Below are 57,671 nucleotides of genomic sequence, written 5' to 3' on the forward strand. Positions count from 1 at the left end.
GCCGGTCCAGCCCGGCTGGCCGTTGGAAAACTCGGTCTGCTTGTCGTTATCCAGGTACGAGTAGCCCGGCAGGATGCCTTTCCAGTTGCCCAGGCCCGGGTACAGCACCAGGTAGCCGAGGGCAAAGATGATGGTGCCGACGAACAGCCAGAACCACCATTTTGGCAGCGGGTTGTCATATTCCTCGATGCCATCGAAGGCATGCCCGACGGTTTCGTCGGTGACCTCTTCGCGCTGGCCCTTGCGGGTCGACAGCAACAGCCAGGTCAACGAGAAGATGGTGCCCAGGGTCAGGACGGTAACGTACAGACTCCAGAAGGTTGTCATTGTTTTTTGCTCCCAGAAGCTTTTGCTTGCTCGACGTGCCGGGTGGCCTCGGGGTCATCCGCGAAGGGCAGTTGGGTCGCTTCGTCGAAGTCCTTTTTACGCCGTGGGTTGAACACCCACAGCGCCAGGCCCACGAAGGCCACCATCACCACGACGGTGCCCAGGCCGCGAATCATCCCGATATCCATCAGCGTCACCGTTTGCTCTTGATGATGGTGCCAAGACCTTGCAGGTACGCGACGATGGCGTCCATTTCGGTCTTGCCCTTGACCGCGTCACTCGCGCCGGCAATGTCGGCATCGGTGTACGGGGTACCGAGTGTGCGCAGCACCTCCAGCTTCTTCGCGGTGTCCTTGCCATCGAGCTTGTTCTCGACCAGCCACGGGTAGGACGGCATCTTCGATTCCGGCACCACGTTGCGCGGGTTGTAGAGGTGCGCGCGGTGCCAGTCGTCCGAGTAGCGGCCGCCAACACGGGCCAGGTCCGGCCCCGTACGCTTGGAGCCCCACAGGAACGGGTGGTCCCACACGCTCTCACCGGCCACCGAGTAGTGACCGTAGCGCTCGGTTTCGGCGCGGAACGGGCGGATCATCTGCGAATGGCAGCCTACGCAGCCCTCGCGGATGTAGATATCACGGCCTTCCACCTCCAACGCGGTGCGCGGCTTCATGCCTTCGACCGGCTTGTTGGTGACGTCCTGGAAAAACAGCGGGACGATCTGGGTCAGGCCACCGACGCTGACGGCGATGACCATGAAGAAGGCCAGCAGGCCTATGTTCTTCTCGACGGCTTCATGCTTCATCAGTGCGCTCCCACAACGACGATCTTGGCGGCTTCCTCAGCCTGTGCCGGGTTGGCGGCACGTACGGTACGGAACACGTTGTAGGCCATCAGCAGCATGCCGCTGGCGAAGAACGCACCGCCCAGGGCGCGGACGATATAGCCAGGGTGGCTGGCCTGCAGGGCTTCGACGAAGGAGTAGGTGAGGGTGCCGTCATCGTTGATGGCGCGCCACATCAGGCCTTGGGTGATGCCGTTGACCCACATCGAGGCGATGTACAGCACGGTGCCGATGGTGGCCAGCCAGAAGTGCGCGTTGATCAGGCCGATGCTGTGCATCTGCTCGCGTCCGTAGAGTTTCGGGATCATGTGGTACACGGCGCCGATCGAGATCATTGCCACCCAGCCGAGCGCGCCGGCGTGGACGTGGCCGATGGTCCAGTCGGTGTAGTGCGACAGGGAGTTCACGGTCTTGATGGCCATCATCGGGCCTTCGAAGGTGGACATGCCGTAGAACGCCAGCGAAACGACCAAGAAGCGCAGGATCGGGTCGGTGCGCAGTTTGTGCCAGGCACCGGACAGGGTCATCATGCCGTTGATCATGCCGCCCCAGCTTGGCGCCAGCAGGATGATCGACATCACCATGCCCAGCGATTGCGCCCAGTCGGGCAGGGCGGTGTAGTGCAGGTGGTGCGGGCCAGCCCAGATATACAGGGTGATCAGCGCCCAGAAGTGCACGATGGACAGGCGATACGAGTAGATCGGCCGCTCGGCCTGCTTGGGCACGAAGTAGTACATCATCCCCAGAAAGCCGGTGGTGAGGAAGAAGCCCACGGCGTTGTGGCCATACCACCACTGGATCATCGCGTCGGTGGCGCCAGCGTAGGCCGAGTACGACTTGAACAGGCTCACCGGCAGCGAGATGTGGTTGACGATGTGCAGCATCGCGGTGACCACGATGAAGGCGCCGTAGAACCAGTTGCCGACATAAATGTGCTTGGTCTTGCGCTTGACGATGGTGCCGAAGAACACCAGCCCGTAGGTGACCCAGACGATGGCCAGCAGGATCGCCAGCGGCCATTCGAGCTCGGCGTATTCCTTGGTGGTGGTGTAGCCCATCGGCAGGGTGATCAGCGCGCCGAGGATCACCGCCTGCCAACCCCAGAAGGTGAAGGCGGCCATGCTGTCGGAGATCAGCCGGGTCTGGCAGGTGCGCTGCACCACGTAGTAGCTGGTGCCGAACAGCGCACAGCCCCCGAAGGCGAAGATCACCAGGTTGGTGTGCAGCGGGCGCAGGCGGCCGAAGCTGGTCCAGGGCAGGTCCAGGTTCAGTTGCGGCCATACCAGCTGCGAGGCGATGAAGACGCCGAGGCCCATGCCAAGGATCCCCCAGACCACCGTCATGATGGCGAACTGGCGGACGACCTTATAGTTATAAGCAGTCGGACTGATTGCTGTGCTCATTCTAAGGTTCCACGGTTTTAATGTTCTTGTTGGTCGAAAAATCGGCGCCAGTATTGATAACCAGCAAGGCTACTGCAACGCAACTTTGGTACGCCGACCCGTGTCCGGGCCCGTTCACTGATGTCCCGCAGTGATCGGGTCCGGACGATTGTACACAAATAAATATTTGTAATGTGTACCGTTTTTCACCTTTTTCTGATCGATCGGTCAAGCTTTTTTTGGGGCGGCGACAGGCTATGCGCCGCGTCTGCTTCAGTCCTTTCGGAGCGAAGCCCACTGAGGCAACAAGCTTAGTTGTGTTCGGAGGGGGTGCAAGGAGGGGGTAGAGCGGGGAGAGGGGCTGCTTTGCAGCCATTCGCAGCACAAGGCTGCTCCTACAGTTGTTACGCGATCCCTGTAGGAGCAGCCTTGTGCTGCGAATGGGCCGCCAAGCGGCCCCGGGGTACTACTTGGAGGTCACCGTTTCAGCAGCGCTATCTTGCGACAGGCTATACACGTAAGCCGCCAGCAGGTGCACCTTGTCGTTGCCCTGGATATCGGCCTGCGCCGGCATCTGCCCCTGGCGACCATAACGAATGGTCTGCTGCAGCTGGGCAAAGCTCGAGCCATAGATGAACGCCTGCGGATGGGTCAGGTCGGGTGCGCCCATGGCGGGAGTGCCCTTGCCTTCAGGCCCGTGGCAGGCCACGCAGTTGGCAGCGAAGATCTCCTTGCCCTTGACCACGTCGGCCTTGCTCCCTTCAGGCAGGCTGCGACCGTCAAGGTTGGTCAGCACGAATGCGGCCACATCGGCCACGCCCTGATCACCGATCACCTCGGCCCAAGCTGGCATCACGCCATGACGGCCATTCATGATCGAAGCCTTGATGGTTTCTGCTTCGCCGCCCCAGCGCCAATCCTTGTCGGTGAGGTTGGGGAAACCGAAGGCACCCTTGGCGTCCGAGCCGTGGCACACCGAGCAGTTGGAGGCAAACAGGCGGCCGCCCATTTTCAGCGCCTGCGGGTCCTTGGCCACTTCTTCCACGGGCATGGCGGCGTACTTGGCGAAGATCGGGCCGAACCTGGCGTCAGCCTTGTCCATTTCCTTTTGCCATTCGTTGACGCCGGTCCAGCCATTTTCATAACCCGGCAGGATGCCTTTCCAGTTGCCCAGGCCCGGGTAGAGGATGAGATAGCCGACCGAGAACACCAGGGTGCCGACGAACAGCCAGAACCACCACTTGGGCAGCGGGTTGTCGTACTCCTCGATGCCGTCGAAGCTGTGGCCCATGGTCTGGTCGGTGGTGTTCTTGCTCTCGCCCTTGCGGGTGGCGAGCAGCAGCCAGGTCAGGCCGATCAGGCTACCGATGGTCAGTACGCTGATGTACGTACTCCAGAAGGTGGTCATTGCCCGTTACTCCTTGCAGCAGTCGTGGCAGCAGGTTCCTGCCCGCTAGTGGGCAGGTGGTCGTCGACGAAGGGCAGCAGGCGCGCTTCGGCGAAATCACGGTCGCGGCGGCGGTTGAATACCCACAGGGAGAGGCCGATGAAGGCGATCATCACCACCAGGGTGCCCAGGCCGCGGATCATGCCGATGTCCATTTCCATCGCACTCACCTCTTGTTCTTGATCGCGGTGCCGAGCACCTGCAGGTAGGCGACCAGTGCATCCATCTCGGTCTTGCCCTTGACCGCGTCGCGGGCGCCGGCAATGTCGTCGTCGGAATACGGCACGCCCAAGGTGCGCAAGGTGCGCATCTTGACGTCGGTGTGGCTGTTGTCGACCTGCTGGGCGACCAGCCACGGGTACGACGGCATCTTCGACTCCGGCACCACGTTGCGCGGGTTGTACAGGTGCGCGCGGTGCCAGTCGTCCGAGTAGCGGCCGCCAACACGGGCCAGGTCCGGCCCGGTGCGCTTGGAGCCCCACAGGAACGGGTGGTCCCACACGCTCTCGCCGGCCACCGAGTAGTGGCCGTAGCGCTCGGTTTCGGCGCGGAACGGGCGGATCATCTGCGAGTGGCAGCCCACGCAGCCTTCGCGGATGTAGATATCGCGGCCTTCCAGTTGCAGTGCGGTGTAGGGTTTCATGCCTTCCACCGGCTTGTTGGTGACGTCCTGGAAGAACAGCGGGACGATCTGGGTCAGGCCGCCGATACTGACGGCGAACACCATCAGCAGGGCCATCAGGCCGACGTTTTTCTCGATGACTTCATGTTTCATCAGGCGTTTCTCCTCAAGCCAACTGGGCGTTCGCAGGGGCGACGTCAAGCGCTGGCGAACGCACGGTGCGCCAGGTGTTCCAGGCCATCAGGAACATGCCGCTGAGGAAGATCGCGCCGCCGACGAAGCGCACGACAAAGCCTGGGTGGCTGGCTACCAGGGTTTCCACGAACGAATAGGTGAGCGTGCCGTCGCTGTTGACTGCGCGCCACATCAGGCCCTGGGCGATGCCGTTGACCCACATCGAGGCGATGTACAGCACGGTGCCGATGGTGGCCAGCCAGAAGTGCGCGTTGATCAGGCCAAGGCTGTACATGCGTTCCTTGCCGAACACTTTCGGGATGGTGTGGTACAGCGCACCGATCGAGATCATTGCCACCCAGCCGAGGGCGCCGGCATGCACGTGGCCGATGGTCCAGTCGGTGTAGTGGGACAAGGCGTTGACCGTCTTGATGGCCATCATCGGCCCTTCGAAGGTGGACATGCCGTAGAACGCCAGCGATACCACCAAAAAGCGCAGGATCGGGTCGCTGCGCAGTTTGTGCCAGGCGCCCGACAGGGTCATCATGCCGTTGATCATGCCGCCCCAGCTCGGTGCCAGCAGGATCAGCGACATCACCATGCCCAGCGACTGCGCCCAGTCGGGCAGGGCGGTGTAGTGCAGGTGGTGCGGGCCGGCCCAGATGTACAGGGTGATCAGCGCCCAGAAGTGCACGATCGACAGGCGATAGGAATACACCGGCCGCTCGGCCTGCTTGGGCACGTAGTAGTACATCATCCCCAGGAAGCCCGCAGTCAGGAAGAAGCCTACCGCGTTGTGGCCGTACCACCACTGCACCATGGCATCGGTGGCGCCGGCGTACACCGAGTACGACTTGGTCAGGCTGACCGGCAGCTCCAGGTTGTTGACGATGTGCAGTAACGCCACGGTGAGGATGAAGGCACCGAAGAACCAGTTACCCACGTAGATGTGCTTGGTGTTGCGCTTCATCAGCGTGCCGAAGAACACGATGGCGTAGCCCACCCAGACGATGGTGATCAGGATGTCGATCGGCCATTCCAGTTCGGCGTATTCCTTGGAGCTGGTGTAGCCCAGTGGCAGGCTGATGGCCGCCAGCAGGATCACCAGTTGCCAGCCCCAGAAGGTGAACGCGGCCAGGCGCGGTGCAAACAGGGTGGTCTGGCAGGTGCGTTGCACCGAATAATAGGAGGTGGCGAACAGCGCGCAGCCGCCGAAAGCGAAGATCACCGCATTGGTATGCAGGGGGCGCAGGCGGCCGAAGCTGGTCCAGGGGAGGTCGAAGTTGAGGGAAGGCCAGGCGAGCTGGGCGGCGATGAAGACGCCGAGCCCCATCCCGACGATTCCCCACACCACCGTCATGATGGCGAATTGGCGGACCACCTTGTAGTTATAGGCGGTACTGCTGGTTGTGTTCATGTATGGGTTCCCATCCACGGTTATTTGGCAGGCTTTACAGCGAGGCAAGCATGATTAATGGGCAAAGTGCCGGTATTGACGGGGATCAATGGGCGAAGGTCGGAAATGTCCCAGGCTTGCGCTGCGATCCTCCACAGGCTCAGGGCAAGGACGGCTACAAGGGCTGCCTGATCCTGGCCCACGGCGCAGGTGCGCCGATGGACAGCGGGTTCATGGACGAAATGGCGCAAAGGCTTGCGGCGCTTGGGGTGGCGGTAGTGCGCTTCGAGTTCCCGTACATGGCCGAGCGCAGGGTTACCGGCGGCAAACGGCCGCCGAACCCGCAGAAGGTGCTGCTGGAATGCTGGCGCGAGGTGTACCGGCAGGTGCGACCTTTGGTCGCGGGCAGGCTGGCCGTGGGTGGCAAGTCCATGGGCGGGCGCATGGCGAGCCTGTTGGCCGACGAACTGGGCGCGGATGCGCTGGTGTGCCTGGGCTATCCGTTCTATGCGGTGGGTAAACCCGAGAAACCACGTGTGGAGCACCTGGCCGGGCTGAAAACCCCGACATTGATCGTGCAGGGCGAACGGGATGCGCTGGGTAACCGCGAGGCGGTGGCGGGGTATGCGTTGTCGCCGGCAATCGAAGTGAGCTGGCTAGTGGCGGGGGACCATGACCTGAAGCCGTTGAAGGCCTCGGGGTTCAGCCATGAGCAGCATATGCAGTCGGCGGCGGAACGCGTTGCTGATTTCCTGAAGGATTAGTGCTGGATTCTTCGCGGGCATGCCCGCGAAGAGGCCGGCACAGGCCGACGCTTAGTCGCGGTACTCGCACAGGTAAGCGGTATCCACCTTCACCTGCAGCTGGAACTTGCTGTTGGCGGCAACATTGAACTTGTCGCCCGCATTGAAGGTTTCCCAGTTGTCGCTGCCTGGCAGCTTCACGGTCAGCGCGCCCGATACCACGTGCATGATCTCGCGCTTGGCAGTGCCGAACTCGTATTCGCCCGGGGCCATGACGCCGACAGTGGCCGGGCCTTCTTCGCCCGCGAATGCGATCGACTTGACGGTGCCGTTGAAGTACTCGTTGACCTGGAACATGGGCGACTCCTGAAAAGGGGGATGAAAAAGGGCTGGCCAGTATGCCCAAGCCCACAGGCCTCGTCATCTGCTTTCAGGGGCTGTTGGCGGGCAGGGTCAACGGCAATAGCCGCGCCGTGTTGCGCGCATCTTCAAGGGCCCGGTGCTGCTGCCCGCAAAAGTGCATGCCGGCCAGGTGCAGGGCACCGTTCAGGCCGGTGGGGCGCTGCAGGTGGCGGGCCTTGGCAAAGCGTTGCTTGAGGTTGATGTGCGGCAAGGTCCGTAGCAGGCTGTCGAGTCCGTGAAGCTGCCATTCCTGGTGCAGTTGCTGGCGGTCGTAGTCGCCCCAGCTGACCCAGGCCTGAATCTGCTCACGGTGGGGCCCGAGCCAGCGCTCGAAGCTTGCCCACACCTCGCGAAACGGCGCAGCGCTGTCCACATCGGCCTGGCTTATGTGCGTCAGTTCGCGGCAAAAAGGGGTCAGCTGTGGCCGCCGCCGTGGCCGCACGAAACACTGAAAGTGGTCGACCTCGCGGCCTTCGCGGGTAACCAGGCTGGCGCCGATTTCAATGACTTCCATTTCTGTTACCGGCCACCCACCCTCGTCGGTGGTGGCTTCCAGGTCGATCACCAACCAATGGCCCATACCAGGCTCCCTTGCAGATCCTGCTAGAGCGTAGCCAAACTCCGCGCATACGGCACCCCCTGGCATATTGCCGCCTGCTTTGTCACAAAGAGCGCGCACCGGCAGTTGTGCCGCTTCCGGAAAACGCCTAGCTTAAGCGGACCCAGGCATGAACCGTGATGAGCGTCCGTCTTGACTCCTGCACCCGGCCCCAAGGCCTTGTCCACCCTGATGTTGCTGGCCGTGTATTGGCTGGCGGTGCCGGCATGGGCTGCCGACGCCGTGGAGGTGAAGATTGGCGCGGCGCATTTCCCGCCCTACACGGTCCGCCCTGAACAGGGGGCCGACACCGGCCTGTTGCCGCAACTGGTCGACGCGCTCAACCGCTTGCAGCAGGGTTATCACTTCGTCCTGGTGCCCACTTCCATCCAGCGGCGTTTTGGTGACTTCCAGCAAGGCCGCACCGACATGGCGATTTTCGAGAACCCACAATGGGGCTGGGAGCAGATTGCCCACCAGACCGTCGACATGGGCCTGGAGGATGCCGAAGTGTTCGTTGCCCGCCAGGCCAATGGCAGCGACCCGCATTACTTCGACGACCTGAGTGACAAACGTTTGGCATTGTTCAACGGCTACCACTACGCGTTCGCCCGCTTCAACTCCGACCCCGACTACCTGCGCGAAGCCTACAACGCGACCCTGACCTACTCCCACGACAGCAACCTGCTGATGGTGCAGGCCGGCCGCGCCGATATCGCCCTGGTCACGCGCTCCTACCTCAGTGATTTCCTGGCGCGCAACCCGGCCAGCAAGGCGCAGCTGGTGCCTTCGCAGCGTATCGACCAGGTCTATCACCACTACGCCTTGCTGCGCCCGGGTGCCCCTATCGGCGAGCAGTCGTTTGCCGGCCTGCTGCGTGACCTGCGTGACAGCGGTGAACTGGCACGGATCTTCGAGCCCTACCGCATTACCGTCTCGGTCCCCCAAGACTAAATTCACGCACTGCGGCAACGTTCTCAACAGTGAGCCTTTTCTTCATTTTCGTGAGTCCAGCCCATGCCGTTCGATGCCGCTTCGCAGCCTCAGTCACCGCCACGCTGGCGCAGCCTCAGTGCCGAGGAGGGTGACAGCTGGCTAAGCCTCACCCTCGAAGGCCGCCCACTGATCCAGGTGCGCCTGGAGGCGGTCGCTAGCTTGCACGTCCACCTTGAGCGCGTCTGCCATGAGCGCCCCTATCAAGCCTTGTGGGCTGCCTGCTACTGGCTGCTATCCCGCGATACGGGCTGCCAGCGCCTGGTCTGGCACTTGCCCGAGGTACAGCCCCAGGCACTGGCCAGTGGCTTGCTGCTGGTGGCTGAGCAAGCTGGTCAGTACCTGTGCGAGCGGGCGCTGTTCTGGCAACTGCCACAGCCATGGCTGGGTGATGCGCTGGCCTCGGTGTACCCGCAGCAGATGCAGATCAGCAACGGCAAGCGTCACCCGCGCCGCGCGCCCAAGCCCCGTGGTGAGGTGTACCGGCGCTTCGATGCGCGCCTGGGTAGCTGGGTGTCGCTGCGCACGCTGGAGATCGAGCACGACCTGGAGCGTTTCAACCGCTGGCAGAACAACCCGCGGGTGGATGCGTTCTGGCAGGAGGGCGGCACGCTGGCGCAGCACCGCGAGTACCTGGGCAAGCTGGAGGCCGACCCGCATACCCTGACACTGATCGGCTGCTTTGATGATGAGCCGTTTGCCTACTTCGAGGCGTACTGGGCCAAGGAAGATCGCATTGCTCCGTTCTACGCGGCCGATGACTACGACCGCGGCATTCACATGCTGGTAGGGGAGGAGAACCATCGCGGGCCGCACAAGGTGACCAGCTGGCTATCGGCGCTGGTGCACTACCTGTTCCTGGATGACCCGCGTACCCAGCGGGTGGTGGCTGAGCCACGTGCCGACAACGGCAAGATGATCGGCTACATGCACGACCAGTGCTTCCATTGCGACAAAGAGTTCGACTTCCCGCACAAGCGTGCGGCGCTGATGATTCTGGGGCGGGAACGGTTCTTCGATCGCTGCAAGCTGGCTTGAGGGTTCTGGTGGCTCCTGCAGGAGATGGTGGCCTTTTGGAGGAGCAGCCTTGTGCTGCGAAGGGGTCGGCAAGACAAGCGATATGTTGTGTCGGGGAGGGACTCTTCGCAGCACAAGGCTGCTCCTACCTCGGGCCGGGGGGGGGGCTGTAGGTAGGAGCCTTGGTTTTAAACCTGCCGGTTGGCCGTCTTGCGGCAGTGCACCAGCGCATCGCGGATCATGAAGTTGACCAGTGTCGGCGACACCCCCAGCTCCTTGGCAATGTCCTTCTGCGGTACGCCATGCAGGCGGTACATCTCGAACGCATAGCGGGTACGCTGCGGCAGTTCGTTCAGCGCCTCGGCAATGTCATCCAGCGCGGCGAGGTTGATGTGGGTCGCTTCGGGCGAGGCGTTCTGGAGGACCACGTTCAGGCCTTCCTCCTCGCTGCCGGAGTACTTCAGCTCCATCGCCTGCTTACGGTAGTGGTCAATCGCCAGGTTGCGCACAATCTGGAACAGGTAGCTGAGCTGCGCCTTGAACGACGAGGTGATCTGCGGGGCGGCGTTGAGCCGAAAAAAGGCATCCTGCACCACATCTTCGGCGCGCGAGCGGCAGCCGGTGATGCGGGCGGCGATCTTGACCAGGATGCTGCGATTGTCGACGAAGGCCTGCAGTAATGGTGAATCGCACTTACTTGTGGATAGTTGTTCCGCCATGGAAATCACCTTGTCACAGAGGGGAAAGGAGGCCCCCAAGGCTGGGAAGCTTCCTACGACGTGCGACAAGCTATTCAGAATGATAATGATTGTCAAATACGAAACGTAATTAGTATCTGTATCTTTCAGTTCTAAGCCCGCAGTGTGAAACGGTTCACCCTTGGCCCCTTCTGGCACCGCGTAATCCCCGCTAATTTCTGCCCCCGCCCATCCGTTCTCCTGTGTACATCCTCGGTCGCCACTCGCTGTCCGCCCACGTTCGCGGAGCAGCCGGCACGCCCCAACAGACACTGGCAGGAACACCCCATGACGGACGCCTTCGAACTCCCGCTCTCGCTGGTCCAGGCACTGGCGCAACGCGCCGCGCAGACCCCGGACAAGATCGCCTTGCGCTTTCTGGCCGACGCCCCCGGCGAGCAGGCCGTGCTCAGCTACCGGGACCTCGACCAGCGCGCACGCACCATCGCCGCCGCCTTGCAGGCCCGTGCCGGCTTCGGCGACCGTGCGGTGCTGTTGTTCCCCAGTGGTCCGGACTACGTGGCGGCGTTCTTCGGTTGCCTGTATGCCGGGGTGATCGCGGTGCCGGCTTACCCGCCGGAGTCTGCGCGTCAGCACCATCAGGAGCGTTTGCTGTCGATCATCGACGATGCCGAGCCGCGCCTGCTGCTGACGGTCGCGGCGTTGCACGGCAGCCTGCAAGGCCTGGAAGCGCTGGCGGCGGACAACGGCCCTGAACTGCTGGCGGTGGACGGCCTGGACCCGGCGCTGGCCGCGGACTGGCGCGAGCCCGCGCTGCAAGGTGATGACATCGCCTTCCTGCAGTACACCTCTGGTTCCACTGCGCTGCCCAAGGGCGTGCAGGTCAGCCATGGCAACCTGGTGGCCAACGAGCAGTTGATCCGCCAGGGCTTCGGCATCGACCTCAACCCCGACGACGTGATCGTCAGCTGGTTGCCGCTGTACCACGACATGGGCCTGATTGGCGGCCTGCTGCAGCCGATCTTCAGCGGCGTGCCGTGCGTGCTGATGTCGCCGGGTTATTTCCTGGCCCGGCCGCAGCGCTGGTTGCAGGCCATCAGCGAGTATGGCGGTACTATCAGCGGTGGCCCCGACTTTGCCTACCGCCTGTGCAGCGAGCGGGTCAGCGAGGCCTCGTTGGCCGGTCTCGACCTGAGCCGCTGGCGCGTGGCCTATTCCGGCTCCGAGCCGATCCGCCAGGACAGCCTGGCGACGTTCGCCGACAAGTTCCGGGCCTGCGGCTTCGACCCGCAGAGCTACTTCGCCAGCTACGGCCTGGCCGAAGCCACCCTGTTCGTCAGCGGCAGCCGCCGTGGCCAGGGCATCGCCGCGCTGGAACTGGACGCCGAAGCCTTCGCCGCCAACCGCGCCGAGCCGGGCAAAGGCAGCGTGCTGATGAGCTGCGGCTACCCGCAGCCCGGTCACGCGGTACGGGTCGTCGAGCCGCAGCACTTGCAGGTGCTGGGCGACAACCAGGTCGGCGAAATCTGGGCCGGTGGCCCGAGCATCGCCCTGGGTTACTGGCGCAACCCCGAAGCCAGTGCCCGCACCTTCGTTGAAATGGACGGGCAGACCTGGCTGCGCACCGGTGACCTGGGCTTCATGCGCGACGGTGAGGTGTTTGTCACCGGGCGCCTGAAAGACATGCTGATCGTGCGCGGCCAGAACCTGTACCCGCAGGACCTGGAAAAAACCCTCGAACGCGAAGTCGAGGTGCTGCGCAAAGGCCGGGTGGCCGTGTTTGCCGTCGAGCAGCAGGGCGAGGAGGGCATCGGCGTGGCGGTGGAGATCAGCCGCAACGTGCAAAAGGCAATCAAGCCCCAGGACCTGATCAAAACCCTGCGCCAAGTGATCGCCGACGCCTGCCGCCAGGCCCCGGCTGTGGTCCTGTTGCTGAACCCGGGCGCGCTGCCCAAGACCTCCAGTGGCAAGCTGCAGCGCTCGGCCTGCCGCCTGCGCATGGACGATGGCAGCCTGGACTGCTACGCCCGCTTTCCTGATGTGAGCGAAGCCGCTGCAAGCGCGGCTGCTGGCGATGAACTGCAAACACGCATCGCCGCCGTGTGGCGCGACATCCTCAAGCTGGAGGCGGTTGCAGCAGACGACCACTTCCTGCTGCTGGGCGGCAACTCCATCGCCGCCACCCAGGCCACCGCACGCCTGGCCGATGAGCTGGGCATCAACCTGAGCCTGCGCACCCTGTTCGAAGTGCCAGTGCTGGCTGATTACAGTAACGCCGTGGCCTCGATCATCGCTGAAGGCGCAGCCGGCACCGCCACCATCGCAACGCTGGAACGCGCCCAGGCCTTGCCCCAGTCGCTGGCGCAAAACCGCTTGTGGCTGATGTGGCAGCTGCAGCCACAATCGGCCGCCTACAACATCCCGGCCGGCCTGCAACTGCGCGGCGAGCTGGATGAAAGCGCCCTGGAAGCCGCCTTCCACATGCTGGTGGTGCGCCACGAATCCCTACGCACCGTATTCAGCGAAGAAAACGGCCTGGCCCTGCAACGCATTTTGCCGCACCAGCCGTTCAGCCTGCGCCGCCTGGGTCTCGAAGGCCAAACCCCCGAGCAGGTCAGCGCCGAGCGTGAAGCCGAAGCCCGTCAGCCGTTCGACCTGACCCAGGGCCCGTTGCTGCGGGTGACCCTGGCACGCCTGGACGACGAACACCACCAGCTGTGGGTGACCCTGCACCATATCGTCGCTGACGGTTGGTCGCTGAATATCCTGCTGGATGAATTTGCCAAGCTTTACGCCGCCCGCTGCCAAGGCCTTGAGGCCAACCTGGCGCCGCTGACCCTGGGTTACGCCGACTACGGCACCTGGCAGCGACAATGGCTGGCCGCCGGTGAAGCCGAGCGCCAACTGCAGTACTGGAAGGCACAGTTGGGCAATGAACTGCCGGTGCTTGACCTGTGCACCGACCACCCCCGCGCCAGCCAGCGCGAGTACAGTGCTGCGCGGTTCAACCTCAAGGTGCCTGCCAAGCTTGCCGAAGCCCTCAAGGGCCTGGCCCGCGAACAGCAGGCCAGCCTGTTCATGGTCCTGCTGGCCGGCTGGCAGGCGCTGTTGCACCGCTACAGCGGCCAGGCTGACATCCGCGTCGGTGTGCCCAACGCCAACCGCCCGCGCCTGGAAGCCCAAGGCATGGTCGGCTTCTTCATCAATACCCAGGTACTGTGCGCGCAGCTCGATGGCCGCCTGCCATTCGCGCAGTTGTTGGCCCAGGTGCGCCAGGCCACCCTCGCGGCGCAGGCTAACCAGGACCTGCCGTTCGAACAGCTGGTCGAAGCCCTGCCTGACGCCCGTGAGCAAGGCTTGTTCCAGGTCATGTTCAACCACCAGCAACGCGACCTGTCGGCCCTGCGCCGCCTGCCGGGGCTGTTGGCCGAGGAGCTGCCGTGGCACAGCCGCGAAGCCAAGTTCGACCTTCAGCTGCACAGCGAAGAAGATCATCAGGGCCGCCTGAGCCTGGCCTTCGACTATGCCGCAGAGCTGTTCGAAGCCAGCACCGTCAAACGTCTGGCCCATCACCTGCTGGCGCTGCTGGAGCAGGTGTGCGCCGCGCCGCAGCGGCCGCTGGGCGAAGTGCAATTGCTCGACGAGCCTGGCCGCGCGCAACTGTTGGGCTGGGGCCGCGCACCGGCTGCCGCGCCGCCAAGCCTGTTGGTCGAACAACTCAACGAACAGGCCCGCCGGACCCCTCAACGCACTGCACTGGCCTGGGACGGCGGCAGCCTCGACTACGCCGAACTGCACCAGCAGGCCAACCGCCTGGCCCAATACCTGCGCGACAAAGGCGTCGGCCCCGACACCTGCGTAGCCATTGCCATCGAGCGTTCGCCACAGTTGCTGGTTGGCCTGCTGGCCATCCTCAAGGCCGGCGGCGCCTACGTGCCGCTGGACGTCGACTACCCGGCCGAACGCCTGGCCTACATGCTCGCCGACTGCAACGCCGGCCTGCTGCTGAGCCACAGCAGCCTGCTGGGCAAGCTGCCGCAAGTCGACGGGGTCAGCGCCATTGCCCTCGACCAGTTGCACCTGGACAGCTGGCCCAGCCACGCGCCTGGCCTGCACCTGCACGGCGACAACCTGGCCTACGTGATCTACACCTCCGGCTCCACCGGCCAGCCGAAGGGCGTGGGCAATACCCATGCGGCGCTGGCCGAGCGCCTGCAGTGGATGCAGGCCACCTACGCGCTGAATGACAGCGATGTGCTGATGCAAAAGGCGCCGATCAGCTTCGATGTGTCAGTGTGGGAATGCTTCTGGCCGCTGGTAACCGGCTGCAAGCTTGTACTCGCCGGCCCCGGCGAACACCGCGACCCGCAGCGCATCGCCGCGCTGGTACAGGCCCATGGCGTGACCACGCTGCACTTCGTGCCGCCGCTATTGCAGGTGTTTGCCCAAGAGCCGCAGGCGGGCGCCTGCAGCAGCCTGCGCCGGGTGTTCTCCGGTGGCGAAGCATTGCCTGCGGCGCTGCGTGACCGCGTGCTGCAAGTGTTGCCGCAGGTGCAGTTGCACAACCGCTATGGCCCGACCGAAACCGCTATCAACGTCACCCATTGGCACTGCCAGGCGGCGGACGGCGAGCGCTCGCCCATCGGCCGCCCGTTGGGCAATGTGCTGTGCCGTGTGCTGGACGATGAGCTTGAACTGGCCGCCCCCGGTGTACCGGGCGAGTTGTACCTCGGTGGCGCGGGCCTGGCCCGTGGCTATCTGGGCCGCCCCGGCCTCACTGCCGAGCGCTTCGTGCCCCAGGCCGACGGCCATGGCGAGCGCCTGTACCGCAGCGGCGACCGCGCCCGCTGGCAGGTGCAGCTTGAGGCCCTGGAATACCTCGGTCGCCTCGACCAGCAGGTAAAAGTGCGGGGTTTCCGCGTCGAGCCAGAAGAAGTGCAGGCTTGCCTGTTGGCACAGCCGGGTGTGGAACAGGCGCTGGTGCAGATTCACAAGGACGCCGTTGGCGCGCAGCTGGTGGGTTACTACAGTGGCAGTGCACAGCCAGCCGAAGTCCTGGCCGTGCTGGCTGAGCAACTGCCCGCGTACATGGTGCCGGCCCAGCTTATCCCGTTGGCACAGCTGCCGCTGGGCCCCAGCGGCAAGGTCGACCGCAAGGCACTGCCGGCCCTGGTGTGGCAGCAACGCGAACATGTCGAGCCCCACACCGAGTTGCAGCAACAGGTCGCCGCCATCTGGCGTGAGGTGCTGAACCTGCCGCGCGTCGGCCTGCAGGACGACTTCTTCGCCCTGGGCGGGCACTCGCTGCTGGCCACTCAGATCGTCTCGCGCAGCCGCCAGGCCTGCGATGTCGAGCTGCCGCTCAAGGCGCTGTTCGAAGCCAGCGAACTGGGCGCTTTCTGTGCCGAGATCGCACGTATCCGCGCGGCCGGCGAGCGCAACCTGCAAGGCGCAATCGCCCGCGTCGACCGCCGTCAGGCGGTGCCGCTGTCGTATTCACAGCAGCGCATGTGGTTCCTCTGGCAAATGGAGCCGGACAGCCCGGCGTACAACGTCGGCGGCATGGCACGCCTGCGCGGCACCCTGCATGTGGACGCTTTCGAGCGTGCGCTGCAGGCGCTGATCGTGCGCCATGAAACCTTGCGCACCACCTTCCCCAGCGTCGACGGGGTGCCGTACCAGTGCGTGGCCGAAGACAGTGGCCTGCACCTCGACTGGCAGGACTTCAGTGCCTTGCCCATTGATGCCCGCCAGCAACACCTGCAACAACTTGCCGACGACCAGGCGCACCAGCCGTTCGACCTGGAGCGCGGCCCGCTGCTGCGCGCCTGCCTGGTCAAGGCTGACGAGCGCGAGCATTTCTTCGTGCTCACCCTGCACCACATCGTCACCGAAGGCTGGGCCATGGACATTTTCGCCCGCGAGCTAGGCGAACTGTACGAAGCCTTTGTCGATGACCGCGAGTCGCCGCTGGCGCCGCTGCCGGTGCAATACCTGGACTACAGCGTGTGGCAACGGCAATGGCTGGAAAGCGGCGAGGGCGCTCGTCAACTGGCCTACTGGAAGGACCGCCTGGGCGACGAGCACCCGGTGCTGGCGTTGCCTGCCGACCGCCCGCGCCCGGCAGTACAGAGCCACCGCGGCGAGCTCTACCGCTTTGAACTCGACCCGGCGCTGGTCGCCCGCGTGCATGCCTTCAACAGCCAGCGCGGCCTGACCTTGTTCATGACCATGACCGCCACCCTGGCCGCCTTGCTGCACCGCTACAGCGGCCAGCGTGACCTGCGCATCGGCGCGCCGGTGGCCAACCGCATCCGCCCGGAAAGCGAAGGCCTGATTGGCGCATTTCTCAATACCCAGGTGCTGCGCTGCGAGCTGGATGGCCAGATGACCGCCAACGCACTGCTGGAGCAGATGCGCCAGGCAGCCATCGAAGGCCAGTCGCACCAGGACCTGCCGTTCGACCAGTTGGTGGAGGCGTTGCAACCGCCGCGCAGCAGCGCTTACAACCCGCTGTTCCAGGTGATGTGCAACGTGCAGCGCTGGGCTTTCCAGCAAAGCCGCACACTGGCCGGCATGCAGGTGGATTACCTGCTCAATGACGCCAGTGCCACCAAGTTCGACCTGTACCTGGAGGTCACCGACCTCGACGGCCGCCTGGGTTGTTGCCTGACCTACAGCCGCGACCTGTTCGACGAACCCCGCATAGCGCGCATGGCCGAGCACTGGCAGCAGCTGCTGGTCAGCCTGCTAGACAACCCGCAGCAGCGCCTGTGCGAGCTGCCGATGCTGAGCAGCGCCGAACAGCAGGTGCTGGCGGGCCAGTTGCAGGGCGAGCAGGACTTCGACCTCGACCAGACCCTGCACGGCCTGTTCGCCGCCCAGGCGGCCCGCACACCACAGGCTGGCGCGCTGACCTTCGCCGGCCAGCACATGAGCTATGCCGAGCTCGACCAGCAGGCCAACCGCCTGGCCCGTGCCCTGCGTGAGCGTGGCGTCGGCCCGCAGGTGCGCGTGGGCCTGGCACTGGAGCGCTCGCTGGAAATGGTCGTCGGCCTGCTGGCCATCCTCAAGGCCGGCGGCGCCTACGTGCCGCTTGACCCCGAGTACCCGCTCGACCGCTTGCGCTACATGATCGAAGACAGCCGCATCGGCCTGCTGCTCAGCCAGCGTGAGCTGTTGCAAACCCTGGGCGAGCTGCCCGAGGGCGTGGCCCGCTGGAGCCTGGAGGACGATGCCGCCAGCCTGTCGGCCTACAGCGATGCGCCGCTGGACAACCTCAACCTGCCGCAGCATCAGGCGTACCTGATCTACACTTCCGGCTCCACCGGCAAGCCCAAGGGCGTGGTGGTCAGCCATGGTGAGTTCGCCATGCATTGCCAGGCGGTCATCGCCGCGTTCGGCATGCGCAGCGATGATTGCGAGCTGCATTTCTATTCGATCAACTTCGACGCTGCCAGCGAGCGCCTGTGGGTGCCGTTGCTGTGCGGTGCCCGCGTGGTGCTGCGCGCCCAGGGGCAGTGGGGCGCCGAGGACATCTGCCAGCTGGTGCGCGAGCAGCAGGTGAGCATCCTGGGCTTTACCCCCAGCTACGGTAGCCAGCTGGCGCAATACCTGGGCGGGCAGGGCGAGCAACTGCCGGTGCGCCTGGTGATCACCGGTGGCGAAGCGCTGACCGGCGAGCACCTGCAGCGTATTCGCCAGGCCTTTGCGCCGCAGCAGTTCTTCAACGCCTACGGCCCGACCGAAACCGTGGTCATGCCGCTGGCCTGCCTGGCGCCAGAGGCGTTGCCTGCAAACCTTGGCAGTGTGCCGATTGGCCATGTCATCGGTAGCCGCTCGGCCTACATCCTCGACGAAGACCTGGCCCTGTTGCCGCAAGGTGGCATCGGTGAGCTGTATGTCGGCGGCGCCGGGCTGGCTCAGGGGTATCACGACCGGCCGGGCCTGAGCGCCGAGCGATTCGTCGCGGACCCGTTCAGCGCCGAAGGGGGCCGCTTGTATCGCACGGGCGACCTGGTGCGCCTGGGCACTGACGGCCTTGTCGAGTACGTCGGCCGTGCCGACCAGCAGGTGAAAATTCGCGGTTTCCGCATCGAACTGGGCGAGATCGAGAGCCGCTTGCAGGCGCATGCCGATGTCGACGAGGCCGTGGTGCTGGCCTTGGATCTACCGGGCGGCAAGCAGCTGGTGGGTTACCTGTTGTGCAAGCAGGCCACGGCTGGCAGCGAGGCGCAAAGCCAGCTGCGTGAAGCCGTGAAGGCTGATGCCCGCCAGCACCTGCCGGATTACATGGTGCCGGCGCATCTGGTGTTGCTCGACAGCTTGCCGCTGATGGGTAACGGCAAGCTCGACCGCCGTGCGCTGCCACTGCCAGACCTGGAGCAGGCGCGTCAACAGTACCAGCCCCCCGGCAACGAGGTGGAAGCGCAACTGGCGCAGATCTGGCGCGACGTGCTCAACGTTGCCCGGGTAGGGGTGCAGGATAACTTCTTCGAACTGGGCGGCGACTCGATCCTGTCGATCCAGGTGGTCAGCCGGGCCCGTCAGGCCGGCTTGCAATTCACCCCGCGCGACCTGTTCCAGCACCAGACCATCCAGACCCTGGCGGCCGTGGTTCGGTACAGCGAAGCCGCGAGCAGCATCGAGCAGGGCTTGCGCCAAGGCCAGACCGGCCTGACGCCGATCCAGCACTGGTTCTTCGACAGTGAAGTGCCACAGCCGCAGCACTGGAACCAGGCGGTGCTGCTGGAAGCTCGCCAACCATTGGATGAGGCCGCACTTGGCCAGGCATTGGCTGCGCTGGTGCAGCACCACGACAGCCTGCGCCTGCGCTTCGACGAGGCCCGTGGCCGCTGGCAGGCCGAATACGCCCAGCCTGACGCGAGGCAATTGCTGTGGACCGCCACCGTGGCCGATTTTGCCGATTGTCAGGCGCTGTACACCGACCTGCAGCGCAGCCTCGACCTGCAGCAAGGCCCGCTGCTGCGCGCCTTGCTGGTGCGGGACGGGCAAGGCAGCCAGCGTTTGTTGGTGGCGATCCATCACCTGGTGGTCGATGGCGTGTCCTGGCGGGTGCTGCTGGAAGACCTGCAGGCGCTTTACCGTGGCCAACCGCTACCGGCCAAGACTCACAGCATGGGCGACTGGGCCGCGCGCTTGGCCAGCTACGCCGGCAGCGATTCGCTGCGGGACGAACTGGGCTGGTGGCAAAGCCAGCTGGGCGGCGTGCGCCGCGAACTGCCGTGCGATCATCCGCAGGGTGGCAACCTGCACCGCCACGCCCATACCCTGGCCATCGGCCTGGACGTGGAGCAGACCCGGCAATTGCTGCAACAGGCTCCGGCGGCCTACCACACCCAGGTCAACGACCTGCTGCTGACTGCACTGGCGCGGGCGCTGTGCCGCTGGAGCGGCGATGAGGAAGTGCTGGTGCAGCTTGAAGGCCACGGCCGTGACGGGCTGTTCGAAGACATGGACCTGACCCGCAGCGTCGGCTGGTTCACCAACGCCTATCCACTGAGCCTGCGCCCGCTGGCAGGCGAACACGAGGCGGCGCGGGCCGGCTCGATCAAGCGCATCAAGGAACAACTGCGCCAGGTGCCGCACAAGGGCTTGGGTTACGGGGTGCTGCGCTACCTCGCCGACCCGGCCTGGCGCGAACAGATGGCAGCCTTGCCGCAGGCGCGTATCACCTTCAACTACCTGGGCCAGTTCGACCAGCAATTCGACAGTGCGGCGCTGTTCCAGCCACTGGAGGCACCGGCCGGTCTGGCGCATGACCTCGACGCACCGCTGCCAAACTGGCTGAGCGTCGATGGCCAGGTGTACGGCGGCGCCTTGCAACTGCGCTGGACCTTCAGCGCCGAGCGCTATGACCCGCAGACCATCGCCCGCCTGGCCGAGGCCTATCGCCAGGAGTTGCTGGCGCTGGTCGCGCATTGCCTGGCCGATGGCAACGGCAGCTTCACCCCGTCGGACTTCCCGCTGGCGCACCTGACCCAGGAGCAGATCGACGCATTGCCGGTACCGGCTGCGCAGATCGAGGACGTTTTCCCGCTGACGCCAATGCAGGAAGGCATGCTGCTGCACACCCTGCTGGAGCCGGGCACCGGCCTCTACTACATGCAGGACCGCTACCGCATCAACAGCGCCCTGGACCCTGAACGTTTCGCCCAGGCCTGGCAGGCGGTAGTGGCGCGCCACGAAGCGTTGCGCGCCTCGTTCAGCTGGAACAGCGGCGAGGCGATGCTGCAGATCATCCACAAACCGGGCAACCTCGCGGTGGACTACCAGGACTGGCGCGGCCTTGCTGACGACGCCCAGGAGCAGCGCCTGCAAGGCCTGCACAAGCAGGAGCGCGAGGCCGGGTTTGCCCTGCTCAGTGAAGCACCGTTCCACCTGCGCCTGGTACGCGTGGCCGACGAGCGCTACTGGTTCATGATGAGCAACCACCACATCCTGATCGATGCCTGGTGCCGCTCGCTGCTGATGAACGATTTCTTCGAGGTCTACCAAGCCCTCGGCGAAGGCCGTCAGGCCCAGTTGCCGGTGCCGCCGCGTTACCGCGATTACATCGGCTGGTTGCAGCGCCAGGGCCTGGACGACGCACGCGCCTGGTGGCAGGCCAACCTGGCCGGCTTCGAGCGCGCCACGGCCATCCCCAGCGACCGCCCGCTGCGCCATGACCACGCCGGTAGCGGCATGATCGTCGGCGATTGCTACACCCGCCTGGAGGTAAGTGATGGCGTGCGCCTGCGCGAACTGGCCCAGGCTCACCAGCTTACCGTCAACACCTTCGCCCAGGCGGCCTGGGCGCTGGTGCTGGCGCGCTACAGTGGCGACCGCGATGTGGCCTTTGGCGTGACCGTGGCCGGGCGCCCGGTGAGCATGCCGCAGATGCAGCGCACCGTTGGCCTGTTCATCAACAGCGTTGCCCTGCGTGTGCAGTTGCCCGTATCGGGTGAGCGTTGCAGTGTGCGCCAGTGGTTGCAGGGCCTGCTGCAAAGCAACATGGAGCTGCGCGAGTACGAGTACCTGCCGCTGGTGGCGATCCAGGAGTGCAGCGAGCTGCCCAAGGGCCAGCCGCTGTTCGACAGCCTGTTCGTGTTCGAGAACGCGCCGGTGGAAACCGCCGTGCTCGACCACGCCCAGCACCTGAACGCCAGCTCCGACTCGGGCCGTACCCACACCAACTTCCCGTTGACGGCGGTGTGCTACCCGGGTGATGACCTGGGCCTGCACCTGTCGTTTGACCAGCGTTACTTTGATTACCCGACCGTCGAGCGCCTGCTGGCCGAGTTCAAGCGCCTGCTGCTGGCGCTGGTGCAGGGCTTCGATGGAGAGGTGAGCGCGCTGCCTCTGATGGGGGCAGACGAACAGCGCTTCCTGCTGGAAGACTGCAACCGCACCGAGCGGGCTTATCCGCTGGAGCAGAGCTACATCGCGCAGTTCGAAGCGCAGGTGGCTGCGCACCCTGAACGTACTGTGGCCCGCTGCCTGGAGGCCTCCTATGACTACGCCGGGCTGAACCTGGCGGCCAACCGCCTGGGCCACGCCTTGATCTCGGCCGGCGTAAAGGTGGACCAGCCGGTGGCGTTGCTGGCCGAGCGCGGGTTGCCGCTGCTGGGCATGATCGTTGGCAGCTTCAAGGCGGGCGCCGGCTATCTGCCGCTGGACCCGGGGCTGCCGGCTGCGCGCCTGCAAAGCATCATCCAGCTCAGCCGTACCCCGGTGCTGGTGTGCAGCGCGGCCTGTGCCGAGCAAGGCCGGCAGTTGCTGGGTGAGCTGGACGTTGCGGTACGGCCACAACTGCTGGTGTGGGAAGACACCCAGGCCAGCCAGGTTGCCAGCCACAACCCAGGCATCCACAGTGGCCCGGACAACCTTGCCTATGTGATCTACACCTCCGGCTCGACCGGCCTGCCAAAAGGGGTGATGGTCGAGCAGCGCGGCATGCTCAACAACCAGTTGAGCAAGGTGCCGTATCTGGCGTTGAGCAATCAGGACGTCATTGCCCAGACAGCTTCACAAAGCTTCGACATTTCGGTGTGGCAGTTCCTTGCCGCGCCGCTGTTCGGCGCCAGGGTCGAGATCGTGCCCAATGCCATCGCCCATGATCCGCAGGGCCTGCTGGCGCATGTGCAAGCCACCGGCATCACCGTGCTGGAAAGCGTGCCGTCGCTGATCCAGGGCATGCTGGCCAACGACCACCAGGCCCTCGACGGCCTGCGCTGGATGCTGCCGACCGGCGAGGCCATGCCACCTGAGCTGGCCTCGCAGTGGTTGCAGCGGTACCCGCAAATCGGCCTGGTCAACGCCTACGGCCCGGCAGAATGCTCCGATGATGTGGCGTTCTTCCGCGTCGATGCCGCATCGACCCAAGGCAGCTACCTGCCGATTGGCACGCCGACCGACAACAACCGCCTATACCTGTTCGGCGAGGAGCAGGCGCTGGTGCCGCTGGGCGCGGTGGGCGAGCTGTGCGTGGCGGGTACCGGCGTGGGCCGTGGCTATGTCGGCGATCCGGTGCGCACTGCCCTGGCGTTCATCCCACACCCCCATGGTGCCGCGGGCGAGCGCCTGTACCGCACCGGTGACCTGGCGCGCCAGCGCCCGGACGGTGTGCTGGAGTACGTCGGGCGCATCGACCACCAGGTGAAGATTCGCGGCTACCGCATCGAACTGGGCGAAATCGAAGCCCGCCTGCACGAGCAGGCCGAGATTCGTGATGCGGCGGTGGGCGTGCAGGAAGGCGTCAACGGCAAGCACCTGGTCGGTTACCTGGTGGCACACCAGGGTATCGCCGCCGATGCCGCATTGCTGGAGCAGATCAAGCAGCGCCTGCGTGCCGAGTTGCCGGAGTACATGGTGCCGCTGCACTGGGGTTGGTTCGACAGCCTGCCGCACAACGCCAACGGCAAACTCGACCGCAAGGCGCTGCCGGCCATCGACATTGGCGGCCAGCACAGCCAGGCCTATCAGGCGCCGCGCAATGAGCTGGAGGAGGTGCTGGCGGGTATCTGGGCCGATGTGCTCAAAGCCGAGCGGGTGGGGGTGCACGACAACTTCTTCGAGCTGGGCGGGCATTCGCTGCTGGCCACGCAGATCGCTTCGCGGGTGCAGAAGCAGCTGCAACTGAACGTGCCGCTGCGGGCGATGTTCGAGTGCAGCACGGTGGAGGAGCTGGCCGAGTATGTGCAGGGGTTGCAGGGCAGTGCGCTGGATGACGACAAGGTCGACCGGCTCAGTGACCTGATGGCGGAACTGGAGGGGCTGTGATGGGCAGGGGCGCTTGGTGCCCCTTTCACAGGGTGTAGAGACCGGACACATGGTGGACACGTGTACGGAGACATGGTTGACACTTTCTGGTAGCCCACTTGCCAGGATTTTCACCATGCCTTGGAACGTGAGAAACGCCATGAGCCTGAAAGAAGAGTTCGTATCCCTGGCGCGACAACCGGATGCCAATATTCGAGCGTTATGCCGACACTTCAGTATCAGCCCTCAAACCGGATACAAATGGCTGCGCCGTTTTGAAGAAGGCGGCTCGGCCGCTTTACAAGAGCGATCTCGGCGGCCGGCTAGCAGCCCTCGCTTGACCGAGGCTAGCTTGGAAGCCCAAGTCGTAGCCCTTCGACAGGAGCATCCGGCCTGGGGCGGACGCACCATCAGCAACCTGCTGAGCAAGGGTATTGCCCCCAGTACCGTCACTAACGTGTTGCACCGTCATGAACTGATCCAGAGTCCTGAAAAGACGCGAGAGGCGCGGCTTAGGTTTGAACACGATGCGCCCAACGATCTCTGGCAGATGGACTTCAAAGGCCACTTCGCCCTGCAGCAAGGCCGGTGCCACCCGCTGACCATTCTTGACGATCACTCCCGCTTCAACTTGGCCATTCATGCTTGCGATAACGAGCGAGGAGCGACGGTCAGGGCTAAAATGATCGAGGTCTTCCAGCGCTATGGCCTACCGGTACGAATCAACGTCGATAATGGTGCTCCCTGGGGTTCGCCGCGCAACCCTGGAGAGGTGACAGAACTAAGTATCTGGTTGATTCAGTTGGGAATAAGGATCAGTTTTAGTCGCCCGTACCACCCTCAGACGAATGGCAAGATTGAGCGTTTCCACCGCTCCTTGAAGGCTGAAGTACTCGATGGTCGGCAGTTCTCGACCCTGGAACAAGCCCAAACGGCGTTTGATCGATGGCGTGAAATTTACAACCTACAGCGACCCCACCAGGCTTTGGGGTACCAAGTACCGATGGCCAGATATCACACCAGCCCGTGGGCCTACCCCAATCGGCTTGAGGAGTTTGAATATGGGCCGGACGATATCCTCGCCAAGGTTTATCACAGTCGCTTCCGCTTCCAGAAACGCTATTTCAGCATCGCAAAAGGCCTGGTTGGGCATACTGTAGCGATTCGCCCTGGGCGGGATGGCGGGGACATGTTCGATGTCTATTTTTGCCATCAGCGGCTGCGAACCATCGACGTAAATAAACCTGATTACGGACCATAATGTGTCAACCATGTCTCCGTACACGTGTCAGCGATGTGTCCGGTCTCTACAACAGGGTCAAAGTACCTGAGGAAGTCGCATAATACGCTTGCTGGATATGGCTGAACCCAAGGCTATTTCAGCCCGGGTCAGACGGCCTATGCTGACTTGATGCGGGAAGCCTTGACAGACCAGTGTTAACCATTAAACGAATGCCCCAAAAACTTTTAAAATGGCGCCTCATAAGGTCGAGGCCGCACTATCGGTCCAACCCGCGCCTCCCGGACGATAAATAAGTCATATCCCGATTCCCGAATAGCAATTTGCATTTTTTCATAAGGTTGCTGGGCGGCATGCGAAAAGTCGAAATGCTTCCCAGGTGTGAGGCGGGCCATATTTGGGGTATATACGTTATACGATTGTCCTCCGTCGCCGGAACCGAACATTGACCACGACGAATCCACTGCAACATAAAATCCACGCCCAAGCTCCTGATACCCATCGCGTGATTTTATAAATTTCGGGTCAAGCGATTTCAGTAAGCCCTTTTTATTAGGGGTTGAAGAACCGTGAATACCTATCCGGTCCCACCCCGGTGGAATTTCATCAACGGCTGGGCTGGCTACTAGCGAACGGGCCGAGCCAAACTCATGTCGCCTTCCCAAAGTTCTTTTATAGTTAGACATATTTTCATTAAACTCCTCCAGGTTTATTTCAAATCTTGTCTTACTTTTGTGTAGGCTTGGGAACATAGTTCGAAGCCTAATGATATTCCAGGATTGCACCGGGGTTCGCCCATCGGGATCAGATAAATTTATCGGGTCGCACAGGCAATAACAATACGGGTTAAGACCTCCAGATCCGAAAGGGCTCACAGCATCTGGAGAAGTGAAGCGCATCAAGGCTGGGTTAAAAAATCGATAGCCAGCGCCCAGTGCATAATTATAAGTTACTGGGTCAGATCGCTCCCCATTAAATCCAGTAGCAGCCATCTGCATTGGCGCAGGGGGGCAATAACCATATGGCGAATAGGCAATAGCGTGGGTCATGCTGTTCTTCTTGAATATGTGCCTGGCAATCGACATGGCGGTGTTCTCCAAGCTTGACACTCTGCTTGTAAGTATTGCATTGCAGAAGGGTAATGAAAACTAGCAAAAATAATAGGTTCAATAATTGCGCGATGCTCGAGTGTGGCGCGCTGGATAGCACAGACTTTGCCCGTGTTCGCGGGTAAACCCGCTCCTACACCCGACCGCGCAGGCCTTTCGAATTTAGAGCAAGACAGTTGTTCCTACATCTACAGCGTATGTCTTGCGGCAGGCTAGTAGCCTTGCGATCACATGCCTGGCGCAAAATCCCGCCGTTAGCACGAACCCCCGTAGGAGCGGGTTCACCCGCGAACACCGGCGTAGCCGGTGCCATGCCCCGCGTCGCCTGCTTCGCGGGTATGAACCCTTTGATACAGCCAACCTTTTCAGCGCTGAACACCTCAAAAAGCTTGACCACTCACATATCAAGGAGCGAACTTCGCGCGCGATGCGCTCGATCTGTGTATCACAGCAACATTCAAGAGAAGCCTAGCGCTTGCCCAGAATCTTCCCCAGCATCTCCGGCCGTGGTGCCCCTTGCTGGCTTTGCAGGTTGCCTTGCTCATCTTGGTAGAAAATGGCCGGGGTCGCCTGCAACCCCATCTCTTCCATCAACGCCATGTTCACCGCCAGCTTCTGTTGCACAGCCTCTGGCACCTGTTCCAGCGCCTTCAGGGTGCTGGCCTTACCGGCCTTCTCGTGCTGTTGCAGTGCCTTGGCCGGGTCTTTCGCCGCCAGCAGCGCCGCCGACTTGCCCGGGCTGTCTTCGCGGATGATGCCGACCATGATATGGCGCAACTGCACCTTGCCCGACTTCACCCAGGGCCGCGCCTGTTCCCAGAACATGTTGCAGTACGGGCAGTTCGGGTCGCTGAACAGGTACACCTTGCGCGGCGCATCGGCCTTGCCGTCGGCGATCCACGCGGTCTTTTCCATTTTCGCCCAGATTTCCTTGCTCATCGGCGCGTATACCAGCTTTTGCAGCGGCTCGGCGCTCAGGTCCTTGCCCTGTTCGTCGAACAGGCTGCCGACCAGCACGTGCTTGCCGTCAGGGGTCAGGTACAGGGCCAGGGCGTTGTTCTGGTACTCGGCGGCATAACCGCGCAGGCCGTTGGGCGCATCGAAGCTGCCCTTGATCACGGCGCCCTTGGCTTGCAGCTGCTGAACTGCTTTGGGCAGTTCTTCGGCCTGCAGGGCAGGGGAGGCCAGCAGGGCCAGGGACAGGGGCAGCAGTGCAGTCAATCGCATGTCAGTTTCCTTGTGCGGCAGGGGCGGGCGCAATGGCCCGGTCGAAAGGTTCCAGGGCGTGGCGCAGGCTGGCCCGGGACAGCTCGCCCAGGTGGCTGCCAACCAGCCGCCCGTTGGCGTCGTAGAACAGGGTGGTGGGCAAGGCCATGGAACCGACGCGCTGGGCCAGCAGGCCGGTGCCGTCGAACAGCACGTGGGTCAGGCTCAGGCCGGTGGTGGCGAGGAAGGTGCTGACGTTCTCCGGAGTTTCGCCCTGGTTGACGAACAGGAAGGTCACGTGCGGGTAATCGCTTTGTGCCTGTTGCAGCACTGGCATCTCACGCCGACACGGTGGGCACCAGGTGGCCCAGATGTTGATGACCAGCGGCTTGCCGCGGTAACTGTGCAGCGCCACCGGTTGGCCACCAGCGTTTCGCAGGCTCAGTTCAGGCAGCTCGGTGCCTTTGCTGTACAAGTGTCCGCCGAAGCTGGCCAGGCCCCAGAACAGCGCGCCACTGAACAATGCCCAGCCCAACGGGCGGCGCAGGCCCGGTTGACGCCAGCCCTGCCACACCGCACCGAGGACGATGCCGGCAAGGCCCGACCAGAGCAGGAAGCCGCCGTCGCGGATGTCGATCATTTGCAACGGCTCATCACGGTACATCGGCCAATAGGCCAGCACGAAGCCGGCACGGGCGCACAGCAGGCCGATCAGGAACAGGTTGAACAGCGCCGATTCCGGGCTTTCGCCGCCACGCCGGGCGACCCACCAGCCGACCACGCTGGCGATCACCAGGGCGGTGAGCATCAGCAGGTGGTTGAGGGCCATGGTCAGTGGCCCGAGGGTTACGGTCAACATCAGCCTTGGCTCCTGGTCTGGGCCCAGTGTTGCTGGAACGCGGCGGCATCCACTTCACCGGTAATGCGCCGCGCGCGGCGTTCGTCGCCTTCCGGGCCGATCCAGATGATGCTGGGCGGGCCGGGTACCTGGTAGCGCTGCAGCAGGGCTTTGCTGGCCGGCGTGTCGGCGGTGACGTCCAGGCGCAGCAGGTGCACGCCGGCCAGGCCGGCCTGTACGTCGCCACGGGCGAACACCTGTTTTTCCATGACCTTGCACGACACGCACCAGTCGGCATAGTAGTCGAGCATCACCCATTGGCCACGGGCCTTGGCCGCATCCAGTTCACGTTGCAGGTCTTCAGGGCGGCTGACCGTGACGAAGCTGTCTTCGGCATGCTGGGCAGCAACGGCCCCGGTACCCCCACCGGTGAACGGGCGCAGCGGCTGCCAGAGGTCATCGCCACCGGCGGCGGCACCGACCAGCAACAGGCTGCCCCACAAGGCACCCAGCAGCGGTACTGCGCGCAATGCTGGCAGGCGCTGCAGGGCGGGCCATGTGGCCCAGGCCAGGGCGATCAACCAGCCGCCACTCAGTGCCAGCAGCAGCGTGGCGGGCAACAGGCTACGCACGGTGTACAAGGCCATGGCCAGGAACACGAAGCCGAACACGCCCTTGACCCGGTCCATCCAGGCGCCTGGGCGCGGCAAGTAACGGTTGCCCAGGGTCACCAGCAACAGCAGCGGCACGCCCATGCCCAGGCCCAGGCTGAACAGCACCAGTGCCCCTTGCAGCACGTCGCCGCTCTGGGCGATGTACAGCAGCGCGCCGGCCAACGGCGCGGTCATGCATGGGCCCAGCAGCAGGCCGGACAACGCCCCGAGCAGCGCCGCGCCATACAGGTTGCCGCCCCGGGTGCCTTGCCCGGCGCGGTCAAGGCGGTCGCGCAGGGCGGCGGGCAGTTGCAGTTCGAAGGCGCCAAACATAGGCAGGGCCAGCAGCACGAACAGCCCCGCCAGGCTGCCCAGCAGCCAGGGTTGCTGCAGCCAGGCCTGCAGGCTGGCACCCAGCAGTGCGGCGACCACGCCCAGGGCGGCGTACACCAGTGCCATGCTCAGCACATACACCCCGGCCAGCAGCCAGCCGCGTCGGGCGCTGGCGCCATTGCCCAGCACCAGCCCGGCAAGGATCGGCAGCATCGGGAGCGAGCAGGGGGTAAAGGCCAGCAGCAGCCCAAGGCCGAAGAACGCCAGCAGGCTCCAGGCCAGGTGGCCCTGTTGCAGGCCACTGGCCAGAGCCTGGTCGCTGGCTTGCTCGGCGGCGGGTGCCACACTGCCGCCCAGGTCAATCAGGGTGGTCTGCGGGGGGTAGCACAGGCCGGCGTCGGCGCAGCCTTGCCAGCCCAGGCGCAACTGGCCCTGGGCATTGGCCGGCAGCAGCAGTTCGAGCTGGTCGCGGTACACCGCACTGTCACCAAAGAATTCGTCATGGTGGTTGAGCGCCGGCGGCAATTGCGGGTGCTGCCCGGCAGGCAGGCCATCGAACTTCAGGCGCTTCTGGTACAGGTAGTAGCCCTGCTTGATCTGGAAGTACAGGCGCATCTGGCCGTCGGCCTGGCGGTCGTGGGTAAGCACAAAGGCCTGGTCGACCGGCAGGAAGTCCGGTTTTACATCGAACGGGTTGGCCTGCAACGGGCCGGCCAGAAGCAGTGTCAGGAAGAGCAGGAGGACGCGCATGTCTTCGCCTTGGCAGATCTAGGAATGGGGCCATGCTGGCTGGGGTTGATTAAATGAAGGTTAACTCTGGTTTTTGGTCTGCCAGCCCCACCCAATGCCACCCATCATCCCAGACACACCGCGACATATTGTCGGCTTGACTTTGCCAATCCCCACACACTTCCTGTAAAGTTGACGTACAAGTCAGCTTTTCCCCGCTAGCACTAGAATCAAAATAGGGCAGGCCCCCCAACTGCCCAGAGGATCAAGCATGTCCAACCGTGATATTTCCCGGCGCGCCTTCTTGCAAGGCGGGCTGATAGCTGGTGTCGGCGTGACCATGGCGCCACTCGGCAGCCAGGCATTCGCCGCCCTGATGGAGGACCGCGTCACCACCTCGCCGCAGAAGTGGATGAACCATGACGGCAAGGCGCGCTTCCGTAACGATGCCCTGTCCAAGGTGTGCGGCGACAAGGTGTTCGCCCGCGATATCCGCGCCAAGGACATGCCCGGCTGGCCCACGCAGCAGGGCCATGCGCTGCTGCTCAAGGCGACCAAGGCCGACCGTATCTATGCCGGTCACGACCTCAGCCTGCTCGGTGGCGAGCTGCAGCCTGACCGCATCGTTACCGCCGCCGATCTCGAGAAAGACGGCATTGCCTGGCCGGAAGCCCATTCGCCCGACCCGCTGCTGCCGCCCGGCAAGGTGCCGATGTTCATCGGCCACCCGGTGGCGATCCTGATCTGGCACGACTTCGAGCGCTTCCGCCAGGCCAAGCGCAAGCTGCAGTTCAACGAAAAGGCGATCCGTTACGGCGCCCAGGCGCCGCTGTACCAGCGCGACCCTTACGGCAGCTTTCGCTTCGTGCGGGTGGGTGGTGCCACGCCGTTCGACGACGATGATTTCTCCAGCCTGAAGAATTCCATGCTGTTCCCGACCATTCTCAACCGCAAGCCGGTGTGGTCGAAGCAGCCCAACCAGCACGGCGACCTGACCGAGCAGGGGCTGTTCTACGCCAATCGCATGGCCGAGCAGCTGGACAACCCGCCCGAGGACTGGCTGGTGTTCGACGAGCGCTACAAGACGCCGTCCATCGAACCCGCCGCGCTGGAACCGGACAACGGCAACGGCTGGTACGACCCGGCCAGCGGCACGCTGCACTTCGTGGTTGCCACCCAGTGCCCGTTCGAAGTGGCGCAGGAATGCGTGCATATGATCAAGCCGTCGCGTTTCGCCCTGAACACGCTGAACATGCACCCGGGCTATACCGTGGGCTACGGCTCGAAAGACAACAACATCTTCGTCTTCTACGCCGCCGTGGCCGCGCTGTATGGCGCCGGCGTGCCGATTCGCCTGGCCAATGACCGTTACGAGCAGTTCCAGAGCGGCATCAAGCGCCATGCCTTCGATATCCGCTACCAGCTGGCCGTGGACAAGAAGGACAACAGCTTCAAGATCTTCCGCGCCGACATGAGCTGCGACGGCGGCGGGCGCATCAACTACAGCCCGTCCGTAGCTGCGGTAGGCGCCACTGCTGCGCAGTCGATCTATTACATGCCGCAGAACGACCTGTCGGTTACCGCCTACCATTCCCGCGGTGTCGAGGCCGGCTCCATGCGCGGCTACGGCACCTTGCAGAGCATGGCTGCCACCGAGATGATGGTGGACGAAATCGCAGGCCGCCTGGGCGTCGATGCCATCGACCTGCGCCGTGCCAACGCGCTGAAATCGGGCATGAAGAACACCCAGGGCGCGGTTCCGGCGGGCGCGCTGCGTCTGTACGAGATTCTCGACAAGGCCGCCGTGCACGACTGGTGGCGCAACCGCGACGCACGCAAGCAGCAGATGGATGCGCAAGACCAGGACCACTGGTACGGCGTGGGCTTTGCGATTTGCCAGAAGGACTTCGGCACCGGTTCCGAAGCACCGATGGCCAGCATCGAGTTCAGCCGCGACGGCCGCATCAGCCTGCGCCACATCGGCACCGAGTTGGGCACCGGCATGTCTACCTCCCAGGCCCTGGTGGTCAGCGACTTCCTGGGGCGCTCGGTTGACGAGGTGAGGACGGCGGTTACCGAATGGCCAGAGCTGCAACTGAGCACCAGCGGCAACCCGTACCTGATCAGCCAGCCCGAGCAGGACGCCGCGCTGCGCAACCCGCGCTGGGTCGGCAAGCTGGCGTCGCCATCGTCGGCGACCAACTCGGCCTTCTACTTCAGCCATGCCACCCGCGAAGCGGCGCGCGTGCTGTTCAACCACGGCCTGTGGCCGGCGGCCATGGCCATCTGGAGCCAGGGCCCGCATGGCGGCCAGGCCAACCCGCTGGTGGTACGCCGCGAGAACGCGGTGTGGGTCAACGGCGAGCTGACCGGTAACGGCCTGCAGCCGATCCCGTTCGCCCAGCTGGCACAGAAGGCCCACGACATGGGCCTGGTCACCGGCGCCAGCGTGCACGGTTTCAACCGTTGGAGCTGGGCCGAGGCCGACTTCGTCATCGACGGTGTGCGCGAGCGCTTCCCGCTTGACGCCGTGGCGGTGAAATACGGCGATGGCGCGGTGAACGCCAAGAAGGCGCAGATGAGCAGCCACGGTTACCACCTGCTCGACCGGCAGAACGCTGCCTACCCCGACACCCAGCTGAACAATGCCATGGTTACCTACTACAGCCCGGTGGCGACCATTGTTGAAGTCAAGGTGAACAAGGGCACCCATGAAGTGCAGGTGCTCAACCACCACAGCTGGGTCGAGTGCGGCCGAGTGTTGGTACCGGAGCTGGTCAAGGGCCAGCTCGAAGGCGGTATCGCCATGGGCATCGGCCACGCGCTGACCGAAGAAATGCCGATGTACGAGGGCGGGCCCGGGGAGGGCGACTGGAACTTCAACCGCTACCGCCTGCCGCATGCGCGCGACGTGGCGGTGTGGAAGCAGACCAGCGAAATCCTCCCGCCGCTGTCACCGACCGACCCGTCCAAGGGCATCGCCGAAGTGGTGATGATCCCGGTCGTGGGGGCCATCGGCAATGCCGTCGCCCATGCCATTGGCAAGCGCGTGCGCGATCTTCCCATCACTCCAGCCCGTATCAAGGAGGCCCTCAATGGCTAACCGTCCACTGCAACTGACCCTCAACGGTCAACCGGTCGGCCCGGTCGAGGTCCCCGCTGACCTGGCGATGATCGACTACCTGCACGAACACCAGAACCTCACCGGCTCGCGCCTGGGTTGCGGCCAGGGCATCTGCCACGCCTGCGTGGTGATCGTCGACAACCCCGACGGCACCAGCGAAGAAGTGCGCACCTGCATCACCGGCGCCCACTACTTTGAGGGCAAGAAGGTACGCACCATTGAGGGCCACGCCAAACCGGACGCGGCCGGTAACCTCACGCTGAACCCTATCCAGCAGAAGTTCGTCGACCTGTTCGCCTTCCAGTGCAGCTACTGCGCGCCGGGCTTCGTCAACGCCGCTACCGTGCTGGTGGAAACCGCCCAGCGCCAGCCATTGAAGAAGAGCGAAGTGGAAGACCGCATCGAGGCCAGCCTCGGGCACCACATCTGCCGCTGCACCGGCTACGTGCGTTATTACGACGCCACCCGCAAGGTGCTCAACGACCTCGGCCTGGTCAAGGAGGGTTGAGCATGGGCTTCGTTCGTAACGCAGTGGCATTGGCCCTGGGCCTGGCGGTCAGCTCGTTCGCCTTGGCGGCCGACGAGGCTCAGGTCAAGCGCGGTGAGTACCTGGCACGCGCGGCCGACTGCATGGCCTGCCACACCGCCGAAGGCGGCGCGCCGTATGCCGGCGGGCTGCCGATTCATTCGCCGTTCGGCACCATTTATGGCAGCAACATCACCCCGGACAAACAGTACGGCATCGGCAACTACAGCGCCGACGAGTTCTTCGCCGCAGTCACTGAGGGCAAGCGCAAGGACGGCGCCAACCTTTATCCTGCCATGCCTTACACCTCGTACCACCTGATCAAGCGTGAAGATTCGGACGCGATCCTCGCCTACCTGATGACCATACCGCCGATCAATCGCCCGGCGCCGCAGACTGCGTTGCGCTTCCCGTTCAATGTGCGCATGGGCCTGAGTGGCTGGAACATGCTGTATGGCAAGAGCGTGCAGCTGCAGCCAACCGAAGGCAAAAGCCCGGCCTGGCAGCGTGGTCAGTACATGGTCGAAGTCATGGGCCATTGCGGCGAATGCCATACCCCGCGCAACCCCATCGGCGCGTTGCAGCAGGACCAGCGCATGACCGGCGGCCTGCTTGGTGGCTACCTGGCGCCGAGCCTGCTGGCCCAGGACCTGGCCGAGCGCGGCTGGACCCAGCCAGACCTGACCACCTTCCTCAAGCATGGCATCAGCGCCCAGGGCAGCATGTTCAACGAGATGTTCCCGGTGGTGCACCACAGCACCCAACACCTGGAAGATGCCGACCTGGCGGCCATGGCCACCTACCTGCTGGGCGACCAGCCACCGCCGGCCAAGGCCATCCAGGCCGTTGCCCTGGAGCAGATGAGCGACAGCGCCAAGCGCGGCCACCAGCAGTACCTCAACGTGTGCGCCGGTTGCCATGGTGTCGACGGCGAGGGCAAGCCGCACATCGCCGTGGCCATGCAGGGCAACACCGTGCTGCGCCAGGGTGACTCGCGCAACCTGGTCAAGGTCATCCTCGAAGGCATCCGTGAACAGCAGTTCACCGGCTTCGAGCGCATGCAGCCGATGCCGGGCTTTGCCGACAAGCTCGATGACCAACAGGTGACGGATATGGTCAACTACCTGCGCCAGGCCTGGGGTGGATTGCCCGGTGACCTGAACGTACAGCAGCTCGCCGAGCTGAAGGTGGAATAAACGTGCAGCATCTCGATCTACAGGTGGTCCGTCAGGCCTTGCAGTGGTCGTGCAACGGTCAGCGGGTTTGGTTGTGTACGGTGCTCGCCACCTACGGCTCGGCGCCCCGCGCGCCGGGCTCGCTGCTGGCAGTCAATGCCAGCGGCCAGTGGCTGGGGTCGCTGTCGGGTGGCTGCGTCGAGGACGACTTCCTCGAACGTGTGGCCCTGGGTGAGTTCCCGGAGCCGGTTGCCATCGTGCGCTACGGTGACGACAGCGACCCGCGTTCGAGCATCCGTTTGCCCTGTGGTGGCGTGCTCGAGGTGCTGGTGGAGAACCTGCCCGCCGAGTGCGAGGTGCAGGCGCACCTGCGTCAGCTGGAAAGCGCGCTGCTGGGCCAGCGTCGGGTGCTGCGTGAAGTGAGCCTGCCGGACGGTACCCGCCAGCTGGCCGATGACCATTGCCAAGGGCCACGCGTCGAGCGGGATAGCGCCCGTGTTCGCCTGCGCGTCGGCGCCGCCCAGCGCCTGCTTCTGGCCGGCTATTCCAGCGTGGCGCATTTTTGCGCCGAGTTCGGCAAGGGCATGGGGTTTGAAGTCATCCTTTGCGAGCCGCGGGACGAAGTGCTGGATGGCGTGCGGCTGGACGGCATCGAAGTGCGCCGCGAGTTGCCGTCGGAGTTTATCCGCCATGGCGGTTGCCATGCCGACACGGCGGTGGTGGCATTGACCCATGACCCCAAGATCGACGACCTGGCGATGCTTGAAGCGGTGCGTACCGAGGCCTTCTATATTGGCGTGATGGGCTCCCGGGTGACCTCCGACAAGCGCCGCGAGCGCTTGCAGCGCATTGGCGGCCTGGGTGAAGTGGAATTGGCCCGTATCCATGCCCCGATCGGCCTCAACCTGGGCAGCAAGACGCCGGCCGAGATCGCGCTGGCGGTATTGGCCGATATCCTGCGGGTGCGCAACGGCATTGCGCGGGGGGCGCTGTGAGCGTGGTCGCCCTGGTGCTGGCGGCTGGGCGCGGTATGCGTTTCGGTTCCGACAAGCGCCGGGCGACCCTGGCCGATGGCCGCAGCCTGCTGGCGCATAGCGTGGAGCGGGCCCGGACGGTGTTCGATGACGTGCGTGTGGTGTTGCGCGAGGGTGAACGGGGGGAGGATTTTGGCTTGCCAGGCGATTACCGGGTAATCATCAGCCCCGACGCCGCGTCGGGCATGGGGCATAGCCTGGCAGCCGGCGCTCGGTCTTTGCTCGACAGCCAGGCCCAGGCAGTGGCGATTTTGTTGGGTGACATGCCGTGGATCGAGTCGGCAACCTTGTGCCAGCTGGCCGCGGCGGCCTCGGCTTCCACCATCGTGTTGCCACGCCATGCGGGGCAGCAGGGGCATCCGGTGATTTTCGGGCGTGATTTCTGGTCTGCGCTGGGGCAACTGTCCGGCGATGAAGGGGCGCGGGCGGTGGTGCGGGCTAATCGCGGCAGTTGTGTGGTAATCGAACTGGGAGATGCCGGGGTGTTGCTGGATGTCGATACGCCACAGGGGTTGATGTAGGGCCTAATGGTTCGCCACAACATTGTCAGCGCCTATCAGATCGAGCGCCGCCCGCGCGGCGCTTCGCAGCACAAGGCTGCTCCTACATCTGTTTCGGGCCAGTAACGCCTGTGCCAAGGCATGCGACCGCCTTTTTCGGCCGCCACGATATAGAGGTGTGCTCCGAGAGGGCGCGCGCCGCTCCCCCAGACAAAATTGGCCCGAAACAGATGTAGGAGCAGCCTTGTGCTGCGAAGCGCCGCGCGGGCGGCGCTCGATCTGCCAGGCGCTGAAAATGTTGTGGCGAGCACCAGGGCCACCCCTGCACCCAAGACGAGCACCCTGACCCACCCACAAAGGTCCATAATGCCCCCTTAATCCGCCCAAGGTGCAATGCCAGCCACACCACTCCGGGAGCCCCACCATGCACGTTCTGCTCTGCGAGGACGACGACCTGATCGCCGCCGGCATCTGCGCCGGTCTTACCGCCCAGGGCCTGACCGTGGACCGGGTGGGCAATGCCGCCGATGCGCGGGCGATGCTGCAGGCCGCGCAGTTCGACGTGATGATCCTCGACCTTGGCCTGCCCGACGAAGACGGCCTCAAGCTGCTGCGTCGCTTGCGCCAGCAGGGGGTGGACTTGCCAGTGCTGGTGCTCACTGCCCGCGATGCCGTCACCGACCGCGTCGATGGCCTGCAGGCCGGCGCCGACGACTACCTGCTCAAGCCGTTCGACCTGCGCGAACTGGCCGCTCGCCTGCATACCCTGCTACGGCGGGTGGCCGGGCGGGCGGTGAATGTGATCGAGCACGGGCCGTTGCGGTATGACCCCAGCAGCTGCGAGGCGAGCCTGGCCGGGCAGCCCGTCGACCTGTCCCGCCGTGAGCAGGCCTTGCTCCAGGCACTGCTGCAGAACCCCGGGCGGGTGCTGTCCGGCGAACAACTGAAAGACTGCGTGTACGGCTTCAGCGACGAAGTCGAAAGCAACGCCCTGAACGTGCATATCCACCACCTGCGGCGCAAGCTGGGCAACGGCATTGTCGAGACCGTGCGTGGCCTGGGTTACCGGCTGGGCCCGGCGCAGGCACCGGAAGAGGCTGCATCATGAGCCTGCGGGTTCGCCTGAGCCTGATCCTGGGCAGCGCTTTCGTGATCATCTGGGCGCTGGCCGCGGCGTGGATGCTGCGTGACCTGCGCCAGCAGATGATGTTTTCCCTCGACCAGCGCCTGGTGGCATCGGCGCGTATGGTCGCCGGGCTGATCGACCAGTTGCCACAACCGCTGACCGCCAAGGGCGGGGAGGCGCACTTTTCTGCCGACCAGTTCAGTGTGCCGGACGGCATGGCCTGCCAGGTCAGTTCGCTGCGTGGCGAGATCCTCGCCAGCAACCACAAGCACGATGGCGCCATGGACGACGAGCGCAGCGGCTTCCGTGACCAGACTATCGACGATGCACTGTGGCGCACCTTCACCTACAACCACGGTGATGTGCGCATCACCACTGCCGACCGGCACATGGAGCGCGAGGCGCTTAACCAGTCGATTCTGCTGGCGGCGTCGGCACCCGTGCTGATGGCCTTGCTCGGCAGCCTGGGGTTGTTGTGGATCGGCCTGGGCAAAGGCCTGGAACCCCTCAACCGCATGCGCGACGCCTTGCGCCGACGGCGAGCGGACAGTGTCGAGCCGTTGCAGGTGGCGGGCATGCCCAGCGAGTTGCAGCCCTTGCTGGAAACCCAGAACCAGCTGTTCCTGCGCATTGCCCAGACCATCGAGCGCGAGCGGCGCCTGACCGACGATGCGGCCCATGAATTGCGCAGCCCGCTGACCGCGATCAAGACCCACCTGCAGGTGGCACGCATGACCGATGGCGCGGTGCGCGAGCAGGCGCTGGAGCATGCCGAGCAGGGCACCGACCGAATGCACCGCACGCTGGAGCAGTTGCTGATGCTGGCGCGGGTAGAAGGCAGCCTGTCCTTCGAAGATGGTGTGCAGTGCAGTGCCGAGCAGGTGGCCCGCCAGGCAGTGCAGGACGCCGGTGGGGGTGACAACCGCCGTATCGTGCTACGTCTGCCTGAAGCAGCCACTCAGGTCTACCTCGGCATGCCCGCACCGTTGGCGGTGGCCGCCCTGCGCAACCTGCTGGACAACGCACTGCGCCATGGCGGCGACGAGGCGGTGGAGCTGGAGGTGCAGATGGCCGACGGCCAAGTGGGCTTCATGGTGCGCGACCACGGGCCTGGGATTGCCGAAGCCGACCTTGAGCACCTGACCGAGCGCTTCTGGCGCAATGGGCAGAGCGGGGGCTGCGGGTTGGGGTTGGCGATTGTCCAGGCGATCGTGCAACGTTGTGCCGGTAGCCTGCGCTTTGACAGCCGTAGTGATGGATTGCGGGTGCTCTTGCAAGTACCGGCGCGCTCCGGGCATTGATCTTTATCGGCTGCGCCGGCCTCTTCGCGGCTTCACCCGCGAAGAGGCCGGCGCAGGCAAAGTAAAATCCAGTAACAACCGCTAAATCCTCCCGGCACTCAAGCGTTTTCCAAGCGATAACTGCCCATTCGCTTGCTTGCGAGGATTTACCCATGTCCACCGCTTCCAGCCTTGCCCAGGTTGCACCGGTCAGCGCGTCGCAACCTTTGTACGAGTTTACCGAATCACCCCTGCTGCAACGCCAGCAACAGCAGGAGTCCAACGCCCGCAGCTACCCGCGGCGCATTCCGCTGGCGCTCAAGCGCGCCCGTGGCATCTATGTGGAGGATGTCGAAGGCCGCCAGTTCATCGATTGCCTGGCCGGCGCCGGTACGCTCGCGTTGGGCCATAACCACCCGGTGGTGGTCGAGGCCATCCAGCGTGTGCTGGCCGATGAGCTGCCCCTGCACACTCTGGACCTGACCACGCCGGTCAAGGACCGCTTCGTCCAGGACCTGTTCGGCATCCTGCCCGAGGCGCTGCGCCGCGAGGCCAAGGTGCAGTTCTGCGGCCCGACCGGCACCGATGCCGTGGAGGCGGCACTCAAGCTGGTACGCACGGCTACCGGTCGTAGCACGGTGCTGGCCTTCCATGGCGCCTACCACGGCATGAGCCAGGGCGCGCTGAGCCTGATGGGCAGCAACGGGCCGAAACAGCCGCTGGGCGCCTTGCTCGGCAACGGCGTGCAGTTCATGCCGTACCCCTACGATTACCGCTGCCCGTTCGGCTTGGGCGGCGAAGCCGGGGTGAAAGCCAACCTGCATTACCTGGAAAACCTGCTGCTCGACCCGGAAAGCGGCGTGCCACTTCCGGCGGCGGTGATCCTTGAGGTGGTGCAGGGCGAGGGTGGTGTGATCCCGGCCGATATCGAATGGCTCAGGGGGGTGCGCCGTATCACCGAGCAGGCCGGTGTGGCGCTGATCATCGACGAGATCCAGAGCGGCTTTGCCCGCACCGGGCGCATGTTCGCCTTCGAGCATGCCGGCATCGTGCCGGACGTGGTCACGCTGTCCAAGGCCATTGGCGGCAGCTTGCCGTTGGCGGTAGTGGTGTACCGCGACTGGCTGGATACCTGGAAGCCGGGCGCACATGCCGGCACCTTCCGTGGCAACCAGATGGCCATGGCGGCGGGGTCGGCGGTAATCAACTACCTGGTCGAGCACCGCCTGGCCGAACACTCCGAGGCTATGGGGCAGCGCTTGCGCCAGCACCTGCTGCAGTTGCAGCGCGATTATCCGCAACTGGGTGATGTGCGCGGGCGTGGCTTGATGCTTGGGGTCGAACTGGTGGACCCACAGGGCAATGCGGATGCATTGGGTCACCCGCTGGCCAACCGCGAGCTGGCGGCCAAGGTGCAGCGTGAGTGCCTGAAGCGCGGGCTGATCCTGGAACTGGGCGGGCGCCATGGTGCGGTGGTGCGCTTCCTGCCGCCACTGATCATCAGCGCCGAGCAGGTTGATGAAGTGGCGCAGCGTTTTACCAAGGCATTGATCGCGGCGGTCTGAATCATGGCGGGGGCCGCCTTGCCGGCGAAAGGAGCGCAAAGCGCCCCCGGTTATTTCCAGTCAATCAAAGGTCCGCCCGGCCCGCCAATAGCCCATCAAGGTCAGGCACTCGCGCTGCAGCCCGCGTTCCTTGATCAGGTAGCGGCGAATATCCATGACTGTCGCTGATTCCCCCGCCACCCAGGCATGGAACGCACTGTTGGCGCTACTGGCCTGCTCCCACAGTATCCGCGTGTCGATATCCACCTCTTCCAGCTTTACTCGCGGCGCGGCTTGCACCTGCGGCAGGCTGGCCAGTTCGCGCACTGCATGCTGCATGGCCTGGCCATGCTCGCAATTGAGCAACTCGCGCGGCAACCAGTGAAGGTCGGTAGCGTTTCCATGGCGCAAAGGCAGGCAGTCCGCTTCCAGCGGTACTTCGATAAACGCTTGCACCGGCAATTCGGGTTGGTCTTCGGCCAGTTGCTCAAGAATGCCGGCAATTGCCGGCAATGCCGTCTCGTCACCAACCAACAGCACGTTGCGTACACCCTGCGGCGGTTTCCATTCATACCCGCCGGGGTCGCCTTCATGGGCAAGATTGGGCGCGACCATCTGCAATCTCTCACCCACTTGCGCGTGCGTGGCCCAGGCCGAAGCGGGGCCGTTGACGCCATGCAGTACGAAGTCGACATCCACCTCCAGTGCCTCAGGTCGCAAGGCGCGGATGGTGTAGGTGCGCATCGGTGGGCGCCGGGCTGTCGGCAAGGCGCTGTGCGCAGCCTTCCAATGCTGCGCGTTGCTCAGGTTGGGCAGTGAGCCGTCGGGCGCGGGAAACAGCAGCTTGACGCGCTGGTCCGGCGCCAGGGTGACCATCTGGGCGACATCCGGGCCGGTGAATACCAGGCGAGCCAGCGAGGGGCTGAGGTGGATGCGCCGGGCAAGCACCAGGTCGAAAATGCGGTAGGCGCCGGTGGCGGGGGCGCGGCCTCTGATCAAGCGGCGCAGCCCTTGCTGCAGCGCATGGGTGATGCTGGCGGAGCTGGACATGCGATGGGCCTCTTGCAAGCGGTTTCCTCTAGGACGAGCCGCTGGCGCTGCAAATTAACCCCGCATCGGCCGTTACCAGCCGCGCCCGGAGTTCACCCAGAAGTTCACCGACAGCGAGGTCGACACCGATTCCACCTGGTGGAACCAGCCCTCCGGCAGGAACAGCAGGTCGCCGGCCTGCAGCACCACGCGCAAGAACGGCACGTCGCGCGCTGCGGGGAAGCGCTGGTAATCCGGGGCGTCAGGATTGAAATCGCAGCCGTCGAGGCCGCCTTTGGGGCTGGTTGACCACGTGCCCAGCGCAGGGCGGTGATGCGGCGCGGCGAGGATGAACGACTTCTGCCCCCACACCTGGGCGAACAGGTTGTCGGTGTCGTCGCGGTGCAGGGGCGTCAAGGTGCCTTTTGGCCCGATCCAGATGCGCGGTGCGATGAATTTGTCGCGGCTGAAGTATTGCGGGTAGTTGATCAGCGCCAGCAGCTTCTCCGGCACGATGTTGTTGCCCATGTAGGCCGGGGGGGCCCCCGGTTTGGTCGGGGTGTCCAGCGAGGCGATGAACGCGGCCATGGAGGTTGAGCGGAAATCGCGGTCGGTGGAGAAGGTCTTCTTCACGTAATCACCGTGTCGGGTGATGCCCTGCAATTCGGCGAAGTGCTCCAGTGATGCCTCGCGGCCCATGGTGAATAGCGGCCAGTCCTGCAAGGCAGCGCTGATGACCACCGGCGTGCCGTGCTTCAGATACTCGCTCTTGAAGCGTGCCACTGGCATGTCGGAGTGGGCAATGCGTGCCACCTCGCGCTGCACGGGCTGCGCGATCGACACCCGTTCGCTGAGGCGGGCAGGGGTCGGGTAACGCTGGTTCATCGACACCTTGGCCGCTGCGGCACCCCGACGGGCGTTGCTGATGATCTGCGGCAGCAGGGTGGCCAGGCCCATGTTGCCGGTAATCTTCAGTCGTGCGCTGGCGAACAGTTCCTCGACGTTGGCCGTACCGTCCATGATGCCGAGAAAGTCGCGCTCGGCCACCTCGATGGTGACATCGGGGGCGCTGTGCCGGCCGGCGCCGGTGCGGCTGGTGTCTCGTACCTCCGACCAGAAGGCCAGGTCCTGGGCGAAGACGAACTGGAATACGCCTTCGATGCCGACGGCATGGGCGTTGGCGAACAGTTTGCTGAGGATGCTCTGAAGGTCCACGGTGTGCCTCGGGCGGTGTTTCGTTGTGCAGGGATAACGAGCGCCTGCGCCAACGATTTAGCCGTATGGCGGTTAATTTTTCGGTGTGCTGCTACGTCCCGTAGGGAGGCTTGAGTCACATTGTTTACCCAAGGAACCCACATGGCACTGCACCCTGATCTGGCGGCATTTCTGGAATTGGTCGAGTTTGGCCGGCTGACGGGCAGGAGCCTGCCCATGCACGCGATGGACGTGGCCCAGGCCCGGGCCGAGTTCGCCGGTAGCTCGCAGGTGCTCGACCCGAGCCCACCGGGCAATGTCACGGTCAGCGAGTTGCAGGTTACCGCGCGCGACGGTGCCAGCCTGGATGCGCGCTTGTATCGCCAGGGCGAAGCGGGCGCAGACTTGCGACCGGTGATTTTCTACCTGCATGGGGGCGGCTATGTGGTTGGCAGCCTCGACTCCCACGACTCGGTGTGCCGCCGCCTTGCGGCCCTTGGTGAGTTCGCGGTGCTGGCGGCGGATTATCGGCTGGCACCGGAACAGCAGTTCCCGGTCGCCCTGCACGATGTGCTGGATGTTGCCAACTGGCTGGCCGAACAGGCAGCGGTGCTGGGCCTGGACAACCGCCGAGTGGTGCTGGCAGGGGACAGCGTGGGCGCCAGTCTGGCGGCGGTGCTGGCGATTACGGCGGTCGAGCAGCCCGAAGTGTTGGCGTTCAAGCCACTGGCACAGTTGCTGTTCTATCCGGTGACCGATATTTCCTGCCAGCGAGGCTCGCATCGCGAGCATGCCGAGGGCTACCTGCTGGAGACGCCAACCCTGGAGTGGTTCTACCAGCACTATGCACCGCAGCCGGAGCAGCGCCGGGACTGGCGGGTGTCGCCGCTTCTGTCGACGCTGTGTGAGCCGCTGGCGCCGGCCTACCTGTTCGTGGCTGAGTATGACCCGTTGCATGATGAGGGCATTGCCTACCGTGACTGGTTGCTGGCCGGCGGGACGGCTGTGACGTTTGCGCGGCTGCAAGGGCTGACCCACGACTTCTTGCGCATGTCAGGGATCGTGGGGCAGGTGGAGGAGATTTACCGGGATGTCGGGCAGTGGTTGAGAGGGATTGCCGGTCAGCCATGACTTAGGCTTGCCAGGGGCGCTTCGCGCCCCATCGCCGGCAAGCCAGCCCTCAAGCGCGCCGATAGCGCTTCAATACATCCACCAATCGCTCGATCTCGGCCTCGGTGTTCAACAACCCAGGCGCGGTGCGCACCACGGGCCCCGCATCCCGCGATACTGCGTCCACCACAATGCGCTGGCTGTTAAGGTGCCTGGCCACCTCATCGGCATCCTGCCCCTTGACCCTGAAGAAGGTGAAGCCCGCGGAATAGTGAGCGCTGCGCGGTGTTACCAGTTCGATCCCCGGCAGTGCCTCCAGGCGCTGCTTGAGGAAGTCGTTAAGCCCGTGGATACGCGCCTGTACGGCTGCCTTGCCCAGTTGCAGGTGCAACTCGAAGGCCTTGCCCAGCGCCCAGCGGTGCTCGAACGCGTGGTAGCCGCCTGGGGTCATCACCGTAGCGAAGTCTTCATTTTCGGAGAACGTGGCAATGGTCGGGGCCAGCTGTTTCAGCTCGGTGGAGGCTGCACATATGATCCCTGTACCGCGTGGCCCGAACATCCACTTGTGGGTGCCGGCGATGAAGTAATCGCAGTTGAAATCGGCGAAGTGCGTATTTTCGACGCCAAAGCCATGCACGCCATCAATCACATAGATGATCCGGTCCTGCTCGTCACGCTGGCGATTGACCTCGCGTACCAGCTTGCCGACCTCGCCCACGGGCAGTTTCACGCCGCTGCCCGAATGCACCCAGGTCATGCCAAGAACCCGGGTTCTCGGCCCGATCGCGGCCGAAATCGTGCTCAGCACCTGGTCGGTACTCACCTTGGCGGGGTCGTCGAACAGCCGCAGGCGCCGCACAGCCGTGCCATCGCGCGCGGTGCGAAAGCCCATGGTATGGCGGGCCGCCGAGTGCTCGTGCACGGTAGTAAGAATTTCCTGCCCCGGCGCAATCTTCAGCCCACCATAGATCAGCCCCAGGCCTTCGGTGGTGCTGCCGGTCAAGGCAATCTGCCGCGGTTTCACTTCAAGGTACCGCGCAGCCCATTCACGCACGTCAGCTTCGTGCTTCCATTCCGACTGGCTGTCCCAGTCGACCATGTAGGCCGGTTGGCGGTCGAACTGTGCGCGCAGGGCTTCGATGGCTTCGCGTACGGGCCTTGGGTGCGAGGTGATCAGGAAGTTGGCAAAGTGTGCGTAGGTCGGGTCCAGCTCGAACAGGCCGCGAAACGCGGCCCAGTCATCGGCCGTGGCGGGCTTCGCCGGTGCAGCGTGGGCGACAGGCAGCAGCGGGCCGGGGCCGGTCAGTGGCAGGGCGGCAGCCAGCAGGCCGGCCTGCTTGAGGAATGTGCGACGGTCGTTCATCAAGGTGCTCGCAAGGGTCATGGGGACGAAGTGGCGACGGGTTGCGCGGCGCGCTGCACCTGCTCCCACACGCGCAGAAAGTTGCCGCCCCAGAGCTTGGCGATATCTGCTTCGGAATAGCCGCGGCTGATCAGTTCGGCTGTGACGTTGCGTGCTTCGCCTGCGTTCTGCCAGCCCTCGATGCCGCCGCCTTCGTTGAAGTCCGAGCTCAGGCCGACGTGGTCGATACCGACCTTGCGTACGGTGTAGTCGATGGCGTCACCATAGTCCTTGAGCGTGGCAGGTGGTTCTTCGTCGAGGATGCCGTACAGCTCGTTGGCGTACTGGCCGACCTTCTGCTCGGGCCAGCCGGCGATCACCGGGTCGCCAGGCATCAGCGCGTAGTTAAGGTTGGCCAAGGGCGGCAGGCCATAGCGGGCGCGCAGGATGTCGAGTTTGTCCTGGGTCTTGCTGCTCAGTGGCTTGAGGTAGGTGGAGAAGGCCACCAACTGGATTACCCCGCCGCTGTCCTTGATCAGTTGCAGCTCCTTGTCGGAGAGGTTGCGGTTGATGTCGACCATCGCTCGTGGCGCCGAGTGCGAGGCCACCAACGGCGCGCGGCTCAGGGCGGCCACCTGGGCCAGCGCCTTGCTCGACATCTGCGACACGTCGATGATCACGCCCAGGTCATTCAGCCGTTGCACGGCGCGCTTTCCGGTTGGTGACAAGCCTTCCAGCGCATCGACGGTGTCATTGAAGAACGGCAGCGGGCGCGAAGAGTCGGCCCAGCTGTTGTTGCCCACGTAACTGAAGCCGAACATACGCACGCCGCGCGCGGCCCAGCGGTCGAGCTGGTCGATGTCGTCACCCAGGGCATAGGCGTTTAGCATGCTGAGAAATACCGCGAACTTGCCTTCGCCATGCAGGCGCCGCATGTCTTGCGGGGTATAGGCAATACCGACCTGCTGCGGGAAGTCGCGGACCATGGCGGTGATGGCGTTGTAGCGCACCTCCTGGGTGTGGCGCGCGGCCTCGACGAAGCCTGGGGTAGGGCGGTGCGGGCCATCGTTGCCGGTCCAGGATTCTGGCCAGGCGAAGATGGTCAGGGCGGCTGCTGACAAACGGCCCTGTGCGGCCTTGGCCAGGTCGAAGCGGCCATTGCCATCCTTGTCGGCCTCGCTGCCTTCGGTCCCGAAGGTCAGCGGCAACGTGATGTGGCTGTCGAACGAGATGATGCGTTCCTGCAGGTCGTTGGCCTGGCGGGTCACCTCGCGGGAATAGCCGGCTGGGGTGGCCAGGTAGTGCCAGGCGGCAAACCCGGCACCGGCGGCAATCGCCGTGGCCAGGCTGATAAACAGGGCTTTCTTCCAGCGTGGAGTCGTCATCTTGGTCTCAGTAGGTTCACCGTCAGGGATGGGCACAGAGGCCGCCGCTACCTGCAATGAACGAGCTCGCACGCGCAAAATTTAGCCAGCGTCCTTGGTCATGCGCCGTTAAATTTCGCTGTCCGTGCAACGTTCTAGCCTTGGACGGGCCGTGCTCCATGGCCGCTATGAATGCACAGGTAAGCAATGACGATTTCCCGACGCGGTTTCATCGCCGGTGTGGCATTGACGGGTGTGGTGGTACCTGGCGCGCTGGGGGCGTTGTATGTGCAGCGCCAGCGGGATGCCGAAGCGTTTCCGCAAACCCCTGGCGAGGCCGTGGTCGAGTTGGCCGACACCGCCTTGCAGCAGTTGGGCGATACCCTGCGCGGCATCTGGCGCTGGACCCTGCAGGGCAAGGATGCGGGGCTGGATGGCCTGCCGGGAGGTGAACTGGAGTTGTTCCTGGATGTGGCAGCCAGCGGTCGTGCACTGCGCGGTTACCTGGACACTCCAGAGCGCCTGCGTGGGGACGAGGAGCCGCGCTACCGGGTGGTCGGCGACCTGCTGGCGGACAAGCCGGGCACCGTGCGCTGGCGGCTGTTTTCGGCCCAGGCGCGCTATGAATGCCACATCGTGCTCGATGAAGTCTGGGGGCGGTTCGGCAATGCCGGTCCGGCAACCCTCAACGGGCACATTGCGCGCATGGACCGTGCGCTGACATTGCCGGTGGAGGACAACCACTTCCTGGCGTTGAAACGCACCTTCCCCGAAGCGCGCGAACGAACCCCGCTGAACCCTCGACTGCTGGCCTGGCTCATTGCGCCGGAGCATCGCCTTTTTCATCAGTTGTGGCACTCCTCGCGGGACAAATGGCACAAGCTGGACAAGAGCAAGCAGAAGGCCCTGCGTGGCCTTGGCTGGCAACCGGGGCCGCGTGACCGCGAGCGTGACGCACGCGGGCGGCACAAGGACCGCAACGGTTCGGGTGAGGACTTCTTCTTCATGCACCGGCACATGCTTGGCAGCGCCCGTGCCCTCCAAGACCTGCCCTCCTGGCCGCGCTTTCCGCTGCCACAACCGGAGCTGGAGCGTGACCGTGCAGGCTTTGCCCGCTACTTCGATAACCACGACGGCAATGCCCTGCCACCCACCTGGCTGGCCAGTGATGACGAGGAGTACACCCAGTGGGTACGTGACATCAAGTCACCGGATACCTTCCACGGCAATTTCCAGGTCTGGGAGTCGCGGTACACCGACCCGGATTACTTGAGCAGCCTGACCCTGGGCCAGTTCGGCTCGGAGGTGGAACTGGGCCTGCACGACTGGTTGCACATGCGCTGGGCATCGGTGCCGCGGGACCCTTCCAACGGCATGCCGGTGCCGACGGCGCGCTCCCCGGACGATTTTGCCGAACGCTGGTTCGCGGCGGACAACGACTTTCTCGGAGACCCGTTTTCTTCTCATGTGAACCCGGTGTTCTGGCATTTTCACGGCTGGATCGACGACCGTATCGAAGACTGGTTCCGTGCCCATGAGCGGCTGCACCCGGGCGAGGTGCGGCGGCTGGAGGTTAACGGTGTGCAGTGGTTTGCGCCGGGGCGTTGGGTCGAGGTGGCAGACCCGTGGCTGGGGCCGGACACCCACGGTTGCTCGACCGTACCGGGACTACGGCCCGGGCGCAGCGTGGAGATGGACCCGGAGACGATGAAGCTGGCATTGCGCATCATTTACAGTGATGAAGACCTGTTCGACAAGTTGCAGCCCAAAGTACCGAAGCGGCCTTGGTATGCGCGTAACCTCAGGCTGGCGCAGCGTTCGGGCTGACTGGCGGCGCGTTGCGCCCCAATCGCGTCACAAGGCCGCTCCCGCAGGTCGGCGCACGGCTTGAATCTTGCGCGGTCAATGTGGGTGCGGCCATGCGTCGCGATTGGGCTGCGCAGCAGCCCCCGAAGAAGACTCGGACTAACGTTCGACCTGCCACCCCCCACCCAATGCTTTGTACAACGCCACGCTAGCCTGCAGGCGGGCCAGGCGCAGTTGCGCTTGCTGGTCCTGCGCCACATACAATGTGCGCTGGGTTTCAAGCACGCTCAACAAGGTCTCGGCCCCCGCGCCGTAACGCTGCTGAGCAAGGTCGAATGCCAGTCGTGCCTGCTGCACCTCTTCATCCTGCCATTGCCGCTGCTGGTCCACACCGTGGATCGCATTGAGCGCTTTCTCGACATCGGCAAAGCCCGCCAGGATGCTGCTGCGGTAGGCCTCCAGCAATTCTTCCTGTTCAGCCTCGGCCAGCTCTCGGGCAGCGCGTAGTCGGCCGTTGTTGAAAATCGGCGCGACCAGGCCGCTGGTGAGGGTGTAGTACGAGCTGTCGAACAAGTGGGCAAAGGTATTGGCGCCAGCGCCCAGATTGGCCCCTAGGGTCAGCTTGGGGAGCATGGCGGCGCGGGCGACCTGCACATTGGCGCTGGCTGCAGCCAGCCGCGCTTCTGCTGCGGCAATGTCCGGGCGGCGTGTGAGCAGTTCGCTGGGTAGACCGCTGCCAATGGTCGGCCATTGCAACGCATCGATCGCTTCCGGGCTGGCGGGCAGCGACTGCACGGGGTCGCCGAGCAGGGTTGCCAGCGTAACCCGGCTGTCTTGCCATTTCTGCTCCAGCAATGGCAGCTGGCGTTGCTGGGTGGCCACCAGACTGCGCTGCTGGGCCAGTTCCAGACGCGTGGCGGAGCCGCTACGCTGGCGCGTCTCTACCAGGCCTAGCACGTCCTGGGCATTGCGCAGGTTGAGGCGGGCAATGCGCAGCTGCTCTTCCAGGGCCAGGCCCTGCAGGTAACTGTCGGCGACTGCGCTGACCAAGGTCAGCTCCACCGTCTGGCGGTCGAAGCGGCTGGCGTCGAGGCTGCGCAGGGCGTTGTCGCGCGTTGCCCGCAGGCCACCCCAGAAGTCGATTTCGTAGCGGGCGCTGAGCTGCGCGTCGAACGATGTGCTGGTGGGCGCGTTACGGCTTACGTCCAACTGGTCATTGCCTTCGCCATGCAGCAGGCGCTGGCGGCTGCCGTTCAGGTCCAGTTGCAGTTCTGGCAACAAGGGTGCGCCTGCAATGAGCGCGCGGGCCTGGGCCTGGCGGACGCGCGCCGTGGCAGCAGCCAGATCGTGGGCGTTGACCAAGGCGTGCTGTACCAGGCGGTCCAGCTCGCGACTGGCGAAGCTGTGCCACCACTGTGCTGCGGGCAGGTGGGCCGAAGGCGCTGCGGCATCGCCTTGCCAGGCAGGTGGCGCGACGATTCCACTGGTAGGCGTGGGGGGAGTGCTGCAGGCGGCAATGGTTGCACAAAGGGGCAGGCACAACGTCAACAGGCTGATGCGGCTAGGCAATGTCATGGGTTATTCGCTGGTAAGGGCTTTGACCGGATCGAGGCGGGCGGCCTTGCGCGCCGGCATGAAGCCGAACACGATGCCGGTGACGACGGCGCAGGCAAAGGCACCGAGCATGGCTGGCAGGGCAAAGGCTACTGCCACCTCGGCCAGCATCAGGCCGCCGCCAATGGCCAGGGCCAGTACGATGCCAGCCAGGCCGCCGACCATCGACAGCATTACCGCCTCGCTGAGGAACTGGCGCAGAATGTCGCGCTGTCGCGCGCCGGTGGCCATGCGGATACCGATTTCCCGGGTACGCTCGCGCACGGTCATCAGCATGATGTTCATTACGCCGATGCCGCCTACCAGCAGCGAGATTGCGGCGATCGCCCCCAGCATCAGCGACAGGCTGTTCTGCGTGCGTGCTTCGGCCTGGATCAGTGCCGCGTCATTGGTCAGCTCGAAGTCCTGGCGGCCATTGTGGCGTTGGCGCAACAGCTGGTCGATGGCTGCTTCGGCCTGGTTGACCCGGGTAGAATCAAGGGCAGCGACGGCGATGTAGTCCGGGTCGCGCTGGCCGAACAGGCGGATGGCGGCGGCAGAGTAGGGCACGGCGATGCGCCCATCGCTGTCCTGGTCGCCGGAGCTTGCGCCTTTGCCAGCCAGGATGCCGATCACCTGGAAGGGCACATTGCCGATCAGGATGTACTGCCCCAGCGGATCGCGCCCTGGGTCGAGCATTTTCTCCCGCACTTTCTGGCCGATCACGGCCACGGCGGCCGCATTGGTTTCGTCGCTTTCGCTGTAGAAGCTGCCTTTGGCCGCCGGCCAGTTGAAGATCTCCGGGAAAAAGGTGTTATTGCCGCCTACGTAGAATGTCTGACTGTTGTTGCCATGGCGCACCATCAGTTTTTCGCCAATCACCGGCATCACATGCTTGACCTGCGGCAGTTCGCCAATGGCTGCCACATCATCAAGGGTGATGGTGCCGGCAGGCTCGCCAAGCGTCGCCGGCTTGCCATTGAGGTAGAGGATGTTGGAGCCGAAGGCGGCCATCTGAGCCATGACCTGACGCTTGCTGCCTTCGCCCACGGCCAGCATCACCACCACCGAGGCCACGCCGATGACGATACCCAGCAGAGTCAGGGCGGTGCGGAAGCGGTTGACCCACATGACCCGCCAGGCTGCTTGCAGGGCTTCGAGCAGTTCACCCTTCCATGCCCCGCGCAGGGTAGCGCCGCGGTCCAGGCGCTGGCGCAACTGTTCGGCTTGCAGGCCTTGGCCTTGGTCGATCGCCGGCTGTTCGCCGGCCGAGTCACCTATGATCAGACCGTCGCGGATCTCGATCACCCGCTGCGCCCGCGCGGCCACTTCGCGATCATGGGTAATCAGGATGATCACATGGCCCTGGCTGGCCAGTTCGTCGAGCAGTGCCATCACCTCGGTGCCGCTGTGGCTGTCGAGGGCGCCGGTGGGCTCGTCGGCGAGGATGATATGGCCGCCGTTCATCAGTGCGCGAGCAATCGAAACCCTTTGCTGCTGCCCGCCGGACAGCTGGTGCGGGCGGTTGCCGGTGCGGCTGGCCAGGCCCAGACGGCCGAGCAGGGCGCTGGCGCGGGCGTGGCGTTCGCTGGCGTCAATGCCGGCATAGATGGCCGGCATCTCGACGTTTTCCTGGGCCGAGCCCGAGGGGATCAGGTGGTAGCCCTGGAACACGAAGCCAAATGCTTCGCGGCGCAACCAGGCCAGTTCATCGCTATCCAGTTCGGCCACATCTTTGCCGGCAAAGCGGTAGCTGCCAGAGGTTGGGCGGTCGAGGCAACCAAGGATGTTCATCAAGGTCGACTTGCCCGAGCCTGAGGCTCCGACGATGGCGACGAACTCGCCGGGGTGGATGCTGAGGCTGATGCCATGGAGGATATCGACTTTGGGGGTACCCACACCGCCATAGGACTTGCGGATGTCGATCAGCTCGATCAAAGGTGTGCTCATTCAGCCTCCGCTCACGGCGGGGGCGCCGATGACCAGGCGCTCGCCTTCGTTGAGGCCGTCCAGCACCTGTACCCGCAGCCGGTCACTGAGCCCGGTGCGTACCTGACGCTGTTCCACCTTGCCGTCCCCAGTCAGCACGTGCGCCAGGCGCAGGCCGTCACCGTCATCCAGCGCAGCCAGCGGTACCGTCAGCACCTGGCTGGCCTTGCCAGCGACGAAGAACACCTGCGTGGTCATCTCGGCCATCAGCGCGCCGTCCGGGTTGTCGACATCCAGCAGCACGCTGTATTGCACAACCTGGCTGCCGGCACTGCCATTGCTGACGCTGGCCGGGCTGCCGCCGCCCTGGCTGGCCTGTTCCAGTGGTTTGGGCGGGATTGGCAGCACTTGCCGCACGGTGCTGGTCCAGCGGCGCTTGCCGCCTGCCAGGGTGGTGAAATAGGCGGTCATGCCTGGTTTGACCTTGCCAATGTCGGCCTCCGACACCTGTGCCCACACGGTCATCGGCGAGAGCCTGGCGATGCGCAGGATCAACGGGGTTTGCTGCTGGGCGTTGAGGGTTTGCCCTTCGCGGGCATCAACCGCCACCACCGTGCCGTCCATGGGGGCGTAGATCCGCGTGTAGCCCAATTCGGCTTCGTCGCTTCGCAGGCTGGCCTGGGCCTGGCGGATCTGCGCCAGGAACATGTCGATGCGCGCCTGGGTGACCTTCATCTGCGCGAAGGCGGTTTGCACATCTTCATCGCGGGTGGCGCCAGCGGCGGCCAAGTCGCGCTGGCGCTTGAGCTGCTGCTGGGCCAGCAGGTATTGCGCGCGCTGTTCGGCCAACTGGGCCTTGAGGTTGTCGATAGAGAAGCGCCCGGCATCCAGACGCGCTTGCTGGGTGGAGGGGTCGATCTCGACCAGCAGTTGGCCCTTGCGCACGGTGTCGCCAACTTCAACGTGCAGCTTGTGGATCTGGCCGGAGGCCTGGGCGCCAACATCCACGTAACGTCTCGGTTGCAAGGTACCCAGCGCGGTAACGCTGCTCTCGATATCAGTGCGGGTCACGGCGACCGTGCTCAACGGCTGGGCGCCGTAGGGCAGGGCCTTCAAGGCCAGCAGGCTGCCTAGGCCGAGCAAGCCCAGGCCAGTGAGCAGGGCACGGCGACGGGTGTTGGTTAAAGGTCTCATGCAGACATCCAGCCAAGGGGTGTGGGGACGCGCATCAAGTGGCGGGCGCGGACCGGGTGCCAGATAGACGAAAGCGGTAGCGGGGGATTTAGCAGGGGGGCGGGCTAACACGTGGCCAGCCGCGCTTGTTGCTGAGAATAATTATAATTTGTAAGATCGCACGTTGACATCACTCGGTCCTGCATTGCTGCCTGAAAGGGCTTTCTGGCAAAAGCTGGCAGGACATCTCAGGTATCGTCGTGGAACATTACTATCGCGAACTGGTGGGTTTCCTCTCCGCACGCCTGGGCAGTCGTCAGGCCGCCGAGGATGTGGCGCACGATGCTTACCTGCGGGTGCTGGAGCGCACCGACGCCGAGCGTATCGAGCACCCACGCGCCTTCCTCTACCGCACGGCGCTCAATCTGGTGGTTGACCGCCACAGGCGATACCAGGTGCGCCAAGCCGAGCCGCTGGAAGTACTGGATAGCGACGAGCGCTGGCACACGGCGGCGCCGGCCCATGACTTGCAGCTTGATCAGCGGCTGGCGTTGATGCAGCGTGCACTGGATGAGCTGAGCAAGGTGTGTCGCGACTGCTTCCTGCTGCGCAAGCTCGATGGCCTGTCGCACCCGCAGATTGCCGAGCACCTGGGCATATCCCGCAGCATGGTGGAGAAACACATCGTCAATGCGATGAAGCACTGCCGGCTACGCATGCGCGAGTGGGAATCGTGAAGGCCGGCTTAAAGGCAAATGCAAATTCCGTCAGTCAATCACTTGATTTATGCGGGTTTCCCGACTTCTATCAAAGAAGACCGCTGCCAGGCTTGGCCATGGCAGTAGCCGGTACTGGCGCAGTATGGTCATGGAGCGTACCCATTACCCAACTGCCCAGGTCCCACCATGGCAAACAAGACCCTGCGCATCCTCATCGCCGACGCACACCCGTGCCAGCGCCTGCAGCTGGAGCGGTTGCTCAATGGCCTGGGCTATTACCGGATCGCCCCCGTGGAGAGCTTCGAGGAGCTCCAGCGCCTTGTTCAGTGCGCCTTGCAGCCTTTTCATCTGCTGCTGGGCAATATCGAGCTGGCGAATCATGCCGGGGTCGACCTGGCGCGCTTCTGCCGCGTCAGCACGCAGATCCAGCACGCCCTGCTTTACCACTCCAGTCAGTTGAAAGTGCCTTCAGTACCGCAGGCCGAACGCCAGGCGGTCAGCCTGAGCCTCCCCCAGGTGCCTGATAACGAGGCGCTGGAGTCATTCATGGCGATCATCGACGCGCCGCTGGTGGTCGGCAAGTTGCCGCTGCCGGGCAGCATGCCGGCTACCGCGGCGCGGCCACGGCCGCGGGCCAACTTCGCGCACACGGTGTTCAACCGCTAGCGGCGCAGCGTGCAGGGCAACGGGGCAGCTATTTGTTATCCTCTTGCCCTTTGCCGATTTGCGGACCCCTGCCATGACTGCCATCGATACCGCTCGCCCGCCCCGGTTCAGCCGCGGCGATCACCGGACCCTGGGCCTGGCGGCACTGGGTGGCGCGCTGGAAATCTACGACTTCATCATTTTCGTGTTCTTTGCGCTGACCCTCAGCCAGCTGTTCTTCCCGCCCGAAATGCCCGAGTGGCTGCGCCTGCTGCAAAGCTTCGGCATCTTCGTCACCGGTTACCTGGCGCGGCCGCTGGGCGGCATCCTGATGGCGCACTTTGCGGACCACCTGGGGCGTAAACGTGTGTTCAGCCTTAGCATCCTGATGATGGCCCTGCCGTGCCTGCTGATCGGCGTGATGCCGACCTATGCCGACATCGGCTATGCCGCGCCGTTGATTCTACTGGCGCTGCGTATCTTCCAGGGTGCGGCGGTGGGGGGCGAGGTGCCGAGTGCCTGGACCTTCGTTGCCGAGCACGCGCCAGCCGGCCGACGCGGTTATGCCTTGGGCTTCCTGCAGGCCGGGCTGACCTTCGGCTACCTGCTGGGGGCGCTGACCGCGACCTTGCTGGCGCAAGTATTCACACCGCAGGAGATCCTCGACTACGCCTGGCGTTACCCGTTCCTGTTGGGTGGGGTGTTTGGCGTGATTGGCGTGTGGCTACGTCGCTGGCTGAGCGAAACACCGGTGTTTCTTGCCTTGCGCGCACGTCAGGAACAGCCGGTGAAGTTCCCCCTGCGGCGGGTACTGGGCGAGCACCGCCGTGCGCTGATTCCGGCGGCGCTGCTGACTTGCGTGTTGACCTCTGCCGTGGTGGTGCTGGTGGTGATAACCCCGACGGTGATGCAGCAGCGCTTCGGCATGAGCGCCGGGCACACCTTTGCCCTGAGCAGTGTGGGCATCGTCTTCCTCAATATCGGCTGCGTACTCGCCGGCCTGCTGGTTGACCGCGTGGGCGCCTGGCGTGCGCTGATGCTTTACAGCGTGCTGCTGCCGCTGGGCATCGGCGCGTTGTACGCCAGCCTGAATGGGCAGTGGGGCATGACCTGGCTGGCCTACGCGCTGGCAGGGCTGTCCTGCGGCGTGGTGGGGGTGGTGCCGTCGGTGATGGTCGGGTTGTTCCCCGCCGAGATCCGGGTTTCGGGCATTTCCTTCACCTATAACGTGGCCTACGCACTGTGGGCCAGTACCACGCCGCTGGCATTGATCGCGCTGATGCCGTGGAGCCCGTGGGTGTGTGTCGGGTTTTGTCTGATCATGGGTATGGTGGGGCTGCTGACGGCCCTGTATTTCGGGCGCCGCGAGCCATTGACGTTTACTGCGGAGCCGATGCCGATCATGTGTGGTGACAAATGAGAGGGTAACGCTATTGAGGCGCTGAGGCAGACTTCCGGGCGGGGGTTATTGGAATAACCTATTGGCCAAATTTAACCTGGAAGGTTAATTTCTCATGGAAAAGAGAACGCCTCACTGTCCGCTGGAACGGGTAAAAGTCTTGGCTGCTGCAAGGCGCATCAGCCCTACAAGCGCTGCACTGAGAGGCGCCAAAGCGCTGGGAATGGATTATCCGGGCATGCTTGAAGTGATCTCCAGTTTGGAGCGCACTGATTTTTACAAGAGCATGACCAGCCATGTGGATCATCGGGTTTGGCAGGACGTCTATCGTCCGCTTACAGCAATTGGGTACGTTTATCTGAAAGTGTCCGTGGTAGACGACGTGCTCATCGTGTCTTTCAAGGGGTTGTAACCATGAGATGTCCAATATGCGGCGGTGCGGAGCTTGCACCTGATGTTCAAGGCATGCCCTATAGCTATAAAGGAGGGGCAACCGTCATCCCGGACGTAAGTGGCGATTACTGTTCCGCATGTGGTGAATGTGTACTTAGTCACGATGAGGCCATGCGTGTCAGTAACCTGATGACGGCATTCGAGCGCCAAGTCAACGCAACTGTTGTGGATCCTTCCTTCATTGCTTCAATGCGCCGGAAGTTCGATCTCGACCAGCGTGAAGCGGGGGAAATTTTCGGTGGTGGCGTCAACGCGTTCTCCCGTTATGAAAATGGCAAGACCACACCACCCGTGGCATTGGTGAAACTGCTCAAGCTGCTGGATCGCCATCCAGAGCTCTTCGAGGAAGTGCGTACTGCCTGATTTTGGCGGTAACAAAAAGCCCCCGGCTCGTGAGAACCGGGGGCTTTTTGTTGCCGCCAGGGCAGAGGCCTTACATGTTCGGGTAGTTCGGCCCGCCAGCGCCTTCAGGGGTGACCCAGGTGATGTTCTGGGCCGGGTCCTTGATGTCGCAGGTCTTGCAGTGCACACAGTTCTGCGCGTTGATCTGGAAGCGCTTGTTGCCGTCTTCCTGGGTGACCACTTCGTACACGCCCGCCGGGCAGTAGCGCTGGGCCGGCTCGTCGTAAAGCGGCAAGTTGCTGGCGATCGGGATACTCGGGTCGGTCAGCTTCAGGTGGCAGGGTTGTTCCTCTTCATGGTTGGTACTGGAGAGGAATACCGAGCTGAGCTTGTCGAAGCTCAGCTTGCCGTCCGGCTTCGGGTAGTCGATCTTTTTCGAGTCGGCAGCCAGCTTGAGGCAGGCGTAGTCCGGCTTGGTGTCGTGCAGGGTGAACGGCAGCTTGCCGCCGAACCAGTTCTGGTCGACGTAGTTGAATGCACCACCAAACAGTGGGCCGAACTTGTGCAGCGCAGGGCCGAAGTTACGGCTGGCGAACAGTTCTTCGTGCAGCCAACTGGCCTTGAAGGCGTCAACGTAAGTGTTCAGCGCATCGCCGCCCTCGCTGCCAGCGATCAATGCGTCCGCTACTGCTTCGGCCGCGAGCATGCCCGATTTCATCGCGGTGTGGCTGCCCTTGATCTTGGAGAAGTTCAGGGTGCCCAGGTCGCAACCGATCAATGCGCCACCGTTGAACACCATCTTCGGCAGCGAGTTCAGGCCGCCTTTGCAGATGGCGCGGGCGCCATAGCTGATGCGCTTGCCGCCTTCGAGGTACTGCTTCATCACCGGGTGGTGCTTCAGGCGCTGGAATTCGTCGAACGGCGACAGGTACGGGTTGGCGTAGGACAGGTCGACGATCAGGCCGACCACCACCTGGTTGTTTTCCAGGTGATAGAGGAACGAGCCACCGGTGTTGTCCTTGGCTACCACGTCCAGCGGCCAGCCGGCGGTGTGCACCACCAGCCCCTGCTCGTGCTTGGCCGGGTCGATCTCCCAGATTTCTTTCAGGCCGATGCCGTAATGCTGGACATCGGACTCGCTGTCGAGGTTGAAGCGCTTGATCAGCTGCTTGCCGATGTGGCCACGGCAGCCTTCGGCAAACAGGGTGTACTTGGCACGCAGTTCCATGCCCGGGGTGTACAGGCCTTCCTTCGGG

43 protein-coding genes (2 of these 43 cut by a window edge) are annotated in these 57,671 nt (G+C 64.1%); 20 read left to right on the forward strand and 23 right to left on the reverse strand.

What is annotated here, in order from left to right; translation table 11 throughout:
- The 8 genes from ccoP (SB756_RS00810) to ccoN (SB756_RS00845) all read right to left on the reverse strand — a co-directional run.
- A protein-coding gene (ccoP, locus tag SB756_RS00810) for a cytochrome-c oxidase, cbb3-type subunit III (RefSeq protein WP_016498644.1) crosses the window boundary here: on the reverse strand, positions 1-327 show its 5' end (the start). 654 nt of this gene lie to the left of the window's left edge; 327 of the gene's 981 nt are visible here — the first part of the coding sequence; the start codon lies at positions 325-327; the stop codon falls past the left edge of the window.
- On the reverse strand, positions 324-515 hold the full coding sequence (locus SB756_RS00815) for a CcoQ/FixQ family Cbb3-type cytochrome c oxidase assembly chaperone (RefSeq protein ID WP_024718181.1): 192 nt from the start codon (positions 513-515) through the stop codon (positions 324-326). The genes ccoP (SB756_RS00810) and SB756_RS00815 overlap by 4 nt, the downstream gene beginning before the upstream one ends.
- A 5-nt stretch (positions 516-520) precedes the next feature.
- Positions 521-1,129 (reverse strand): cytochrome-c oxidase, cbb3-type subunit II, encoded by a 609-nt coding sequence (gene ccoO, locus SB756_RS00820; RefSeq protein WP_341796374.1) that lies wholly within the window; start codon positions 1,127-1,129, stop codon positions 521-523.
- On the reverse strand, positions 1,129-2,571 hold the full coding sequence (gene ccoN, locus SB756_RS00825) for a cytochrome-c oxidase, cbb3-type subunit I (protein WP_016498645.1): 1,443 nt from the start codon (positions 2,569-2,571) through the stop codon (positions 1,129-1,131). The genes ccoO (SB756_RS00820) and ccoN (SB756_RS00825) overlap by 1 nt, the downstream gene beginning before the upstream one ends.
- Positions 2,572-3,016: 445 nt before the next feature.
- Positions 3,017-3,958 carry a cytochrome-c oxidase, cbb3-type subunit III gene (gene ccoP / locus SB756_RS00830; protein ID WP_410909986.1) on the reverse strand — a complete coding sequence of 314 codons (942 nt, stop codon included), beginning with the start codon at positions 3,956-3,958 and terminating at the stop codon, positions 3,017-3,019.
- The gene (locus SB756_RS00835; protein ID WP_016498647.1) at positions 3,955-4,158 is read right to left on the reverse strand and encodes a cbb3-type cytochrome oxidase subunit 3; all 204 of its coding nucleotides are present in this window, start codon (positions 4,156-4,158) and stop codon (positions 3,955-3,957) included. The genes ccoP (SB756_RS00830) and SB756_RS00835 overlap by 4 nt, the downstream gene beginning before the upstream one ends.
- A gap of 5 nt (positions 4,159-4,163) precedes the next feature.
- Positions 4,164-4,772 carry a cytochrome-c oxidase, cbb3-type subunit II gene (gene ccoO, locus SB756_RS00840; RefSeq protein ID WP_016498648.1) on the reverse strand — a complete coding sequence of 203 codons (609 nt, stop codon included), beginning with the start codon at positions 4,770-4,772 and terminating at the stop codon, positions 4,164-4,166.
- Positions 4,773-4,785: 13 nt separating this feature from the next.
- Complete coding sequence (gene ccoN / locus SB756_RS00845; RefSeq protein WP_016498649.1) at positions 4,786-6,210, reverse strand: cytochrome-c oxidase, cbb3-type subunit I; 1,425 nt, start codon at positions 6,208-6,210, stop codon at positions 4,786-4,788.
- A gap of 50 nt (positions 6,211-6,260) precedes the next feature.
- Here ccoN (SB756_RS00845) and SB756_RS00850 point away from each other — a divergent pair, with 50 nt between their 5' ends.
- Positions 6,261-6,953, forward strand: a complete 693-nt coding sequence (locus SB756_RS00850) for an alpha/beta family hydrolase (protein ID WP_063423129.1) — start codon at positions 6,261-6,263, stop codon at positions 6,951-6,953.
- 51 nt (positions 6,954-7,004) lie between these two features.
- Here the strand turns inward: SB756_RS00850 and SB756_RS00855 are convergent, their stop codons facing one another.
- Positions 7,005-7,289: a pyrimidine/purine nucleoside phosphorylase gene (locus SB756_RS00855; protein ID WP_016498651.1), complete on the reverse strand. Its 285-nt coding sequence runs from the start codon at positions 7,287-7,289 to the stop codon at positions 7,005-7,007.
- Positions 7,290-7,362: 73 nt separating this feature from the next.
- Entirely contained in the window at positions 7,363-7,914 is a 552-nt protein-coding gene (locus tag SB756_RS00860) for an exonuclease domain-containing protein (RefSeq protein WP_341796371.1), read from the reverse strand.
- Positions 7,915-8,085: 171 nt separating this feature from the next.
- On the opposite strand from SB756_RS00860, the gene SB756_RS00865 reads away from it, so the two are divergent.
- Together SB756_RS00865 and SB756_RS00870 are read left to right on the forward strand one after the other, a co-directional pair.
- Positions 8,086-8,886 carry a substrate-binding periplasmic protein gene (locus tag SB756_RS00865; RefSeq protein WP_049275066.1) on the forward strand — a complete coding sequence of 267 codons (801 nt, stop codon included), beginning with the start codon at positions 8,086-8,088 and terminating at the stop codon, positions 8,884-8,886.
- Between the two features lie 63 nt (positions 8,887-8,949).
- Positions 8,950-9,963, forward strand: coding sequence for a GNAT family N-acetyltransferase (locus tag SB756_RS00870; protein ID WP_410909987.1), 1,014 nt, complete (start codon positions 8,950-8,952; stop codon positions 9,961-9,963).
- Positions 9,964-10,130: 167 nt separating this feature from the next.
- On the opposite strand, the gene SB756_RS00875 is transcribed toward SB756_RS00870, so the two are convergent.
- Complete coding sequence (locus tag SB756_RS00875; protein ID WP_341796368.1) at positions 10,131-10,661, reverse strand: RNA polymerase factor sigma-70; 531 nt, start codon at positions 10,659-10,661, stop codon at positions 10,131-10,133.
- Between the two features lie 306 nt (positions 10,662-10,967).
- On the opposite strand from SB756_RS00875, the gene SB756_RS00880 reads away from it, so the two are divergent.
- Together SB756_RS00880 and SB756_RS00885 are read left to right on the forward strand one after the other, a co-directional pair.
- Complete coding sequence (locus SB756_RS00880) at positions 10,968-23,921, forward strand: non-ribosomal peptide synthetase (RefSeq protein ID WP_410909988.1); 12,954 nt, start codon at positions 10,968-10,970, stop codon at positions 23,919-23,921.
- Positions 23,922-24,036: 115 nt separating this feature from the next.
- Positions 24,037-25,161: an IS481 family transposase gene (locus tag SB756_RS00885; protein WP_341796366.1), complete on the forward strand. Its 1,125-nt coding sequence runs from the start codon at positions 24,037-24,039 to the stop codon at positions 25,159-25,161.
- A 206-nt stretch (positions 25,162-25,367) separates the two neighbouring features.
- Here SB756_RS00885 and SB756_RS00890 read toward each other — a convergent pair whose 3' ends face one another.
- The 4 genes from SB756_RS00890 to dsbD all read right to left on the reverse strand — a co-directional run bounded on the left by SB756_RS00890 (position 25,368) and on the right by dsbD (position 30,029).
- Complete coding sequence (locus tag SB756_RS00890) at positions 25,368-26,189, reverse strand: RHS repeat-associated core domain-containing protein (protein ID WP_410909989.1); 822 nt, start codon at positions 26,187-26,189, stop codon at positions 25,368-25,370.
- 528 nt (positions 26,190-26,717) lie between these two features.
- A complete protein-coding gene (gene dsbG, locus SB756_RS00895) occupies positions 26,718-27,476 on the reverse strand; it encodes a thiol:disulfide interchange protein DsbG (protein WP_410909990.1) in 759 nt (252 codons plus the stop codon).
- Between the two features lies 1 nt (position 27,477).
- On the reverse strand, positions 27,478-28,314 hold the full coding sequence (locus tag SB756_RS00900; RefSeq protein ID WP_016498658.1) for a TlpA disulfide reductase family protein: 837 nt from the start codon (positions 28,312-28,314) through the stop codon (positions 27,478-27,480).
- Complete coding sequence (gene dsbD / locus SB756_RS00905; protein ID WP_410909991.1) at positions 28,314-30,029, reverse strand: protein-disulfide reductase DsbD; 1,716 nt, start codon at positions 30,027-30,029, stop codon at positions 28,314-28,316. Before dsbD ends, SB756_RS00900 begins: the two co-directional genes overlap by 1 nt.
- A gap of 250 nt (positions 30,030-30,279) precedes the next feature.
- Between dsbD and SB756_RS00910 the strand changes: the two genes are divergently transcribed.
- The 8 genes from SB756_RS00910 (at position 30,280) to SB756_RS00945 (ending at position 40,338) form a co-directional block, all read left to right on the forward strand.
- Positions 30,280-33,111 carry a xanthine dehydrogenase family protein molybdopterin-binding subunit gene (locus SB756_RS00910; protein WP_410909992.1) on the forward strand — a complete coding sequence of 944 codons (2,832 nt, stop codon included), beginning with the start codon at positions 30,280-30,282 and terminating at the stop codon, positions 33,109-33,111.
- Complete coding sequence (locus SB756_RS00915; RefSeq protein ID WP_016498661.1) at positions 33,104-33,640, forward strand: (2Fe-2S)-binding protein; 537 nt, start codon at positions 33,104-33,106, stop codon at positions 33,638-33,640. The genes SB756_RS00910 and SB756_RS00915 overlap by 8 nt, the downstream gene beginning before the upstream one ends.
- Before the next feature lie 2 nt (positions 33,641-33,642).
- The gene (locus SB756_RS00920) at positions 33,643-34,854 is read left to right on the forward strand and encodes a cytochrome c (RefSeq protein WP_410909993.1); all 1,212 of its coding nucleotides are present in this window, start codon (positions 33,643-33,645) and stop codon (positions 34,852-34,854) included.
- A gap of 2 nt (positions 34,855-34,856) precedes the next feature.
- Complete coding sequence (locus SB756_RS00925; RefSeq protein ID WP_410909994.1) at positions 34,857-35,828, forward strand: XdhC family protein; 972 nt, start codon at positions 34,857-34,859, stop codon at positions 35,826-35,828.
- Complete coding sequence (locus SB756_RS00930; protein ID WP_410909995.1) at positions 35,825-36,388, forward strand: NTP transferase domain-containing protein; 564 nt, start codon at positions 35,825-35,827, stop codon at positions 36,386-36,388. The genes SB756_RS00925 and SB756_RS00930 overlap by 4 nt, the downstream gene beginning before the upstream one ends.
- Positions 36,389-36,791: 403 nt before the next feature.
- On the forward strand, positions 36,792-37,475 hold the full coding sequence (locus tag SB756_RS00935) for a response regulator transcription factor (protein ID WP_016498667.1): 684 nt from the start codon (positions 36,792-36,794) through the stop codon (positions 37,473-37,475).
- Positions 37,472-38,794, forward strand: coding sequence for an ATP-binding protein (locus tag SB756_RS00940; RefSeq protein ID WP_410909996.1), 1,323 nt, complete (start codon positions 37,472-37,474; stop codon positions 38,792-38,794). Before SB756_RS00935 ends, SB756_RS00940 begins: the two co-directional genes overlap by 4 nt.
- A gap of 152 nt (positions 38,795-38,946) precedes the next feature.
- Complete coding sequence (locus SB756_RS00945; protein ID WP_410909997.1) at positions 38,947-40,338, forward strand: aspartate aminotransferase family protein; 1,392 nt, start codon at positions 38,947-38,949, stop codon at positions 40,336-40,338.
- Between the two features lie 60 nt (positions 40,339-40,398).
- Here SB756_RS00945 and SB756_RS00950 read toward each other — a convergent pair whose 3' ends face one another.
- Together SB756_RS00950 and SB756_RS00955 are read right to left on the reverse strand one after the other, a co-directional pair.
- Positions 40,399-41,367: a siderophore-interacting protein gene (locus SB756_RS00950; protein WP_341796354.1), complete on the reverse strand. Its 969-nt coding sequence runs from the start codon at positions 41,365-41,367 to the stop codon at positions 40,399-40,401.
- Between the two features lie 72 nt (positions 41,368-41,439).
- Positions 41,440-42,561: a cupin-like domain-containing protein gene (locus SB756_RS00955; protein ID WP_410909998.1), complete on the reverse strand. Its 1,122-nt coding sequence runs from the start codon at positions 42,559-42,561 to the stop codon at positions 41,440-41,442.
- Between the two features lie 141 nt (positions 42,562-42,702).
- Here SB756_RS00955 and SB756_RS00960 point away from each other — a divergent pair, with 141 nt between their 5' ends.
- Positions 42,703-43,671 carry an alpha/beta hydrolase gene (locus tag SB756_RS00960; protein WP_410909999.1) on the forward strand — a complete coding sequence of 323 codons (969 nt, stop codon included), beginning with the start codon at positions 42,703-42,705 and terminating at the stop codon, positions 43,669-43,671.
- A 49-nt stretch (positions 43,672-43,720) separates the two neighbouring features.
- On the opposite strand, the gene SB756_RS00965 is transcribed toward SB756_RS00960, so the two are convergent.
- Together SB756_RS00965 and SB756_RS00970 are read right to left on the reverse strand one after the other, a co-directional pair.
- Positions 43,721-45,013 carry an aminotransferase class V-fold PLP-dependent enzyme gene (locus SB756_RS00965; RefSeq protein WP_341796351.1) on the reverse strand — a complete coding sequence of 431 codons (1,293 nt, stop codon included), beginning with the start codon at positions 45,011-45,013 and terminating at the stop codon, positions 43,721-43,723.
- Between the two features lie 17 nt (positions 45,014-45,030).
- Positions 45,031-46,377, reverse strand: coding sequence for a dipeptidase (locus SB756_RS00970; protein ID WP_341796350.1), 1,347 nt, complete (start codon positions 46,375-46,377; stop codon positions 45,031-45,033).
- Positions 46,378-46,563: 186 nt separating this feature from the next.
- Between SB756_RS00970 and SB756_RS00975 the strand changes: the two genes are divergently transcribed.
- Positions 46,564-48,183: a PvdJ/PvdD/PvdP-like protein gene (locus tag SB756_RS00975; protein ID WP_410910000.1), complete on the forward strand. Its 1,620-nt coding sequence runs from the start codon at positions 46,564-46,566 to the stop codon at positions 48,181-48,183.
- A 138-nt stretch (positions 48,184-48,321) separates the two neighbouring features.
- Here the strand turns inward: SB756_RS00975 and SB756_RS00980 are convergent, their stop codons facing one another.
- The 3 genes from SB756_RS00980 to SB756_RS00990 are packed head-to-tail and all read right to left on the reverse strand — an operon-like array spanning position 48,322 to position 52,878.
- Positions 48,322-49,737: an efflux transporter outer membrane subunit gene (locus SB756_RS00980; protein ID WP_341796348.1), complete on the reverse strand. Its 1,416-nt coding sequence runs from the start codon at positions 49,735-49,737 to the stop codon at positions 48,322-48,324.
- A 3-nt stretch (positions 49,738-49,740) separates the two neighbouring features.
- Positions 49,741-51,705, reverse strand: coding sequence for a MacB family efflux pump subunit (locus tag SB756_RS00985; RefSeq protein ID WP_410910001.1), 1,965 nt, complete (start codon positions 51,703-51,705; stop codon positions 49,741-49,743).
- Positions 51,706-52,878, reverse strand: a complete 1,173-nt coding sequence (locus SB756_RS00990; protein WP_341796346.1) for an efflux RND transporter periplasmic adaptor subunit — start codon at positions 52,876-52,878, stop codon at positions 51,706-51,708.
- A gap of 239 nt (positions 52,879-53,117) precedes the next feature.
- On the opposite strand from SB756_RS00990, the gene SB756_RS00995 reads away from it, so the two are divergent.
- From SB756_RS00995 to SB756_RS01015, 5 genes are all read left to right on the forward strand, one after another.
- On the forward strand, positions 53,118-53,594 hold the full coding sequence (locus SB756_RS00995) for a sigma-70 family RNA polymerase sigma factor (protein WP_016498679.1): 477 nt from the start codon (positions 53,118-53,120) through the stop codon (positions 53,592-53,594).
- A 168-nt stretch (positions 53,595-53,762) separates the two neighbouring features.
- Entirely contained in the window at positions 53,763-54,242 is a 480-nt protein-coding gene (locus SB756_RS01000) for a histidine kinase (RefSeq protein WP_410910002.1), read from the forward strand.
- Between the two features lie 73 nt (positions 54,243-54,315).
- Complete coding sequence (locus tag SB756_RS01005; protein ID WP_410910003.1) at positions 54,316-55,641, forward strand: MFS transporter; 1,326 nt, start codon at positions 54,316-54,318, stop codon at positions 55,639-55,641.
- A 94-nt stretch (positions 55,642-55,735) separates the two neighbouring features.
- On the forward strand, positions 55,736-56,032 hold the full coding sequence (locus SB756_RS01010; RefSeq protein ID WP_410910004.1) for a type II toxin-antitoxin system MqsR family toxin: 297 nt from the start codon (positions 55,736-55,738) through the stop codon (positions 56,030-56,032).
- Positions 56,033-56,034: 2 nt separating this feature from the next.
- Positions 56,035-56,436 (forward strand): type II TA system antitoxin MqsA family protein, encoded by a 402-nt coding sequence (locus tag SB756_RS01015; RefSeq protein WP_341796342.1) that lies wholly within the window; start codon positions 56,035-56,037, stop codon positions 56,434-56,436.
- A gap of 70 nt (positions 56,437-56,506) precedes the next feature.
- On the opposite strand, the gene SB756_RS01020 is transcribed toward SB756_RS01015, so the two are convergent.
- On the reverse strand, positions 56,507-57,671 hold the 3' portion of the coding sequence (locus SB756_RS01020; protein WP_080642769.1) for an electron transfer flavoprotein-ubiquinone oxidoreductase. Its footprint extends 518 nt past the window's final position; the window shows 1,165 of its 1,683 coding nt (coding positions 519-1,683); the start codon falls outside the window, past its right edge; it ends in the stop codon at positions 56,507-56,509.

Origin of the sequence: Pseudomonas sp. SIMBA_068 (genome assembly GCF_046534705.1) — a bacterium.
Classification (GTDB): domain Bacteria; phylum Pseudomonadota; class Gammaproteobacteria; order Pseudomonadales; family Pseudomonadaceae; genus Aquipseudomonas; species Aquipseudomonas putida.

What these genes read in the sequence shown, in the direction of transcription:
- SB756_RS00815 (WP_024718181.1), bottom strand. Translation starts at nt 515, where the DNA reads ATGGATATCGGGATGATTCGCGGCCTGGGCACCGTCGTGGTGATGGTG.
- ccoO (WP_341796374.1), bottom strand. Translation starts at nt 1,129, where the DNA reads ATGAAGCATGAAGCCGTCGAGAAGAACATAGGCCTGCTGGCCTTCTTC.
- ccoN (WP_016498645.1), bottom strand. Translation starts at nt 2,571, where the DNA reads ATGAGCACAGCAATCAGTCCGACTGCTTATAACTATAAGGTCGTCCGC.
- ccoP (WP_410909986.1), bottom strand. Translation starts at nt 3,958, where the DNA reads ATGACCACCTTCTGGAGTACGTACATCAGCGTACTGACCATCGGTAGC.
- SB756_RS00835 (WP_016498647.1), bottom strand. Translation starts at nt 4,158, where the DNA reads ATGGAAATGGACATCGGCATGATCCGCGGCCTGGGCACCCTGGTGGTG.
- ccoO (WP_016498648.1), bottom strand. Translation starts at nt 4,772, where the DNA reads ATGAAACATGAAGTCATCGAGAAAAACGTCGGCCTGATGGCCCTGCTG.
- ccoN (WP_016498649.1), bottom strand. Translation starts at nt 6,210, where the DNA reads ATGAACACAACCAGCAGTACCGCCTATAACTACAAGGTGGTCCGCCAA.
- SB756_RS00850 (WP_063423129.1), top strand. Translation starts at nt 6,261, where the DNA reads ATGATTAATGGGCAAAGTGCCGGTATTGACGGGGATCAATGGGCGAAG.
- SB756_RS00855 (WP_016498651.1), bottom strand. Translation starts at nt 7,289, where the DNA reads ATGTTCCAGGTCAACGAGTACTTCAACGGCACCGTCAAGTCGATCGCA.
- SB756_RS00860 (WP_341796371.1), bottom strand. Translation starts at nt 7,914, where the DNA reads ATGGGCCATTGGTTGGTGATCGACCTGGAAGCCACCACCGACGAGGGT.
- SB756_RS00870 (WP_410909987.1), top strand. Translation starts at nt 8,950, where the DNA reads ATGCCGTTCGATGCCGCTTCGCAGCCTCAGTCACCGCCACGCTGGCGC.
- SB756_RS00875 (WP_341796368.1), bottom strand. Translation starts at nt 10,661, where the DNA reads ATGGCGGAACAACTATCCACAAGTAAGTGCGATTCACCATTACTGCAG.
- SB756_RS00880 (WP_410909988.1), top strand. Translation starts at nt 10,968, where the DNA reads ATGACGGACGCCTTCGAACTCCCGCTCTCGCTGGTCCAGGCACTGGCG.
- SB756_RS00885 (WP_341796366.1), top strand. Translation starts at nt 24,037, where the DNA reads ATGCCTTGGAACGTGAGAAACGCCATGAGCCTGAAAGAAGAGTTCGTA.
- SB756_RS00890 (WP_410909989.1), bottom strand. Translation starts at nt 26,189, where the DNA reads ATGACCCACGCTATTGCCTATTCGCCATATGGTTATTGCCCCCCTGCG.
- dsbG (WP_410909990.1), bottom strand. Translation starts at nt 27,476, where the DNA reads ATGCGATTGACTGCACTGCTGCCCCTGTCCCTGGCCCTGCTGGCCTCC.
- SB756_RS00900 (WP_016498658.1), bottom strand. Translation starts at nt 28,314, where the DNA reads ATGTTGACCGTAACCCTCGGGCCACTGACCATGGCCCTCAACCACCTG.
- dsbD (WP_410909991.1), bottom strand. Translation starts at nt 30,029, where the DNA reads ATGCGCGTCCTCCTGCTCTTCCTGACACTGCTTCTGGCCGGCCCGTTG.
- SB756_RS00910 (WP_410909992.1), top strand. Translation starts at nt 30,280, where the DNA reads ATGTCCAACCGTGATATTTCCCGGCGCGCCTTCTTGCAAGGCGGGCTG.
- SB756_RS00915 (WP_016498661.1), top strand. Translation starts at nt 33,104, where the DNA reads ATGGCTAACCGTCCACTGCAACTGACCCTCAACGGTCAACCGGTCGGC.
- SB756_RS00920 (WP_410909993.1), top strand. Translation starts at nt 33,643, where the DNA reads ATGGGCTTCGTTCGTAACGCAGTGGCATTGGCCCTGGGCCTGGCGGTC.
- SB756_RS00935 (WP_016498667.1), top strand. Translation starts at nt 36,792, where the DNA reads ATGCACGTTCTGCTCTGCGAGGACGACGACCTGATCGCCGCCGGCATC.
- SB756_RS00940 (WP_410909996.1), top strand. Translation starts at nt 37,472, where the DNA reads ATGAGCCTGCGGGTTCGCCTGAGCCTGATCCTGGGCAGCGCTTTCGTG.
- SB756_RS00945 (WP_410909997.1), top strand. Translation starts at nt 38,947, where the DNA reads ATGTCCACCGCTTCCAGCCTTGCCCAGGTTGCACCGGTCAGCGCGTCG.
- SB756_RS00950 (WP_341796354.1), bottom strand. Translation starts at nt 41,367, where the DNA reads ATGTCCAGCTCCGCCAGCATCACCCATGCGCTGCAGCAAGGGCTGCGC.
- SB756_RS00960 (WP_410909999.1), top strand. Translation starts at nt 42,703, where the DNA reads ATGGCACTGCACCCTGATCTGGCGGCATTTCTGGAATTGGTCGAGTTT.
- SB756_RS00965 (WP_341796351.1), bottom strand. Translation starts at nt 45,013, where the DNA reads ATGAACGACCGTCGCACATTCCTCAAGCAGGCCGGCCTGCTGGCTGCC.
- SB756_RS00970 (WP_341796350.1), bottom strand. Translation starts at nt 46,377, where the DNA reads ATGACGACTCCACGCTGGAAGAAAGCCCTGTTTATCAGCCTGGCCACG.
- SB756_RS00975 (WP_410910000.1), top strand. Translation starts at nt 46,564, where the DNA reads ATGACGATTTCCCGACGCGGTTTCATCGCCGGTGTGGCATTGACGGGT.
- SB756_RS00980 (WP_341796348.1), bottom strand. Translation starts at nt 49,737, where the DNA reads ATGACATTGCCTAGCCGCATCAGCCTGTTGACGTTGTGCCTGCCCCTT.
- SB756_RS00985 (WP_410910001.1), bottom strand. Translation starts at nt 51,705, where the DNA reads ATGAGCACACCTTTGATCGAGCTGATCGACATCCGCAAGTCCTATGGC.
- SB756_RS00990 (WP_341796346.1), bottom strand. Translation starts at nt 52,878, where the DNA reads ATGAGACCTTTAACCAACACCCGTCGCCGTGCCCTGCTCACTGGCCTG.
- SB756_RS01000 (WP_410910002.1), top strand. Translation starts at nt 53,763, where the DNA reads ATGGCAAACAAGACCCTGCGCATCCTCATCGCCGACGCACACCCGTGC.
- SB756_RS01005 (WP_410910003.1), top strand. Translation starts at nt 54,316, where the DNA reads ATGACTGCCATCGATACCGCTCGCCCGCCCCGGTTCAGCCGCGGCGAT.
- SB756_RS01010 (WP_410910004.1), top strand. Translation starts at nt 55,736, where the DNA reads ATGGAAAAGAGAACGCCTCACTGTCCGCTGGAACGGGTAAAAGTCTTG.
- SB756_RS01015 (WP_341796342.1), top strand. Translation starts at nt 56,035, where the DNA reads ATGAGATGTCCAATATGCGGCGGTGCGGAGCTTGCACCTGATGTTCAA.